The 57,671-nt window shown below is 62.2% G+C and carries 42 protein-coding genes (1 of these 42 running past the window's edge); 27 read left to right on the top strand and 15 right to left on the bottom strand.

The features are described from left to right. Positions 1 to 123: 123 nt before the first annotated feature. The 3 genes from VSR71_RS19200 to VSR71_RS19210 all read right to left on the bottom strand — a co-directional run bounded on the left by VSR71_RS19200 (position 124) and on the right by VSR71_RS19210 (position 6,745). Positions 124 to 1,251 carry a DUF3883 domain-containing protein gene (locus VSR71_RS19200; RefSeq protein WP_342915439.1) on the bottom strand — a complete coding sequence of 376 codons (1,128 nt, stop codon included), beginning with the start codon at positions 1,249 to 1,251 and terminating at the stop codon, positions 124 to 126. 190 nt (positions 1,252 to 1,441) lie between these two features. Next, positions 1,442 to 6,574 (bottom strand): RecQ family ATP-dependent DNA helicase, encoded by a 5,133-nt coding sequence (locus VSR71_RS19205; RefSeq protein WP_342915440.1) that lies wholly within the window; start codon positions 6,572 to 6,574, stop codon positions 1,442 to 1,444. 12 nt (positions 6,575 to 6,586) lie between these two features. After that, complete coding sequence (locus VSR71_RS19210) at positions 6,587 to 6,745, bottom strand: hypothetical protein (RefSeq protein WP_342915441.1); 159 nt, start codon at positions 6,743 to 6,745, stop codon at positions 6,587 to 6,589. A 771-nt stretch (positions 6,746 to 7,516) separates the two neighbouring features. Between VSR71_RS19210 and VSR71_RS19215 the strand changes: the two genes are divergently transcribed. Both VSR71_RS19215 and VSR71_RS19220 read left to right on the top strand, forming a co-directional pair. Then, entirely contained in the window at positions 7,517 to 8,686 is a 1,170-nt protein-coding gene (locus tag VSR71_RS19215) for a hypothetical protein (protein WP_342915442.1), read from the top strand. 91 nt (positions 8,687 to 8,777) lie between these two features. Beyond that, on the top strand, positions 8,778 to 9,773 hold the full coding sequence (locus tag VSR71_RS19220; RefSeq protein ID WP_342915443.1) for a WYL domain-containing protein: 996 nt from the start codon (positions 8,778 to 8,780) through the stop codon (positions 9,771 to 9,773). 25 nt (positions 9,774 to 9,798) lie between these two features. Here VSR71_RS19220 and VSR71_RS19225 read toward each other — a convergent pair whose 3' ends face one another. Beyond that, positions 9,799 to 10,569: a hypothetical protein gene (locus tag VSR71_RS19225; protein WP_342915444.1), complete on the bottom strand. Its 771-nt coding sequence runs from the start codon at positions 10,567 to 10,569 to the stop codon at positions 9,799 to 9,801. A 354-nt stretch (positions 10,570 to 10,923) separates the two neighbouring features. On the opposite strand from VSR71_RS19225, the gene VSR71_RS19230 reads away from it, so the two are divergent. From VSR71_RS19230 to tnpC, 15 genes are all read left to right on the top strand, one after another. Next, positions 10,924 to 12,399 (top strand): GIY-YIG nuclease family protein, encoded by a 1,476-nt coding sequence (locus tag VSR71_RS19230; protein ID WP_342915445.1) that lies wholly within the window; start codon positions 10,924 to 10,926, stop codon positions 12,397 to 12,399. Positions 12,400 to 12,408: 9 nt separating this feature from the next. Continuing rightward, positions 12,409 to 13,437 (top strand): hypothetical protein, encoded by a 1,029-nt coding sequence (locus VSR71_RS19235; protein WP_342915446.1) that lies wholly within the window; start codon positions 12,409 to 12,411, stop codon positions 13,435 to 13,437. Positions 13,438 to 13,749: 312 nt separating this feature from the next. Then, on the top strand, positions 13,750 to 15,312 hold the full coding sequence (locus tag VSR71_RS19240) for a sigma 54-interacting transcriptional regulator (protein ID WP_342915447.1): 1,563 nt from the start codon (positions 13,750 to 13,752) through the stop codon (positions 15,310 to 15,312). A 120-nt stretch (positions 15,313 to 15,432) separates the two neighbouring features. Beyond that, on the top strand, positions 15,433 to 15,759 hold the full coding sequence (locus VSR71_RS19245) for a DUF4258 domain-containing protein (RefSeq protein ID WP_342915448.1): 327 nt from the start codon (positions 15,433 to 15,435) through the stop codon (positions 15,757 to 15,759). Between the two features lie 69 nt (positions 15,760 to 15,828). Next, positions 15,829 to 16,650, top strand: coding sequence for a vWA domain-containing protein (locus VSR71_RS19250; protein ID WP_342915449.1), 822 nt, complete (start codon positions 15,829 to 15,831; stop codon positions 16,648 to 16,650). After that, positions 16,651 to 17,352, top strand: coding sequence for a PP2C family serine/threonine-protein phosphatase (locus VSR71_RS19255; protein ID WP_342915450.1), 702 nt, complete (start codon positions 16,651 to 16,653; stop codon positions 17,350 to 17,352). It begins immediately after the preceding gene. After that, positions 17,349 to 18,743: a protein kinase domain-containing protein gene (locus VSR71_RS19260; protein WP_342915451.1), complete on the top strand. Its 1,395-nt coding sequence runs from the start codon at positions 17,349 to 17,351 to the stop codon at positions 18,741 to 18,743. Before VSR71_RS19255 ends, VSR71_RS19260 begins: the two co-directional genes overlap by 4 nt. Before the next feature lie 6 nt (positions 18,744 to 18,749). Continuing rightward, positions 18,750 to 22,055: a DEAD/DEAH box helicase gene (locus VSR71_RS19265; protein WP_342915452.1), complete on the top strand. Its 3,306-nt coding sequence runs from the start codon at positions 18,750 to 18,752 to the stop codon at positions 22,053 to 22,055. Then, positions 22,045 to 23,517, top strand: coding sequence for a hypothetical protein (locus VSR71_RS19270; RefSeq protein ID WP_342915453.1), 1,473 nt, complete (start codon positions 22,045 to 22,047; stop codon positions 23,515 to 23,517). Before VSR71_RS19265 ends, VSR71_RS19270 begins: the two co-directional genes overlap by 11 nt. A gap of 1 nt (position 23,518) precedes the next feature. After that, on the top strand, positions 23,519 to 25,927 hold the full coding sequence (locus VSR71_RS19275) for a hypothetical protein (protein ID WP_342915454.1): 2,409 nt from the start codon (positions 23,519 to 23,521) through the stop codon (positions 25,925 to 25,927). Continuing rightward, complete coding sequence (locus VSR71_RS19280; protein WP_342915455.1) at positions 25,924 to 27,750, top strand: hypothetical protein; 1,827 nt, start codon at positions 25,924 to 25,926, stop codon at positions 27,748 to 27,750. The genes VSR71_RS19275 and VSR71_RS19280 overlap by 4 nt, the downstream gene beginning before the upstream one ends. A 226-nt stretch (positions 27,751 to 27,976) precedes the next feature. Further along, a complete protein-coding gene (locus VSR71_RS19285; RefSeq protein ID WP_342915456.1) occupies positions 27,977 to 31,705 on the top strand; it encodes an ATP-dependent RecD-like DNA helicase in 3,729 nt (1,242 codons plus the stop codon). Positions 31,706 to 31,936: 231 nt separating this feature from the next. Then, positions 31,937 to 32,332 (top strand): IS66-like element accessory protein TnpA, encoded by a 396-nt coding sequence (tnpA, locus tag VSR71_RS19290; protein ID WP_342915594.1) that lies wholly within the window; start codon positions 31,937 to 31,939, stop codon positions 32,330 to 32,332. Further along, positions 32,329 to 32,667 (top strand): IS66 family insertion sequence element accessory protein TnpB, encoded by a 339-nt coding sequence (gene tnpB, locus VSR71_RS19295; protein WP_342915457.1) that lies wholly within the window; start codon positions 32,329 to 32,331, stop codon positions 32,665 to 32,667. Before tnpA ends, tnpB begins: the two co-directional genes overlap by 4 nt. 70 nt (positions 32,668 to 32,737) lie before the next feature. Then, positions 32,738 to 34,336, top strand: coding sequence for an IS66 family transposase (gene tnpC, locus VSR71_RS19300; protein WP_342915458.1), 1,599 nt, complete (start codon positions 32,738 to 32,740; stop codon positions 34,334 to 34,336). Between the two features lie 203 nt (positions 34,337 to 34,539). Here the strand turns inward: tnpC and VSR71_RS19305 are convergent, their stop codons facing one another. The 3 genes from VSR71_RS19305 to VSR71_RS19315 are packed head-to-tail and all read right to left on the bottom strand — an operon-like array spanning position 34,540 to position 37,882. Then, positions 34,540 to 35,421: a plasmid partitioning protein RepB C-terminal domain-containing protein gene (locus tag VSR71_RS19305; protein WP_342915459.1), complete on the bottom strand. Its 882-nt coding sequence runs from the start codon at positions 35,419 to 35,421 to the stop codon at positions 34,540 to 34,542. Further along, positions 35,418 to 36,320, bottom strand: coding sequence for a ParB/RepB/Spo0J family partition protein (locus tag VSR71_RS19310; protein WP_342915460.1), 903 nt, complete (start codon positions 36,318 to 36,320; stop codon positions 35,418 to 35,420). Before VSR71_RS19310 ends, VSR71_RS19305 begins: the two co-directional genes overlap by 4 nt. Continuing rightward, positions 36,317 to 37,882 carry a recombinase family protein gene (locus VSR71_RS19315; RefSeq protein ID WP_342915461.1) on the bottom strand — a complete coding sequence of 522 codons (1,566 nt, stop codon included), beginning with the start codon at positions 37,880 to 37,882 and terminating at the stop codon, positions 36,317 to 36,319. The genes VSR71_RS19310 and VSR71_RS19315 overlap by 4 nt, the downstream gene beginning before the upstream one ends. A gap of 1,452 nt (positions 37,883 to 39,334) precedes the next feature. Between VSR71_RS19315 and VSR71_RS19320 the strand changes: the two genes are divergently transcribed. After that, the gene (locus tag VSR71_RS19320) at positions 39,335 to 40,126 is read left to right on the top strand and encodes a T6SS immunity protein Tli4 family protein (protein ID WP_342915462.1); all 792 of its coding nucleotides are present in this window, start codon (positions 39,335 to 39,337) and stop codon (positions 40,124 to 40,126) included. 71 nt (positions 40,127 to 40,197) lie between these two features. On the opposite strand, the gene VSR71_RS19325 is transcribed toward VSR71_RS19320, so the two are convergent. Continuing rightward, a complete protein-coding gene (locus VSR71_RS19325; RefSeq protein ID WP_342915463.1) occupies positions 40,198 to 40,857 on the bottom strand; it encodes an isoprenylcysteine carboxylmethyltransferase family protein in 660 nt (219 codons plus the stop codon). A gap of 164 nt (positions 40,858 to 41,021) precedes the next feature. Here VSR71_RS19325 and VSR71_RS19330 point away from each other — a divergent pair, with 164 nt between their 5' ends. Further along, the gene (locus VSR71_RS19330; protein WP_342915595.1) at positions 41,022 to 41,345 is read left to right on the top strand and encodes a nucleotide pyrophosphohydrolase; all 324 of its coding nucleotides are present in this window, start codon (positions 41,022 to 41,024) and stop codon (positions 41,343 to 41,345) included. Positions 41,346 to 41,412: 67 nt separating this feature from the next. Here the strand turns inward: VSR71_RS19330 and VSR71_RS19335 are convergent, their stop codons facing one another. After that, complete coding sequence (locus VSR71_RS19335) at positions 41,413 to 42,285, bottom strand: hypothetical protein (RefSeq protein WP_342915464.1); 873 nt, start codon at positions 42,283 to 42,285, stop codon at positions 41,413 to 41,415. 418 nt (positions 42,286 to 42,703) lie between these two features. Between VSR71_RS19335 and VSR71_RS19340 the strand changes: the two genes are divergently transcribed. Beyond that, positions 42,704 to 43,237: a lecithin retinol acyltransferase family protein gene (locus VSR71_RS19340; protein WP_342915465.1), complete on the top strand. Its 534-nt coding sequence runs from the start codon at positions 42,704 to 42,706 to the stop codon at positions 43,235 to 43,237. A 20-nt stretch (positions 43,238 to 43,257) separates the two neighbouring features. On the opposite strand, the gene VSR71_RS19345 is transcribed toward VSR71_RS19340, so the two are convergent. Together VSR71_RS19345 and VSR71_RS19350 are read right to left on the bottom strand one after the other, a co-directional pair. Continuing rightward, positions 43,258 to 44,400 (bottom strand): hypothetical protein, encoded by a 1,143-nt coding sequence (locus VSR71_RS19345; protein WP_342915466.1) that lies wholly within the window; start codon positions 44,398 to 44,400, stop codon positions 43,258 to 43,260. 148 nt (positions 44,401 to 44,548) lie between these two features. After that, positions 44,549 to 45,439, bottom strand: a complete 891-nt coding sequence (locus VSR71_RS19350; protein WP_342915467.1) for a class I SAM-dependent methyltransferase — start codon at positions 45,437 to 45,439, stop codon at positions 44,549 to 44,551. Positions 45,440 to 45,513: 74 nt separating this feature from the next. Here VSR71_RS19350 and VSR71_RS19355 point away from each other — a divergent pair, with 74 nt between their 5' ends. Then, complete coding sequence (locus tag VSR71_RS19355) at positions 45,514 to 45,942, top strand: helix-turn-helix domain-containing protein (protein WP_342915468.1); 429 nt, start codon at positions 45,514 to 45,516, stop codon at positions 45,940 to 45,942. Between the two features lie 32 nt (positions 45,943 to 45,974). Here VSR71_RS19355 and VSR71_RS19360 read toward each other — a convergent pair whose 3' ends face one another. Then, positions 45,975 to 47,774, bottom strand: a complete 1,800-nt coding sequence (locus VSR71_RS19360) for a methyl-accepting chemotaxis protein (RefSeq protein WP_342915469.1) — start codon at positions 47,772 to 47,774, stop codon at positions 45,975 to 45,977. A 278-nt stretch (positions 47,775 to 48,052) separates the two neighbouring features. Between VSR71_RS19360 and VSR71_RS19365 the strand changes: the two genes are divergently transcribed. The 6 genes from VSR71_RS19365 to VSR71_RS19390 all read left to right on the top strand — a co-directional run bounded on the left by VSR71_RS19365 (position 48,053) and on the right by VSR71_RS19390 (position 54,908). Continuing rightward, complete coding sequence (locus VSR71_RS19365) at positions 48,053 to 49,255, top strand: DUF4382 domain-containing protein (protein WP_342915470.1); 1,203 nt, start codon at positions 48,053 to 48,055, stop codon at positions 49,253 to 49,255. A gap of 162 nt (positions 49,256 to 49,417) precedes the next feature. After that, positions 49,418 to 50,341 carry a DUF72 domain-containing protein gene (locus tag VSR71_RS19370; RefSeq protein ID WP_342915471.1) on the top strand — a complete coding sequence of 308 codons (924 nt, stop codon included), beginning with the start codon at positions 49,418 to 49,420 and terminating at the stop codon, positions 50,339 to 50,341. Between the two features lie 22 nt (positions 50,342 to 50,363). Continuing rightward, a complete protein-coding gene (gene dbpA / locus VSR71_RS19375) occupies positions 50,364 to 51,785 on the top strand; it encodes an ATP-dependent RNA helicase DbpA (protein WP_342915472.1) in 1,422 nt (473 codons plus the stop codon). 157 nt (positions 51,786 to 51,942) lie between these two features. Beyond that, entirely contained in the window at positions 51,943 to 52,383 is a 441-nt protein-coding gene (locus VSR71_RS19380; protein WP_342915473.1) for a CBS domain-containing protein, read from the top strand. A gap of 271 nt (positions 52,384 to 52,654) precedes the next feature. After that, on the top strand, positions 52,655 to 54,208 hold the full coding sequence (locus tag VSR71_RS19385; protein WP_342915474.1) for an MDR family MFS transporter: 1,554 nt from the start codon (positions 52,655 to 52,657) through the stop codon (positions 54,206 to 54,208). 82 nt (positions 54,209 to 54,290) lie between these two features. Continuing rightward, positions 54,291 to 54,908, top strand: coding sequence for a glutathione peroxidase (locus tag VSR71_RS19390; RefSeq protein WP_342915475.1), 618 nt, complete (start codon positions 54,291 to 54,293; stop codon positions 54,906 to 54,908). Between the two features lie 22 nt (positions 54,909 to 54,930). Here VSR71_RS19390 and gstA read toward each other — a convergent pair whose 3' ends face one another. The 3 genes from gstA to VSR71_RS19405 form a co-directional block, all read right to left on the bottom strand. Continuing rightward, positions 54,931 to 55,557 carry a glutathione transferase GstA gene (gene gstA / locus VSR71_RS19395; RefSeq protein ID WP_342915476.1) on the bottom strand — a complete coding sequence of 209 codons (627 nt, stop codon included), beginning with the start codon at positions 55,555 to 55,557 and terminating at the stop codon, positions 54,931 to 54,933. A gap of 189 nt (positions 55,558 to 55,746) precedes the next feature. After that, positions 55,747 to 56,475 carry a maleate cis-trans isomerase family protein gene (locus VSR71_RS19400; protein WP_342915477.1) on the bottom strand — a complete coding sequence of 243 codons (729 nt, stop codon included), beginning with the start codon at positions 56,473 to 56,475 and terminating at the stop codon, positions 55,747 to 55,749. A gap of 98 nt (positions 56,476 to 56,573) precedes the next feature. Continuing rightward, positions 56,574 to 57,671: the 3' portion of an MFS transporter gene (locus tag VSR71_RS19405; protein WP_342915478.1), read on the bottom strand. 201 nt of this gene lie beyond the right edge of the window; only the last 1,098 of its 1,299 coding nucleotides appear in the window; its start codon lies off the right edge, out of view; it ends in the stop codon at positions 56,574 to 56,576.

Below are 57,671 nucleotides of genomic sequence, written 5' to 3' on the forward strand. Positions count from 1 at the left end.
GGCGATAACGCCCAAGCGCGCACCGAATCTCGCATCGAAGTCGAGGGGAATCGCTCATTGAACTCACTTGGCCACGCTCTCACGGTCAACTCGGCGCTGCGGACGTTGTTTTGAACACCATCCTTAAGAGCGAATAGCCTTGAGACGCGCTCTGTAGTCCATCGGCTCAAGCAGCAAGTTTGAGGATAGGCCGCCGCGTAGGATGAAAAGCTTTGGCGAAGATGCGAAGTGGAAGACGCGATAGAGACAGAAGGCATCTCCGGTTTCGTCGGAGAAGTCTTTCTCATTACGACTCACAACGAAGGGCGTGAGTGAACCTCCATTGGTTGTCTTGACCTCAATGAACCGAGCCAGCTCCGATGATTCGAAGGACAAGATGTCGTAGCCAGTGCCGTCTCCAAGCCGCTCGGATAGCCAGTCGATCTTCGTCGCGAGATCCGGCCGCTGTTCGTTCTCCAATCGGTTTTGTTCAAATCCAACCACCCACGCTTCACCGCTATGACCTAATTTCCTATTGCGCTCGTCACGTGCTGCATAGTCGTACTTCCTTGGCAGGCGCGCGTTTCTCGGTGTTGGTTGGAGGACTTCGACGACGGGAGGTGCCACCAGTACACCTGTGAAGAGTTGCTCGCCGGGATCCGTAGTCGACTCCAGGTTATCCAAAACCGTCGACATGGGACCGTCATTGGACGATATAAACTCGATGACTACCCGGCGCAACAACTCCTGAAGGTTGGTTCGCGGTTTATATCCTTGAATATAGGGAAGTCCGAGCTGATGCAGGACCGCGGAGATGTTCTGATGCTTGAGTTCGACAGCGCCCTTGCTTCGAATTTTGAGCAGTGACCGAAGACGAGCGTTATGCTCGCTTTTGCTATACGGCAAATGCTGGGATTCAAAAGAGAGCATCTGGAGGTAGTCCCGCACCGTGGCCTCCACCTCTGCTCTGCTCCATTCTTGGCCAACTCGTACCACCTCAAAGCCAAGGTCTGTGAGCACGCGTTCCACGGTCGCTTCGCCGCCGGAAAAGACGTCAGCGCTCAGTGGTCCTTCGTCAGGAAACGCATAGCCGTAGGCGGCTCCCACAATCGCCTTCGAATCGTAGAGATTGCCAGTAAGGGAATCTCTAAGCATGTACTCCCGTGCCCTGCCGAACCCATACTTTTCCAGGAATGCTGTCCGCCCGAGCTGCACAAACTCGTCCAGCGCCAGCTTGACTGCATCAGGATCTTTCAGCTTATGAATGCTCATGGCTCCAAGAGGCCAGTTTCCTCGGTGAGTTAGTTTCGACTGTTGAGTGCAGGCAGTTTATCGTCCATCCGGATTCGCAGGGAGGTTACTCGTAGGTAATCTGAATGCCTCGTACCCCCTACTGTAGGGTGGTGGCTGCCATCTCGATGCTCGAAGCTCGGGCCCATGCGTGAAGTTCGTTTGCCCCGAGCTACGACTCGAATATCAACTCCGGCAACACGACTTCCCATTGCGCAGAACGAACAGCCCGCCTGAATCCTTCATCTTCATCATCCAATCTACGGATGATGATGGCGTGCACGCGCGCATAGACACCGGCAATTCCCAGCGGCGGGCTGTAGCCACGCGACAAGCGCCCGACTACTAGGTTGGATGACGAATCCAATAATTCCCATCGGTCGGTGTCGCGCCGTACTTCGAGCGTGCTGCCGGGACGCAATGCTGAGATCGCTTGATGTACGGAATGGCTTGGCGCGAGGCGACCGCAGAAGCCCAGGTCCACGTCTGCTGGGGTGAGGTGCTGATATCGCCGGGAAAGCGCAGGCATCGGCTCTGGCAGAGCCGCCGGCGCGCGCTGCATTATCGCGCTCGTAGCTGGAAGCGCATCGATCAGTTTGTTGCCACTAGCTAGGCGGCAGAGTACCAGCAGGCTTCTTGCCCGCGTCACGGCGACGTAGTACAGCCGGCGGGGCGCGTCCGGATCCTCGTTCTTTCCAACTCTCTCCCATCCGCCGTCGAGTACCACAACATGTTCGAACTCGAGGCCTTTCGAGCTGTGTGCAGTCAACAGTAGCAGGCCGCTCTGGCGGCGTCTGGCTTCACGGCCCCATTCAGCCAACCACTCGATGAAGTGGCCGGCTGGCAACTCAACTCCTGTCGTCTCCAGTCCGTAGGCATGCGCCGCCTCGCGCAGCAATGCCCACCACGGGCCGTCAGCCTGTGTGTCCAGCCAGAGGCTGATGGCCTGACTGTCAATGAGCTTCCGCTCGCTGCTGCGCAGCCACGTCAAAAGGGCCTGCGTTTCACGCAGCTGCCAGAACTTGGTTGCCTCGTTGTCTGCCATCTGGACCGGGATGCCGAGGTGTTCGCAGTAAGCGCGAACCGGTTCCAAGTACCGCCATTCGCGCGCGATCACCGCGCAGTGGCTCCATTTCCAGTCAGCGTCGAGCGCGGCCAGACGCTGTAGCTCGGTGATCGCCGCCAGCGCCTGCTGAGCTGGGGACTCACCCGCAGGCAGCACCTGGACCCGGCCCCGCGCGACCGGATCGCGCACTTCCCAGGCGTCGCCCGCTGGCTGCCGGCGCCTGGCACGGTCGATGATAATCGGCTGTTCGGCCTTCATGCGTTCGGAGGCCAGTTGGATGATGACGTTTGCTACATCTATGATGTTGGCGCTCGATCGGTAGTTCTCGACCAAAAACTGCGGCTTGGCCTGGTAGTCGTCTGTGAAGCGGCGGATGAATTCCACCGACGCGCCATCGAAGCTGTAGATGTTCTGGTCGTCATCGCCTACCGCGAAGAGGGTGAGCTTGTTGTCTTCATCTTGCAATGTGCGCCCTGCAATCGCGGAGATCAACCGGTACTGCTCAGGGCCGATGTCCTGGTACTCGTCCACCAGAATCCAGCGGAAGCCCGCCAACAGTCGCTGGCGTTGCTCGTCCGCTTCCTCCGGCGCCAGGTCGGTACCGTCGAGCAGCTTGATAGCTTGCTCCAGCACCTCCTTGAACCGGTCGCCGTCGACCTTTTCGGCCTGCCCGGCGAAGCTCACGCCTGCCAGACGCATGGCCAGCGCGTGGCATGTCAGGACGGTGACGCCCTTAGCGTCGTCACCAATCAGGCTGGCCAGACGCCTGCGAATCTCCACGGCCGCATGGCGGTTGTAGGCGAGAGCCAGGATGCCGTTTGGATTCTCGCGCCGCACGCGGACTAGGTAGGCAATGCGGTGCACCAGGACGCGCGTCTTGCCGGATCCTGGGCCGGCAAGCACCAGCACATTGGTCTGCTCCCGGTCGTCGGTGACGATTTGCTTCTGGGCCGGGTTGTTGAGCGCGTCCACGATCCGCTGCCAAGAATGCGGCGTGGTCTGTCGCGCTAGCTCCTTTTCCTGGTTAGGCAGCCAACGCAGCAGAAAGGCGCCGCGTGTCAAGCGGAAGTAGTCGTTGGCTAACTCATAGGCCTCCGGCATGGCGCGCAGACCGCGCTGCGCGTACTCCCCCATCACATGGATCTGCGTGACCTGTTCGTCGTAGTGCAATTGCAGCGGCGCAAAGTCCGCCTTCAGGAAGCCGCGCCTGTCCGGTTCGAGCCGGATTGTCATCGCGGGCCGGAAGACCGCCAGGCCTTTGTTCAGGCGAATGACTTCCTGCTCGTGCAGCCACAGCAGAGCGCGGTCGAGCAGCTTGGCGGGTTCCTTGACCTGGCCACACAACGCCGGGTCAGCTTCCAATGCGAACAGCAGTTTGCCCAGCGTTGTCTCTGCCAGCAGGTCTGTACCCCGCGCGGTAGGTGGTAAGCAGGAGAGAAGATGCGCAAGTAAGTGTCTGGCTGCGGCCCGGCGCAGACTGGCGGTCGCGGCTAGCTTGTCCCAAGGACGCTGGAGCTGTATCTGGATGCTCTCCGCGTCCAGGCGCCGGATACGCAGGCTGCCGGCGCCGTTGTCTTCCGTGCGACCGTCATTGGAGATGCTGCGCACGAGGCGCCAGATCTTCTCCGGCAGGGCATTGGGGTGACCTTCGTCTTTCAAATGCTGAGCCGCGCGCCTCAAATGAAGCACGGAGGGCTCGCCCTTATGAAGGTCTGGCGCCGCTTCTTGCAGCATTTGGATCAGAGTCTGCTCCATGGACTCCGTCTCCTCCAAGCGCTTTGACGAGGAACGTTCCACAGCAGTGTGGACGAAGGCGGTCAAAGCAGTGTCGTTACTGGCAATGCCCAGACGCTCGAGGTCAAAGAGGGCGCCGCGGACCTTTTCGGCGCTAAGGCCAGAAATGCCCATCAGCTCGTCTGTGGAAATACCCGCGTCGGCGCTGGCATCCAGCAATGCCTCCACCAGCGCCATCAGCTTCTGGCGATAGGCATCGGCCAGCGGTGTTCCTGCTAGTTTGTTCTTGGCTTCCTCGAGCGAGCTTACACGCAAAGACGAGGGGAAGATTTGAACCTGGTTCTCCTCGCGGGTTAGGAGGATGGCCTCCTCCAGCCAAGAGATGGCGGTGCGCACGCGTGTGTCGTCAGTGGCAGAATCGCGCTCGAAGTTGCCTTCCTGGTCTTCCGCTAGGATCTCCCCTGGCGTGGCGACTACTTCTCCGTCGAGCCGCTTCTTGCGGTCCAGGCTGCGCAGCGAGCGTAGGACGGTTTGTATTTCTGCGCGTGTCAGGCGCGAACGAGCGGACATGCCAAACTGCCGCTCGACGTCGTCCACCGTGTACAGCAGCACGCAGCGAGCTGGATTGCGGTCGCGTCCCGCTCGGCCAGCTTCCTGCAAGTAGTTCTCCAGGGAGCCTGGGATGTCCGCGTGCACTACCAGTCGGACATCGGGCTTGTCGATGCCCATGCCAAAGGCATTGGTGGCCGCGATTACCCTTAGCTCGCCGCTGATGAAGCGCTCCTGAACACTCTTCCTTGCTTCCGGCGAAAGTCCGGCATGAAAGTGTTCGGCATGGATGCCTTTCTCCCGCAGGACCGAGGCCACCTCCTCCGTCTTCTTGCGCGTCGCACAGTAGACGATTGCGCCATCCTTCCTGTGTGGGGCGAGAGCAGCGGCAAGTACCTTCGAGATGTGCTCGAATTTTGCCTCCGGTGTGGTGGGCACCACAGAGAAATCGAGATTAGTGCGATTAGCCCCACCGTTGAATGGCTTGAGTTCGACGCCCACCTTGTCGCGGAAGTGCCCAATGATGTCGTCAACGACATCCGGCTTGGCGGTAGCAGTGAGGCAGAGGATCGCGGGAACGGCCTCCTGGTCGGCCCTTTCCTTAATGAAACGGCCGACATAGCGGTAATCCGGCCGGAAGTCATGTCCCCACTTGGAAAGGCAGTGCGCCTCGTCGAGAACCCATGCTCCAATTTCACGTTGCGCGAGTGTCTTGCGCAAGGCCCGGTTGCGCAATTGTTCGGGCGAGATGATCAAGATGCCGATGTCGCCAAGCCGGACGCGATCCAGAACGTCGGCCCGCTCGGGCATTGAGAGCAGGCCGTTGACCGCTGCGCAGCACGTGATTCCCTTCGCTTCAAGGCTGGACACTTGATCAGCCATCAGTGCCACCAAGGGCGAGATGACCACTGTCAGCGCTCCAGTCTTGTTGAAGCGCGACAGCGCTGGAATCTGGTAGCAGATTGACTTGCCTGTGCCAGTGGGAAGGATGCCGAGTACATGTTCGCCACGCATTGCGGCCTCGACGATGCTGCGTTGCAGTGGCTTGCCGTCTTCACCGACTGGCTCAGGTCGGAATCCGGGTAATGAGGGGAACCAGCGGACCAGTTCCTTGTCTGGATTGTGGCGTACCCGGCACCACGCGCACTGGAGGGCATCACAGGGCGTGTCCCTAAGCAGCTTGACTAGCCTCCCGGCCTCCGGGAATTGGCTACGCACCCAGGGCGGCATGACAGAGTTGCCTCCTGCTACGGAAAGCCAGGCAATGGCATAAGCGAGCCCCCAACCTTCACGCTTGGCATCTGCCACAATGCAGCGGCGATGCGTGCTGCAGCTTTCCTTCGCCAACAGACGATCGATGGCTGCAGTGGCTTCTTCGTCGGTCGGTCGGAGCGCGCGGCGTATCGAGGCAAAGAAAGCATTCAGCCCAGAACCCGGTTCGTCGGCGGTGGTGAGCCAATGCCACGCGAGAAGATAGTCAGGATTGGCACTGTTAAGCTGCTGCATAGCCTGATGCTGATCGTGGAACACCTCCAGGGTCAGACGGGCATCCAGTTCCGGGTCATTAAGACGGCCGCGCTTGAGCTGCCCATCCTGGTAATGCTTGACAAGATGGTGGTATGGGTTCCGAGGAAAAGCCAAGGGATTGAGCCGCAATGTGTCGACCGCGGGCATGCCAAGCAGGCGCAGGTTTGCATTCGCCGCCGCCAGGTGAGGCAGGTCGAACGCTATCAGGTTATGCCCGAGGAGAAACGCGCAGGCCTGCGAAAACGTATCGAGCTTTTCCAGCGCAGCCGAAAGATCTCCGCGCCGATGGACTAGGGCTTCGCCCGTGTCGCCGCGGACTGCTGCAAACTGGTGAATGCGCTTATCTTCGATCCCTACTTCGAGATCGATTGACGCGCACCGTGGTGAAAAGCTGTTTTCCACTTCCGTCCTGGCTTCCTCGTCCCTCATAGAATTCGACCTTCATTCCTTCTTGTTTTCGCGCCATGCGCTCTTTTCTCCTGCCGGTTCCCGATCCGGAAGCGAAGCCTGCCAGCAATTGCGCATTGGCAGATAGATTTCCTTGCAATATTGCACCAGAATATGGCGGATCGGGGGGCAGAGAGCCAAAAAGCGAGACATGATCTCCTTGTGGCGGACGCTGAGGCACACCACGACCAATGGCTGATGTGCCAATGACTAGCAGTCTGGTGGCGATATTGCCCATGCGGGTGTTACTGGCGTAAGCGGCCGAACGGCGGGGGACACAATCGACGCTGACCTGGAAGTTCCGTGCGGTCAATCACTGAATCGGCGTCCCCAGGAGAGGGTGTGCGGTATGATCCCCCGAAAGCTCCGGAATGACAGGCTTACTGGCAAATGGCGGGAATACCGGAACTCTTACGCCGGGCAGGGAAACTCAGCAAGGCGAGATAGAGCGTGCCAACAATACAGTAGATAACAAGATTGTTGATCAATACCCGTTTTCCGATGGCCAGAGCAGCCCTGGCCATTCGGATTGAGAGCCAGAGGTAGACGATAGCCAATAGCGCCGGAGCAAATCAATACAGGAGCTGACTGGCATCTACAGATGTGGTCGGATAACTCGGATCGCAGGATTCGGAGAGGTCGCCAGAGTCAGGGCCGGAACGACGCTCTATCGCCGATATAGCGGCTGGCTCCGTGAGTATTTCACGGCGGTCAGTGGATTGGTGTTGAACTCCTCCACCATACCAGGAAGCAAGCGGCGCGAAACTAGTTGGCCAGATTCTCGGCTCGTTGGGCTTGTTTTCGGGCGAGAGAGGGCTCTCGGGGAGCGGGGGGCGGCCGTGATCTTCCTTCTAATGAAGGGTATGGAATGCGGGCAATCTGCCGTTACATTGCACTTCCGCCACAGCATCATCCCTGCACCGTATGACCAATCGATTCAGCGCACAGATTAATGCCGAGATCTACAACATCGGGCCTGCGATGTTCAATGCCGTTCGCAATGCCGTGATCCAGCAAGGGACGACGGCGAGAACAGCGGCGGACCATGCGTCAAATAAGGCAAAGCTTTCTGCCACGGTAGCCAGCATTCTGGCAGAGGCTGCTCCTAGGGATCTCGATCACCGCGCCCTCTGGCAGGTCATCTGGCCTCGCATCACCTACGCCGGCACTCGCGCCTCAAAGGCAACTGCTGAGATCGCCAGCATGCGCGCGTGCGTCCCCTTGTTCGGGGACCTGAATCACTACGTGCCCGGCCAATATGTCTTCGATAAGCAGGAATGGCTCGCGTTCGTCCACTATTGGAAAGGCCGGCAGGCGACCAGCTATGGCAAGCAACGGTGGTTAGAGCGATCCAAGACGCAACCGGACTGGAATCCCGCCGCGCATTTTAAAAGGACAACGCCGCAGGTCTGGCAAATCCTGACTAAGGACGACAACGCCTATCCAGGACTGATGTTTTCGGCGCTACCGGCAAAAGCTGAAAAATATTTCACGGTCGCCGGATTTCTTCACGAGCACCGCGCCAAAGGTGCCCTGCAACCGCTGGAGTACTACACCGGTGGCCACGTATTCCATTCCGGGCACTTGACCGGCGAGCCATGGGTTCAGGAGCGAAGCATGCTTGAGACGGCGAAAGGCCGTTTTGAGCAACAACTCGGGCAATTGACGGCGTTGCATACAATGATGGACCTCGGCCTGAAGACGATCAAGCCAGATCGCGTCATGACCTATCTGTTCTCTAGACTGGGCTGGCTGCAGACGCTGCCTGCCACAATGAGTAAGCAGCAGGTTGTTGCGGCCTACCTCGATCCCTCGGTGATCCGTGAGATGACGGCACGCGCCGACGTCCTCGCTGCAAGCCTTGACAAGGCCGGATTCGAGCAGGCACACCGGCTGCTGGACATCTGGTTCGTGAAGTACGGGCAGGAGCCTGAGCGGAGCTTTGGCATCACCGTCAATCTACAGAACGTTGGCCCCGGCATCCGGGGCGTTCTGGAAGGACTTAAGGGCAAGGCTAGATTTGTGGACGGCGACATCGGCATAGAAGAGGCTGCGGCGATGTGGCCAATGGAGGAATTTGCCTCGCTTGCATGACTCCCGGTTCTACCGACGCAAGAAGATCTACTAAATCGAGATGGTGAATTCAGTCAGGTGGCCTCGCCTGGAGGCTGAGATCCTTACCTGCATGCCCGCACGGCCAGGGGAGGTGATCCGGTCTGGCGCCCTCATTGCCAGTGTCAGGGAGAGGTTTGCCGCCGATGCGCCGAGCCGCGACACGATCATACGGGCGCTTGAACGCATGGCGGACCAGGGCCTCGTCCAGAAGGATGGCGAAGCGCGCGCAAGGGTCTGGTGGCGCACGGACAAACGTGCGCCATCCGAGCTGGCCCGTCGCCCGCCTTTGGAGCTCGCCATCGCGCTGCTGACGTTGGAGCGCCATGCGCCAAACCATCTGCCAGCCCATGTCATCAGTGAGCTGCAGACATTCTTCGTCGGGGCCAGGAGGGTCCTCGGTGAGAGCCCCACCGACCCGACGCTGAGCGAGGCGCGCGCCTGGGCTGACAAGACTGTCCGGATCGACGTCGGCTATCCGCTGATGTCGCCGCCCATTGCTGACGACATCCTCAATGCCATCCGGCGCGCGCTCTACACTTCCCGGGTATTGGAGGTTGCCTACAAGAACTCGCGGCTGGAGACTGACGCACCGGCGTCGTACAAGGTGGTGCCGCTGGGGCTGGTGGAGCGCGGGCCGGTACTGTACCTGGTCGCCTGCCGGCAGAGCCGCAACGGCACGTTCAGGCACTATCAGTTGCGACTGGACCGGTTTGTCTCGGCAACCTGCACCGAGACGCCGGGAGAGGCCGACCCGGGATTCGATCTGAACGAGTATGTTCGCCAGAGCGAAGTCTTCTCGTTCTTCCCAGAAGGAAAGATCCGGCTCGAACTCCGCGTGCGCGAGGATGATGCGATCCGTCACCTGTTCCGTGAGCAGTGGCTTGCGCCGGATCAGGAGATCATCGACGAGCCAGGTGGCTTCCGGCTGAACGCCACAGTAATGCTGTCCGTCGAGCTGCGTAATCTGCTGCTGGAACGGTGCGCGCGGGTGGAGGTGCTGTCGCCGGCGAGCCTCCGGCAGGAGATTGCTGAGAACCTGCTCCAGGCCAGCCGCCACTACGAATGAGCAGTTGGCCCGGCGCAGGCGCGGGTCATGTGCTGGGCAGCTCCGGCAGGGCCATGAGCCATGGGTAGGCGATGAGGAGTTCGGCGGAGAGGTCAGCACCCGTCTGCCCGCGCCGGAACAGCCGCATGCGGTCACGCATGAGGGGATTCAGCGATTCTACGTAGTCCATCACCTGCGATTCCGCGGCCATCAGCAGGCAGGCCGGCGTGACATAGCCGTAGTTCCGCGCGGTGCTGACGGCCGCGGTGACACGGCGCGCCAGGGTATTAGGATCCTGGCACGTTTCCCTGGAGAGGATGCAAAGCGAGTGCATCGCCGCCAGGTCATGAGCGCTCCACGACCGCTCGCCCGGGGCAGCCAGCAGCGGCTCGATCACTGTGCGCGCAATGATCTCCAGCGATGCCGCCAGGCTGCGCTCACCAGACAGGATCCAGCAACCTTGGCGGCGTGCAGGCAGATGCTGCGTGGAACCGAGTACCAGTGCCAGCTCGCAGATGCCGCGGCGGAATGCCTTGTCCATCGCGTCGACCGGGCCCATGGCATTCCAGCGGGCACCGCCAGACACGCCGCTCAGGCGCATGGCGTCTACCAGGTGAATAACGACGTCGGGCTGCGGTGTGGCGCCGGCATCGAGCGTCCAGCTTAGCTGTCCGTTGAATTTTGGCAAGTCTGGCAGCAGGCTGGCGGCCTCTTGCCCGGAGAAGCCCCAGTGGCGCAACAAGACGCATTGGCGGCGCGTCTGCGTCATGACGCGTTGGCGACCAATGGCTGCAGCAAGAATTGGCGTGGCATGCACACGTGTCCTCCTGTAAATGTCTGACTGAGACTAGAGTGTTGCCGGCGATCTGCGCATTGCGTGCGCAGATGCTGCGATTCAATGCATCTGTTGGCACGGTTCCTTTAGAGAGGGCGATCGTGGCTCCGTCCCTCATCTGGGGAAGGCCATTCGGGTGGAGGGATTCGGTCTGTCGGCTTCCGGCATCTGTCCGCCAACGGTCGGACACAGCGCGGCCCCACTTTAGCGGGGTTGGGAAGTGACGAATCGGGCCGTTAGATATAGCCCGAGTCAGCGGCGCGCCAGGTACTTCATCGTTGTGCCGGCATTCCGCGAGCCTTCGCAACCGGTAAATCCCATAACGAGGCAAAATTCATGTCGCAGGCGATTGCTCCCGAACTTCATCAACTTCCACCGCTGGCGAATCTCATCGTCGATCGCGCCATCGATAACACCCAGCGCAAACTGATTGCCGGATTCCGCAACAAGGACAACTCGCGTCCGAATGCCAAGACCACCGATGTCGGGTCGTCTCTGGAAGACACGGCAAAGGCAACGAGCGCGAGCAGTGTCATGGCGGTCGCCAATCGGGGGATCGCCTGGCGCGAGATGATTCAGAAGAGCCTGTCACATGGCATCTCGTCCCTGAGCACGGCGCAGTTCGACGGCGAGTTCAAGATCAAGAATGGCAAGGCCGAAGGCCTCGACAACCTGCCAGAGCAGCCGGGTGTCTACGTTGTCTATGACGCCAGCGGCAAGGTGGCATATGTGGGCGACAGCGGCAACCTCAAACAGCGCTGGCGAGATGGCCATATGGACTCGCACAGGCTTGGTGAGAAGAACGGCAAGCCGTACAAGCTTGCGGACCAGTTCGAGGAGGGCTGCACCGTCCGCTTTATCAAGATGGACTCGGTCGAAACGGCAGCTGCGGTGGAAGCGCATTGGATCAAGGACGAGGCCGACCGGCCATCCGTCAACAAGCGTGCGGAACTCAAGGAGGAGCAAGGGAAGCGCAGCAATATCGAGGCAAAAAAGATGAAGGACGCTTCCGGCAGCACGAGTTCGCTGCTGAAAGGCGCGGGTGTCGAACTAGCCAAGAACATGGGCTGGCAGAACCTGGAGCAGCTGACGTCGGTGATGCTCAAGGCGCTGAAGGGAGAACTGGTCGATATCCTTGCGGGCGGCAAGTCCAGGATCAGCCAGCGCGTGGAGCGCTTCTTTCACCAGATCTGGGCGGCGATCCGGGCCATTTTCGATGCGCCGCTCAAATTGCTTGCCGGCATAGTGGAATTCATCGTCAACGCGTTCTCGAAGGCCATCAGTCAGATCTACGGCCTGGCTCGCAACCTCTTCGACCTAGCGAACGGTGCCTGGAATCTTTTCCGCGGCGCCAAGACTATGTCCACCGAAGAGCTGGTGCAGAAGGTCAGTGAGACCATCATCGTGAGCGGTTGCCTGGTCATCTGGGATGCGCTGGATCCGATCATCGAAGCGCAGCTTCTGCCCATGCTCGGGCCAGCTGCTCCCTATGTGTCCTGCGCCATCACGGCGATGGGATTCGGCCTCAGCAGCTTCTATCTGCAGAAAATCGTCCCGGCCATTGTGGACTTCCTGGTTGCCTTCAAGCAGGGTTGGACCGCCGCGCTTGACGCGAAGCGGGACGCTTGTCTGCAACTGATCGTCCTGGAGGAGAACGAGTGGAAGCTCGTCTCGGAGCTTGAAGGGCATGCCAGGTCGACTGGCGCGCTGATCAATGACATGCAGCAGCACGTGCAGACCTTGTCCGCACACCGCCCTGTCCAACGTATCGATATGCGGGCGCTTCGCGCCAGCCGACGCAATCTTTCCTAAGGCACTCCAATGTTTTCCTTCAAATTCGGACGAAATACACAAATCGTGCCCACGGCGGCACCGGCCCGGTTGGAGATACTCGTCGACAAGGAAGCGGCGCACACCTATTCGACGGCCCTCGTGGCGAACGGCGAGCAGCAGTCGGCCATGGAGTCATTCAGCCGGTGCCTCGAGGACCTGAAGCAAGCCATTGCGCGTAACCGTCACGCCAAAGAGTTGCTCGACAGTTTCAGGAACAAGGGGACGTTGAGCTCCGTGTTCCACTCCTTCACCGGACGCAATGACGAGGAACTGGCGAATATGGTGGAGGATCTGGGCTCCAGCCTGGGTACGACGCAATCGGTGGTGCAACTGCTCATCCAGATTCAGACCGCAAAGAACACCCATCTGCGCAGGTTCCACAGTGCGTTGGTTGACAAAATTTCCGCGATCAAACTCGATACCGGCACGCTTGAACAGAATCAGCGGGACGCCGCAGTGTTCCTTCTGGAGGAAATCGACAAGTACATCGGTGAGCAGATCGCAAACACCGACACGCTCGACCGCCATGGCAAGAAGATCGATGCCATTGCAGACGAACTGCTCAACCTGTCGACGCAGCTAGGGGCGCTGCAGGACCATGAACAGGTGTTCGACAAGGCGATCGGTGATCTCGGTGAGGCGCTGGAAAGCGAAATGGCGCAGCAGAAGAAGCGAGTGGACGAGCTGACCACGACGCTGCAAGCGCTCCAGCGCGCTACCCGAGAAAATGAACAGGCGTCCGGACGGGCTGTGGACAATCTAAGGGCAGCAAGCGATAGTCACAGCAGGACGTTACGGGGGCATGTGGAAGAGGCAGCCACGACCAGGGCTTCTCAGGCTGAGCAGATCACGCGACTCGAGACAGAGAATGCCGCCCTGACGCAACAAGTCGATCAATTGAGAGACGGCTTGACGGCGCTCGGCAAACGCCAGTCGTTACTCTTGAAGGTTCAGGCAGTGGTCTTGCTGCTGGCGGGCGGTGGCGCGGTATTTGCGGCGCAGTTGTTGTATCGGTGACTGTTGTCAGGAACCCGCCGCGGTGCCACAGCCCGTGCAAAGAGGACTGAGCTCGGGCAACCGCGCCGGTACGTCGAGCCATTGCACGGTGCCTCAACCATTTCAGAGCGGTGAGCACTGCCTGTGCCGGCAGGCGGGCGTGCAACGATGATGCATTCAATGCCTACGAAATGCGTCGCTTGACGTAACGCTAGATATTCGGAGATAGTAGGCGTTCTAATAATTGCGACGTAAATGGTGCGATCGTGAGCCGTTTTCGGATGCCATGCCCTGCATGAAGTCGAACATCGTTGCATCGCACCGGGCGCGCGTATGAAAGCCGAGTCCTGGCTCATTTCCTGGATCGGTCTCACCGATTATCAATGCGCGGAAGGCGCGAGCACCGAATTCGGGCCGATCGCCTCGGCGATTAACGCAGCCGGGAAGTTCGATCGTATTCTTCTGCTGACCAACTATCCGTTCGAGCGTAGCCGCGCGTATTGTGAGTGGCTGGAACAAAAGACCGGTTGCGTGGAACCGCAGCTTCACGAGGTCGAACTGGTCAGCCCGATAAACTACGCCGAGATCTATGAAAAGGTCAGCTTCGAACTGAAGCAGGCGCGGTTGCCCCAGAGCGGTGTGGAGCTGACGTTTCATCTCAGTCCGGGCACGCCCGCGATGGCGGCGATCTGGATCATGCTCGCCAAGACGCGATTCCCGGCGCGCCTGATTCAGACTTCCAAGCAGCGCGGGCTCGAGCATGTCGATTTCTCGTTCGACCTCGCGAGTGACTTTCTTCCCGAATATCTCAAGCGTAGCGATGCGCGCATCGAGCGGCTCGCCGACGCACGCGAGCCGGTGCCCGGTTTCGAGAAGATCATTCACGCAGACGGGGCGCTCGCTACGCAGATCGATCGCGCGCGGCGCATCGCGGCGTTCGACGTGCCGGTGCTGGTGCTCGGCGAAACGGGCACTGGCAAGGAACTGTTCGCGGAAGCCATTCACGCATCGAGCCGGCGCGCCAGGAAGCCGTTTCTCGCGGTGAATTGCGGCGCCATTTCGAGGGAACTCGCCAACTCGGAATTGTTCGGGCACAAGAGGGGCGCATTCACCGGAGCGAATTTCGATCGGAGCGGCCACTTCAGGGAAGCGGATGGCGGAACGCTCTTTCTGGATGAAGTCGGCGACTTGCCACTGGATGCGCAAGTGCGGCTGCTACGCGCGCTTCAGGAAAAGGAAATCACGCCGTTGGGCGAATCGCGTCCAGTCAAGGTGGATGTGCGCATCATCGCAGCGACGCATCGCGACTTGCAGGCCGACGTCACAGCAGGACGCTTTCGCGAGGACCTGTTTCATCGTCTCGCCGTCGGCGTGTTGCGTCTACCGTCCCTGCGCGAACGTGGCGATGACGTAGCCGTGCTTATCGACTATTTTCTGGCCGAAATCAACGCGGACGGCGGACTGAGCCCGGAAGCGTTACACAAGGAGCTCGCGCCGCACGCCCGCGACGTGTTGTTGAGCCACACGTGGCCTGGCAATGTCCGCGAGCTTTATCACACTATCGTGCGTGCCGCGCTCTGGTCACCGGGACGTGTCATCACCGCCGACGACGCACGCGCAGCCTTGCTGGTCACTCCAAAACGGGATGATCAAATCATGGGACGCGCTCTTGGAGGCGGCTTCGAGTTGCAGCACGTACTGGGCGAAGTTGCGCGCCACTATCTCGCCCGCTCGATGACGTTGAGCGGTAATCGCAAGAAGCGCGCGGCGGAGCTGCTCGGCTTCGCCAATTACCAGACCTTCACATACTGGCTGCGCAAGTACGGCATCGAAGACGATACGATCGAAGTAGACGAGGAGCAAGAAATTTTATCGAACACAAAAAAATTTATGTGAGTCTCGCTCCTGTCGGCGGCCGGAATTGCTCTAAGTCATTGATTTAGTGATGGAATGGGTGCGTGGTGCGGCTGGCATGCCTCTCGCATTAGAGAAGGCATTCCCGACAAGGACACGAACATGTACATCCGGATCGACCGCCCGAACGAAACTAGTTTCCATCAAGTCACCGCGCACGCGGAGCTGCGCATGCAGCAGCGCGGCATCTCCGCACAACTGCTGGAGCTCGTGCTCCGCTATGGCCGCACCCTGTATGAGCGCGGTCTGTCGTTCCGGGTGATCGGACATAAGGAAGTCGAGCATCATGCGCGGAACGGAGTGGATCTCAAGTGCGCGGAAGGGGTTCATGTGCTAGTTGAGTCGAACGGTACGGTGATCACGACCTACCGTAACCACAACTTGCGCAAGATTCGGCCGGGCAAGCGCAGGCACGCCGTGCGTCATTGAAGTCATCGACGTCAGCAAAGCGACACCGCACACCGTGCACGACGTCGAGGCATTGGAGCAGAGAAAGGCATGGGTTTCGCGAAATACCTCGAAGATAACCACAGCCGCTACTACGGAACGAGCATCGTCCGCAGACGGGAGCACGACCGATTCATTACCGGCAGCGCGCGGCCGCAATCCACGAACGAAGGCAATAACACGACAATGGACACCAGCAAGCTGAAGGAATTCACCGTAGCCGAGGCGCGTCCTCTTCCCGTCATCGTCCTGGCCGATGTCAGTGGCAGTATGTCCGAGGACGGTAAGATCGAGGCGCTCAATCAGGCGTTGCTGGAGATGATCAAGGCTTTCGCGGCGGAGTCCCGCATGAGGGCGGAAATTCAGGTGAGCCTGATCACTTTCGGCGGCGCAGGCGCAAATATGCATCTGCCGCTTGCGCCGGCGCATCAGATTTCGTCGGTGGCCACGCTGCACGCGAACGGACGCACGCCGATGGGCGCGGCATTCAACGAGGCGCGCCTGCTCATCGAGAACCGCGATCTCATTCCCTTGCGGGCGTATCGGCCGGTGCTCGTGCTGGTGTCCGACGGCAAGCCGACGGACGATTGGGGGCCGGCGTTCGATATGCTCTGCAGCGCCGAGCGCGCCCAGAGAGCGACGCGCTTCGCGCTGGCGATTGGCGCCGACGCCGATACGGAGATGCTCGAGCGCTTCGCCAACGATGTTGAATCGCCCCTCTTCAAAGCGCACGAGGCGCGCGACATTCCACGCTTCTTCCGCGCGGTGACGATGTCCGTCACCGCCCGCTCGCGCAGCGCCACGCCCAATGCGCCGGTACCGTTCGCCCTGACCGACATTACCGGCGACGACGACCTGGATCTGGATTTCTGAATGCTGCGCGCGACAGGCGCGACGGTGACAGGACCCGGGCACCGCTTCGAGAGCGCACTTAATCAGGATGCCTTGCGGGTTCGCGGCGAACGCGGCGGCTGGTTCGCAGCGGTCGCCGACGGATTGGGATCGCGCGCGCTGAGCCATGTCGGATCGCGGCTCGCGGTGCGGATCGCGCAGCGCACGTGGGACGCGGATGGCGCATCATCGGATGCGCGCGAATCCATCCGGCAGTTCTATCAGAGCTGGCTTCGTGCGCTGCCGGCCGCGGCGCCCGACGCCTTCGCGACCACTTTGCTCGCGGCCCGTTGCGGCTCTGACGGATCTTGCCGCGTGATCCAGCTCGGCGACGGACTGGTGCTGTATCGCGCGGCCGGCGTCTTCGACGTGCTGAGCGGCGCGCGAACGGGCTTCGGAAACGAGACTGACGCGCTTGGCGTCACCAGGTCCTTCTCCGCGTGGCGGACGGCTCGCATCTCCCTTTCCGAGCCCGGCGACGGCGTGATGCTGATGACCGACGGTGTCGCCGACGATCTGCGTCCTGAGTGCCTCGAAGCGTTCTTCGGCTGTCTGCTCGCGCAGGCGCGCGGACGCAGCCGCCGCGGGGGCCGGCGATGGCTGGAGCGCCAGCTGGAAGCATGGCCCACCGCATTGCACCGCGACGATAAGTCGATTGCCTTGATCTTTCGGGATAGCAGATGAAACCAACGTATGACAGTGGCGGGAGCAAAAAGTCGCAAGGCCAGAGAGAAGTGCAGGACGAGCACGGCACCTTGTATCGCTTGACCGACAAAGTCTCGGAGGGCGGCCAGGGTGTCGTCTGCTTCACGGAGTATCCGGGCGTACTGGTCAAGGTCAGCAAGTTTCCACGAGCACACGCCCATTCCGCGAGCTGGTTCGAACAGGTTCAGCGCGTCAAGCGCCTGCCTCTCGACGGGCTGAAGGTTGCGCGGCCGCAGGCGATGATTGTCAAGCCGCGTCACGGTTACGTAATGGAGCTGATGGACGGGCTCGAGCCATTGCATCATCTGCTGGAGGCGCCAGCGGAGCGCGGCACGCACGGCTTCCTCGAGACCGGCGGGCTGTCGCGGCGTTTGCGTCTGCTCGCGGCACTGGCGGGAACGCTCTCCGAACTGCATGGCCGTGGTCTCGCATACGGTGACCTCTCGCCGGGGAATGTCTTCGTGTCCCGCTCCACCGAGCATTCGGAAGTCTGGCTGATCGACTGCGACAACATCGGCGTTTTGTCGCAGACGAGCGCTCATCCGGTCTACACGCCCGACTATGGCGCGCCGGAGATCGTGCGTGGCGTGTCGGGCATAGATAGCCTCACCGACGCCTGGAGCTTTGCAGTCATCGCGTTCCAGTTGCTGACACTGCAGCATCCACTGAAGGGCGACCTCGTCAATGATGGCGACGAAGATGTGGAGCAGCGCGCGCTGCGCGGTGAGCTGCCCTGGATCGACGATGCCGATGACGGCAGCAATCGGGCTTCGTCGGGAATCCCGCGAAACTGGGTGGTCTCGAACAAGCTCGCCAGCCTATTTCAACAATGCTTCGGCCCTGGACGCAACGCGCCGCTCGAGCGCCCGACCATGTCCGAGTGGCGTGCGGCGCTGGAACTCGCGCTGAACATGCTGGTGAGCTGCGGCAATTGCGGGAGCATGTTCTATTTCAATGCGGATTGGCAATGCGGCTTCTGCGATCACGTCGAATCGGCGGGGCAGCACCTGCTGTTGCGGCACTTCCTGCACGCGCCCGAACTAAAGGACGAGCCTGGCGTCCAAGGCGATTGCCTGATCCGCACGGGCTATCACCAGGTCCTGAACGACGCGCCCATCGAACTGTGCGCATCGCCGCCTGGCACCGCCACCTACGCGCAGAGCGATGCCTACTGCACGTTGACGATCACGGACGACGGTCTGTGTATCGATCCCGTTCGCGGCATGAGCGTGCAACTGCAAACGCAAAGCGACGCGAATCTCAAGCTGTTGAAGAGGCGCGAAATCAGGGCGCCGAGACGCGTACGAGAAACCTACGCGCTTCATCTCGGCGACGCCGAACGCCGCCATGTCTGGTTTTTTCAGTGGTGAGCGCCGATGGAACTCGTTGATTTTCCCTTGCTCGAGCCCGAGGTCCATTTTGTTCGGGCGGCGACTGGCGTGCCCGCTATGCCGCTGCGTCGTAACATCGAAGTGTCCGTGTCGCGCGATGTGGACGGCTTCCTCTGGCTCGCTTACGAAGACGAGCGCATCGAACTGGACCGGAACAGTTGTTCAAAGAGCTTCTTGTCTTCGGCTGACCGGCGCGAGCTCGTCTGGTTGCTGCTCAAGCAGATGGACGACAGCTTCCAGCTCCAGACGATTCTGCCGTCCGGCTGGACGCCGCTCGACGAACCCGTGCAGATCGCGGTGGACGAACAGGTCATCGCGAGCCTTGCGCAACGCAACGCAATCGATATTTACGACGCGGACAAAGCGCTCGCCTGGCTGAAGGAGGAGTTCATCGTCGCGGGACGCAAGCAATGGATGGCGGTGCAGCGCGACGCGCAATCTCAACCCGGCGACTGGAAGCTTATCGGGCAGTCGTGGCGCCTGCATCTGCAAGCCGAAACGAGCGGGCGCGTCGTCGTGCGACGGCTGGAGCGCATGCGCGCGAAGGGTCTCGAATGGACGCGGCTGGACGGCGTATTCGAGTTCGTCGAGGCCACCGCCGCAAGCCAGTTGCTGAGTCCGACGGCGCGCGCCAGCTTTGACCAGTCGGTGCAGAACAACGGCAGCTATCTGGCGTTGTGGCGCAAGTACAGCGAACAGGAATGGCAACGCAGCCAGCGTCAGGCAGCAACGCTCGGCGTGCTGGAATACAGCCGTGCCGAGCAGGCGAGCGACGAGGGCGGTGTCTGGCGGTTCGACGTGGCGCCGGACGAACTGCGCCGTTTCATGGACGCATGGCGTGCGCTAGAAACGGGCGGCGGCCTGGAACTCGAGGCGACTGCGAATCATCCCGATTGGACGATAGATCTGGACAAGGTGGCGCAGTCGCGGCGCTTCCGGGGTGTCCCGGAAATCCGAAAGGACGGACGCGGCCCGTTGCTGATCCGTTCCTGGCGCAATCCGCCGCAGCAGGGCTATCTGTCCCTGTCGCTGGCCGGCGACCGCTCGGTGCAGGAGCGCCGCGCGAAGGCGCGTGCGGAGATCGATAGCGGACGGCGTCTGCCGCAACTGCGCTATCTGCTGCAGAACGTGCCAGTGCCGCCTTCGAGAAAGGAGACGCACCAGCCGCTGACGCCTGGCGCGCGAGCCTCCTTCAAGCACGGCAAGCCGACGTCGCGCCAGGAGAAGGCCATTAAGGTTGCGCTGGAGACACCGGATATCGCCTTGATCATCGGGCCGCCGGGCACGGGCAAGACCCAGGTGATTGCGGCGCTGGAGCGGCGGATTAGCGAACTGGGGGAGCAGCAGAACGTGCAACATCAGGTGCTGATTTCCAGTTTCCAGCACGATGCTGTGGAGAACGCCCTGCATCGGACCGAGGTCTTTGGCTTGCCTGGCATCAAGGTCGGCGGACGCAAGGCGGCCGACGGCAACGATCGCATCGAGCAATGGTGCAGGAACACGCGCGCTGCGGTCGAGACGAGCTTGGCGGGCTACGAGTCCGACGAGCCGCAACTCGCGACGCTCAAGCGTTTGCACGAATCCCTTGCCACGCTGCGTCTCGCAGCCCTCGCGCCCGAACAACGCCACGCGGAGCTAGAGAAACTGAGCGCCTGTCTCGATGCGCTCACGAAGTCGCGCACCGGTATCCGCATTTCGCCGAATCTGATGGAGGACTGGCGCGAGTACGTCGCCGAGACGCCCGCTGTCGTCCGGCGCGGCAGACGGGACGCCGCGCTATTGTTGCGAAAGGTGCGCGGCCTGCGCGTGACGGCAGCCGGGTTCGCAGACGACGGACGGGAGCGGCTGCTCGATCTCATTGCGGCGTGCGAGTGGGTCGGCGGCATGCCGGAGCAACTCGTGGAGCGGCTGCGCGCTATCGGGACGATCGATCCGATAGCGGATTCGCGGGTCTTGCAAGACCTGAAGGACGCGAAAGACGCATTGCTAGACGCCCTGACCGATTACCGCCCGCCGAGCATCAGGCATCGTCTCGACGCGCGTGGCCAGAGCCTGCTGCGGGCGATCGAAACGGCGATTGAAGATCGTCTGAAGGAGTCGCGCCTCGGAAAGGCCGGCGTGCTATCGCGCTATCGCGACGCGCTCGCGCTTGATCCGGTGCGGACCGCAGATACCGTGCGTGAGTACGCGATGATCGTCGGCGCTACGTGCCAGCAGGCCGCGAGTCAGCACATGGCCAACCTGAAAAGCCTAAGTGGCATTGGCGATTCCGGCATCACTTTCAACTCCGTGATTATCGACGAGGCCGCGCGCGCTAATCCGCTGGACCTATTCATTCCAATGTCGATGGCGCAACGGCGCATCGTGCTAGTCGGCGATCATCGTCAGCTGCCTCACTTGCTCGAACCGCAGGTGGAGGAAGAAGTCGCTCAAGCGCATGATCTGACCGATGACCAGCGCGACTTGTATAAAGAAAGCTTGTTTGAGAGGCTGTGGAAGCAGTTGAAGCAGCGAGAGCAACAGGACGAGGTCACGCGAGTCGTCATGCTGGACGTGCAGTTCCGCATGCACGAAGTACTGGGGAACTTCGTGAGTCGCGAATTCTACGAAAAGGAAGGGCTAGATCCGGTCACATCGGGCCGGCCGGCGTCCGCGTTCCTCTCGGACGTCAAGGGCCACGAAGGCCGAGTGTGTTGTTGGATCGACGTGCCGGCCGGCGACGGCGACAGTCGCGAGAGTCGGGAAGGCGTGCCGAGCTGGCGCAGGAAGTCCGAGGCCGTCAAGGTCGCACGCGAGGCCAAGCGCCTGCTCGATTCCTGCGGCGACGAGGTCAGCGTCGGCGTGATCACGTTCTACAGTGCCCAGCGTGATGAAATCTTCCGGGAAATGGCGCGCAGCGGGCTCGCGCGACGCGATGAGGAAACCGGCGAGTGGGTGATCGAGGAGAATTACCGTACCACGCGTGACGGCGAGGAGCGCTTGCGAGTTGGCACCGTGGATGCATTCCAGGGTAAGGAGTTCGATATCGTCCTGCTATCCGTGGTGCGTTCGAACAAGCACTGGCTTAATAAAGCGGAAGTGGGTGAGGCATCCTTCGAGAGCAGCGCCAACAAGAAGTACGGGCACTTGCGCCTTAGCAACCGCATGAATGTTGCGATGAGCCGGCAGCGCTCGCTTCTGATCGCCGTAGGCGACCGAGCGATGGCGGAGTGCGACGGTGCGGACAAGGCCGTGCCGGCGCTGAGCGCATTCCTGCAACTCTGCAAGGAGGAGCACGGCCATGTTCTCTGATCGCTACTGTCATATGCGCGCCGCGAACGCGCCGTCGTCCAGAAACCGCCAAGACCTGCTCTGGCCGGTGTATGCGTGGAAGGTTCTCTATCCGGATGAACGGCGGCGTTCGGGTCTCAACTTGTTTCAGGAGACCATGCTTGGGATGATTCGTGCCGGCGTGCGCGACGTCGACGAACTCGCTGCCTTGATGGCGCTGGATCCCGAGCTCGTGCGCTTCATCATCGCGGTTCAGCTTCAGCCGAGCGGCTGGCTCGACGTCGGCCTCAGAGTGACAAAAAGAGGCGAGCGCCTTCTTGACGACGCGGAAGAGGTGCGGAGTTCGTTGCAGGCGGGCTATGCGTTCCAGGATGCCGTCAGCGGCGAATGGATTCCGCGCTTCACGACACAGTTGTCCGAGATTCTTCCGACCGGTCATGACGCGAAGAACCGGCCTTTCTTCGTTCTCGACCGTGATTCCGGGCGCAAGCGTAATCCGTTCGTGTTGCGCGACATCGCGCCGCCTTCACTCGATCTTGACCGTCTGTTGCGCGCGCACCGGCAGTACCGGCGGGATGTCGGGGCGGCGGAGAGCGAGTGGCGAGAGGTCAATCCAGAAGTCAACTTCGATGCCATCGAATGCATCGCCGACGAGCCGATCCCGATGTACCTGTGGTGCGAGTTGTACCGCGACGAAACTGGCGTCGATCGCTGGCTGATAAGCGATCCGTTCGGCATCCGACGCGCGGTGACGTGGCTGAGAAAGCCGTTCATCGAACTGGCCATGGGCAACGCACGGCTGGCCGGATTGATGCAACGCCTCTTGCCGGAAGTGGCAGCCGATGGCCTGTCGGCCCAGGAGTGGGTTGAAAGGATCGAGGAGAGTGTCAACGTGGAAATCAGTGTAAGCCATCCGTATCTCATCGGCGAAACGCTGATCCGCGATCATCTGGCGCGTGTGCTGCGGCTGACCGAGCGCGTCGAAAGTCAGGAGCGGACGCAACCCGAGGAGCTGGGCGCGCTGATGACCGAATCGGCCAGCCTCATCGAGACGGTTCTGCAATGGCTGCTGCGCGAATGGACGGCGTCGCCGCCCGACTGGCCGAAGAACGCGAACTGGTCTCCCCACGAGGCGAAAGCGGAATTCGCGACGCTGCGGATCGGCGGTGCCGCCATCGACGCGGATCTGGTGAACGCGCTGGCCGGGCAGAGTAGAAGCGTTATCGCGCGCGCTATGAAGATGATGAATCAGCCGCTCAAGGGGCTGCTCGCTGCGACGCTGTTCGCCGCCCATGAGCGCGATGATCACCCATATCATGAAGTCGGCTCGGATGCCTTGCAACTCATCTGCTTGTCGCGCCTCACTGATTACCGCAACAAAGTGGGCGGACACGCATCGGGCCGGCAGGCCGATCGCGACGAAGCTCTCGAATATGCCAAATTCGCTGTCCACTGGATGGCACTTTTCAAACGGTTGTACTGACATGGCGAAAAAGAACAAGCTCAATCGCGGCGGCCCGCCCGCTCTGAATCAAGTCATCGGCGGCCAGGGCCATAACGGTCAGAGGGCGGCTGGCGGAAGGGCGCAGGGGTCGCCCTTGCTGAACAACCTCTACGAGTCGGCGAAGATCCCACAGGATTCTAAGGAACCGAAGGAAGCGCAGGCGATTCTCATCGAGGCGGCAGAGAGCCTGTTGCCCGCACAACTCGACGAGTCGGACGCGGACCGTCGCCAGCTGGAAGCGTTCGCCGTCACGCTGCGCGATCAACAAAAGCAGCTCGAAAATGAACGCCGCACCTGCGACGCGAAGTCTGCGGAGCTTCAGGCGCGCGATACGGCGCTGACGGCGAAGGAAGCGGAGTTCGGGCGGCGTGAAATGCAACAGGCCGAGCGACAGGAAAGCCTGAGCGCGAAGGACGCCACGCTCACGCAACGCGAGCGCGACATCGAACTCCGCGAACTCGATGCCCGCCGCGGCTTCACGCAACAGAACCAGCAGGCGCTGCGTGATCTGAAGGCGGACATAGCGCAGCTGGAGACGCGCCGGGGCGGCATCGCTGTGGAAATCGAACAAAGGCTGATCCAGAGCCAGGAGCAGTTCGCAAAGGAAAGCGATGCGACGCGCAGCCGCCTCGCCGAGCGCGCGGAACGGCTGGCGACGCAGGAAGCCGTGCTCGCGGCGCTGGAAGACGAGCTTGCGGCACGAAGGCTGCAAATGGATTCGCAAAAGCGCACGCGCGAAGAGATGGAAAGCATGCTGCGCAAGCGTCTGGAAAGCGAATTCGAGGCGGAGCGTGCGGAACGTGATCGCGCCATCGACAAGCTTCGCCAGAAGAACGAGACCCTGTCGCGGGAACTCGAAGGCGCGCGCAACGAGCTCGACGGCTATGCCGATCTGGTCGACATGCTGGGAAGCCGTGCGCCATCGGACCTGCTGCGCGACATGGAAGATCTCAAGCATGCGAACAGTACGCTCAAGCGCAAGGTGAGTGAGCTCGAAACGCATGCTACGCTCGACGAGATCGGAACAGTGCGCGACGAGCGAGATCGGGCGCTGGAGGAGCTGGATCGCTTGCGCATCGAAGTCGAAGGCTACCGACAGCGTGCGCACATCGTAAAAATGGCCGCGCTGGAGCGCGAGCGGGCGGCTGATGAACTACACGTCATGCAGCGGAAGAACCAGGCCATGAAGCTGCATCTGGACGAGCTCGAAACGCGTATCGGTAAGCTGACGGACTCTCGCCAGTCCGCCACGGCCTTTCCCGAACTGGCCAGAATGGATGCCGAGCCGGAGTTCCAGACCGAGCGGCCGGTCGATAAGGTACGAGATCTAAAAGCCTTCACCGACGAATTGAGAATCCGGCTAGCGTGTGTACAGCCAGACAATCCGTTGTTCTTCCGCACGCAAGACTTGCAGCTCTTTGTTGGTGGCCTAGCGATGAGTCAGTTGCATGTGTTCCAGGGCATCAGCGGCACGGGCAAAACGAGCTTGGCAAAGGCCTTCGCGAAGGTCGTCCGGGGCGAGTGTCAGGACATCGCGGTACAGGCGGGCTGGCGCGACCGCAGTGATCTGCTGGGGCACTACAACACGTTCGAGAGACGCTTCGCTGAGAAGGAGTGTCTGCAGGCGTTGTATCGCGCGTCGACACCCTCGGCGAGGGACCGTGTCAACATCGTCCTGCTCGACGAGATGAATCTATCGCGTCCGGAGCAATATTTCGCCGACTTCCTCTCGGCGCTCGAAAAGGAAGGTGACGATCGCCTGATCCGCCTCGTCGAAACGAGCCCACCCAATGCACCGCGCGAACTGCGTGGCGGGCGCGAAATTGCTCTGCCGGAAAATCTCTGGTTCATCGGCACGGCCAATCAGGACGAGACCACCAACGAACTCGCGGACAAGACGCACGATCGAGCCTTTGTGCTCGAACTGCCGCGTCACGAGGATCGTTTCGAGCTGACGCAACCGCTGCATCCGAAAACCATTTCGTTTGCTTCGCTCGACAAGGCGTTCAAAACGGCGCAGGCTTCGGCGCGCGGAGAAATCGACGAGCGCCTGGGCATCATCAGCAAGAGCCGTCTCACCAAGGTGCTTGCGGACCTGTTCGACATCGGCTGGGGCAATCGCTTCGAACGGCAGGCGCGCAAGTTTCTACCCGTCGTTGAGGCGGCCGGCGGCAGCGTCGCGCAGGGGCTGGATCATCTGTTGTCGACGCGCATTTTCCGCAGCGGCAAGGTTATTGGGCGCTACGGCATGAATGCCGAAACACTCGAAGTCGTGCAGCACGCCCTGATAGACATGTTCGGTGCGGTCACGGACGGCGCACTCCCCGAGAGATGTCTGATGGCTATCGAACGCGACTTCAAACGCCTGGAGCGGGAGCGCGGAGCGTGAAAGTATTCGATCGCTACCTCGGCGAGATCGTCACCTTACCTGAGGAAGTCGAGCCGGGGCGCTACAGGCTGCTGAAGCGAGCGACGCTAAACGGGCAATTCGTTCTAGAAAAGAACGAGTTGATCATGAGCGACGGACGGGAGCGCTGCCTGCTCGATGGCGAGTCGCACGGGTTCCGCGACGGCGCTCGCCGTAGCGACGATGATCCGGTTGCATCGCTCATCCTTCGTTCAGTCCAAACGTTGGCCATGCAGTACCGAGCGCAGCCGTCCGAGCCGCCGTCGCCGCTGATCCCGAGCGAGCTAGCTGATTCGGTGAAACTCGACGATCGAGACAAGGAACTCAAGCGTGTCATAGACAAGGGCCATCTTGACGAGATCGCCCGTAGGCCACGCTACGCCATGAAGTACCAGGCGGAAGTCGCGCAGATTCATCGCGTACGACGCATGGCACCGAAGGCCATCGAACACCTGGCCGCGCATTCGGAGGACTGGCTCAGTCAGACCGTGTTCGGCGTGTTGCCCAAGAGGCTGCTCGCGTTGCTGAGCGAGGACGAGTGGTCGATCTACGAGAACAAGGTCTATACACGTTTGCTGGACGAGCTTTACGACTATTTGTGCTGGCGCCTCACCGAGACCAAAGAGATCAACGACAAGTACGAGGAGAAGCGCAAGCTGGAGCAGGCCGAACATATCCATCACCGACTGCGCGATCGCCTCTTCAAGCTTTGGGGCGGCGCAATGGGCACTTCAGCGACGGAGCAAGGCCTAAAGGATTCGTGCGAGGCCATCAAGTTACTCCGGTCCGCGAAGATGCGTGTTGGCGCGCTTAGGCAGAGCGAGTTGTATCGGAATGTGCCGCGTTCGGCGCGCGTGCCCACGCAGTTGCGCAACACCAACATCCTCATGCACGACCAACATTACCGGCATCTGCGGACGCTGTGGGGTAAGTACCAGACGCGTTCCATGAAGAAGCAAACCAAGCCGGAGCAGGTGCTGGCGGATAACAGGCGGGCGCTTGCCGACTTCGCACAATATCTGCGCATGATGATTCATCGCGTGATGACGAATATGGCGCTGGCTGACGCGCAGCCGGAAGCGGACGCGATCGGCTTCACCTTCGGGCGGGCGCGAGGACGAGTGTCATTTGTTGACGATGAAATCAGGATTCGGCTAGAGGAGAGGGAACTGGTCATCGTGCCGACAATGACCGAGCCGGACAATTCCACCGCGTTGAGGCCGGATGCGAGCGGTCGCATCGTGATTGCGTGCCTGTTCGCGGGCTCCCATAAAGATGCACTGGAACCCTCGGCGCCGGACGCGGAAAGTCGCGTGATCAATCCGTTCGATTTTTACGGGGAAGAGCGACTTGCGTTGAGTGTTGAACGCTTTCTGTGGTTTCCGGCTTTTGCAGCTTACGGACATCCAATCGGTCCGCTTCCCCGCGAGGCGCTGGCATGGCTCGAAAGCAAGTCCCTCGGCGTGGTGGAAAACCGGCACTGGAGATCCGACGTGCCCTTGAGTGCCAGCGACGAAGAAGCGTTGCACGCGTGGTTGAGAGACGCGGCGCTCAATTCGGAGACGAAAAACAAGATCGCGCTGTCTGTCGATCGGACAAACTTGCTTGCTCTCTGTCGCCATTGCATTGAGCCGGCGAAATTCACGTCGCGCAACGGCGACTTCACCGCACGCTGCGAGGCTTGCGGAACGCAGTGGGGTATTTATCGCCGTGGTGCGCGACGCGTGGCGCAAATGCATCCGGACGACGGCGAGGACGCGAGCTTCGAACGAGTCGGATCGTGGTCGATGGAGTTCGACGTTTGATGCGTGGAACGTGGGCGCATGACAAACAAGGCACCGGTGGCAATTAGCACCAGGCATTGACGGCCCAAAGCGACATCATCTTTGATATTCAGTTGTGGGGGACAGTAAAGTGATTCAAGGTTCACGAATTTTGCCTGCTCGACACCTAACTGTTCGGGTGCCGTGGCATGACTCTGGCTGGAAGGGCACCTTCTGCCAAAGTTGCACCGCTAACACCAGTTGTACGGTGCTTCCGCGTATCGCGACCGGTCGTGACGACGCCTTTGAAATGCTGCGTGCTGGCGATAGCTTTGAGTCGCTTGATCGTTCGCAGCATCCGCCGTGCGTTGATGAACATGGAACCTTCATGGCGCAGTTTCCGCTGTCGATGCAAAAGAAGCATCCATACTCAGAGAGCGCCAAGACGACACACGGGCATTTCGCCGAAACGCCCTACACCATCCGTCCTTACTCGGCCGCAGCCATTCCGTTTCGCTGGATGTTGCGCGAGCAGATGGAAGGCAATAAGAAGCGGGGCGTGCCTAGTCTGACGGAGATCCTCCAACTGGGCTACCAGACAGAACGCGAGCCAGATCTCACCGTCAACAAGGGTTGGGAGAAAGACAAGAAGACCTGGGTTCAAGAAGGCGTCAACCAGCGCATCATCCTTGACACGTTTTTCAGCGTGGCCAAGCCGAATGAGTCGCTGGTGTTCTTCTATGCCAAGCGCACGCCGCTGGTTGAGGATGTACGCCGCGTGATCATCGGTGTGGGACGCGTGAAGTCGGTGAGTGCGCCAATCGAGTATCACTATTTGGCCGGGCAGAAGCCGAAGGACAGCATTAGCGGCTATCTCTGGGAACGTAACATCGAGCATTCGATCCGACCGAAGGACTCGGACGGCTTCTTGCTGCCCTATCAGCAGTTGCTGCAAGCTGCGGAGGCAGATGAATCCATTGACCTTGCTGACTGCACTGCGTTTGCGCCTGACGAGTACTTTGGTAGTTATTCCTACGGCACCGAACATCTCGCACACGACGGCGCCATTTCTTCACTGCTGGCCATTGAGAAGGCCATCAAGGCGATGCGCCAGCACTTGGCAGACGAGCCCTGGGACAAACATCTGGCGTGGATTGATGCGGAGCTGAACCGGCTCTGGGAAGTGCGTGGCGCCTTCCCTGGACTGGGCGCCGCCCTGAACGCGTTCGGCTTTCCACATGGAAACTTGTTGGCTTGGTATATAGGCAGTCAGGGCGACGAGAAGTTAGACCCTTGGCGAGCTTTGGCAGATGTACTAACGAAGCCGGAAGGTCTGCCTGCTTACCTGCGCGACGGTATCGGCGACACCCTTCGAAAGAAGTGGGAGAAGCTGCCGCCAGAGCGGCGCGCACTATTGATGCTGCTGGCTCGGTTCAATTTGGCCGATGCTCAAGCCCTGCGATGGTATCAGCCGACGGAGCGTACGAAAGCCGGGATTGATCTGAGCGACACAGAAATCCTGGCCAATCCCTATTTGGTCTATGAGAATGACCGATTGCAAGCCGATCCAGTGGCATTTGAGATGGTGGATCGCGGCATCTTCCCTCCCGAGTCGATTCGTACAGCATTTCCGCTGCCCGAACCGAGCCTAGTGCGCGAAGCCATCGATGAACGACGGGTACGTGCGGCAATGCTTCTAACGCTTGAAGAGGCAGCTCGAACTGAGGGGCATACTTACCTCATGGCCACATGGGTGGTCCAGCGGATTCGCGATCGCGCGTTGAAGCCAGGCTGTCCGCTGGACATGGATACGCTCTTGATCATGGAAGACGGTCTGGCGCCCAAAATCGAGAGCATTCAAGTCAAGGATAGCCTCCAGGCGTTTCAGTTGGACCGCTACGTCGAGACCTCGTCACTGATCAAGTCCAAGATTGGCAAGCGGAGATCCCGGAAAGCCAACGCCGGGGAACACAACTGGATTGCACTGGTCGATGCGGCAATTGATTCGTCGAGGGACAAGGGCACCCCGAAGTCAAAGCCGAGCAACCGCGACATCGCTGCGCGCAAGGAAAAGTCGGCAGCCTTGGAGGTGCTCTACAAATCCGGAGTTTCGGTGCTCATGGGGGCCGCTGGCACGGGGAAGAGCACCCTACTCAAGGCGTTGTGCGGCATCGAGAGCGTGAGGAACAAGGGAATCCTGCTCCTCGCGCCTACTGGAAAAGCTCGCGTGAGGCTAGAGCAGACGAGCGGCATGGCTGGGCAAGGGAAGACAGTCGCCCAGTTCTTGAATGGACTGGACCGATACGACGGCAAGACTGGCCGGTATTTCGTCAATATGGATGCCGACCGCTCGGCCGTGCACGCCACAGTCATTATTGATGAATGCTCCATGCTAACTGAGGAGCAACTCGCGGCACTTTTGGATGCGGTCGAGAACGTAGATCGGCTGGTTCTGGTTGGCGACCCTAAGCAGCTGCCGCCGATCGGCGCAGGCCGGCCCTACGTGGACATCGTCAATTTCTTGAAGCCGGCCAATATTGACAGCCTGAGAACTCGGGTTGCGCCGTGCTTCGCAGAACTGACCGTCACGATGCGTCAAGGTGCCGAGGAGGGCGCCGTTCGCGAAGACGTACTGCTTGCTCAGGCTTTTAGCGGCCGACCACTGGACGCGGGCGCTGACGAGATCTGGCAGACCGTGGCGTCTGGGAAGTCGAACTACGTGAAGCTGGTTCGGTGGAACAAGCCTGATCAGCTTCAACAGTTGCTGCTCAATGAGCTAAAGGCTGAGTTGAAGCTGAAGTCGATCACGGATGAAGCGACCTTCGAGGAGTCTTTGGGCGGCGTCTATTCGGAGTTCGACGGTGGTTCAACCGTCTTCTTCAATACTCAGTACAAGGATCGACCAGGAGCATCCAAGAAAGCCGAGGCGTGGCAAATCCTTTCGCCAATCAAGCAGTATCAAGCTGGCGTCACCGCTATCAACCGCGCGCTGCAGCAGCAGTTTAGGAAGTCCTTCCTCAAGATGGCTGCTCAAACAGGCTGGACGAAGAAGATCCCAAGCCCGGCGGGCCCAGAGGGAATCATCTACGGCGACAAGGTTATCAATGTCATAAACAAGAGCGGGCGCGAGACCTACCCGGAAACGGATGATGCCTACGTTGCCAACGGCGACATCGGCATCGTTACTGGGCACCGCAAGACCAAGGCGAAAAATTGGTCGCCCTACGAAGTCGAAGTTGAGTTGGCCTCGCAACCGGGCATTTCGTACAAGTACAAGCCGTGGGAGTTCGATTCGCAGGAGAGCACGCCACCACTTGAGTTGGCCTATGCTTTGACTGTGCACAAAACTCAGGGAAGTGAGTTCGGCAAGACCTTCGTTGTGATTCCGAACCCCTGTCGCAACCTGACGCGTGAGATGCTCTACACCGCGCTGACGCGCCAAAGGGACAAGATCATCATCCTCCATCAAGGGGACTTCAGGGACCTACAGCACCTTAGCCAAGAGGCAGCATCGGAGATCAACCGTCGGATGACGAACCTTTTCGTGCCGTCGTCACCGGTAGAAATCAAGGTACGAAACAAGTCACTCTTCCTGGATGAGAAGCTGATCTACCTGACGGAAAACGGCGAGTTGGTCCGGTCAAAGTCGGAATGGATCATCGCCGACAAGTTGAAGGCTGCTGGCATCAAGTACCAGTACGAGCAGCCACTCGTTCTGGACGGTGTTGAGCGTCTGCCTGACTTCACGATTCGCGACGACGATGCCGGTACGGTCTGGTATTGGGAGCATAACGGCATGCTCACCGATGACGAGTACTTGAAACGTTGGGAGCGCAAAAAGGCAGCGTACCGCAAGGCGAAAATCCTGCCTTTGCCGTTGCCTGAAAATGACGATGGAAGGGCCGGCACTCTGCTGGTAACTGAGGAACACGAAGGCAAGGGACTAGACCTGAACGCGATTCTCGCCAACATCAAACTCATACTTGGGCACGACTGATTGGCGTGCACATGGTTAGGTTTTGACGCCCCTGCGGTGCAGCTAGAGTATGTTCGAGCGGGTGCACCGCAATGGCTACAAATGAGAGAGTAATGAATGCGAAGAGCAGAGTGAGCTTGCGCCTTTGCCACCGACTTCCCTATGGACTTCCAGGGTAAGCGACCAGTTCCTCCACCTTGAATCGATTGAAGCGATGAAGCATCGTCCCCACGAAGGAGGATCGTGGAGACGATGGATAAAGTGTCGACAGTTGAGCGGCCGCGCCGGCGGGAGTACAGCGCCGAATTCAAGGCCATGGTCCTGGAACAGGTTCGCCAGGCAGGAGCTTCGGTGGCGGGGGTTGCGCTCAGCTACGGGCTGAACCCGAACATGGTGCACCGATGGATACGCGAGGAACGTCAGCGGCAGATGCTGACTGCGCTGAGCGAGCGCCATGCGTTTGTTCCGCTGCAGGTCGAAGCCCTACCCGCAGTCACAGGTGAGGTGCTTCCGTGTGACACGCCGGCGGCTGCAACGCCGGAGACCATCCGCATAGAGATCCAGCGCCCAGGCGGCACGCTGCTTGTGCACTGGCCTCTGTCAGCGGCACAGCAATGTGCCCAACTTCTTCGGGACTGGCTGCGATGATCCGCATTGACGCGCTGTGGTTGGCCGTCGAGCCCATCGACATGCGCGCCGGAAGCGAGCGGCTGCTGGCACGCGTGGTGCAGGTCTTCGGCGCAGCCCAGTCACATCACGCCTACTTGTTTGCGAATGCTCGCCACACGCGCATGAAGCTATTGGTGCATGACGGCTTTGGCGTATGGTGCGCCGCGCGGCGCCTCAACCAGGGACGCTTTGCCTGGCCTGCCGTACAGGTCGGCGCCATCGGCGCACAACTGACGCAGGCACAGTTCGACGCCCTGATCCTCGGCCTGCCTTGGCAGCGCCTCGAGGACCTGCGGGCCATTACGCGGATATGACGATGATCACGGCGCGTTGACAGCATAAATCCGTATGGCGTGAGTGCCCGGTGGCAGGCACGATGGTTCCATGCTGAACCTGCGCCAACTACAAGACCAAGGCCTTCAGGACCTCGCGCCGGAGGACGTCCTGGCACTGGCGCAGCAGATGCTCGCACACATCCAGCAGCAGGAACGCGAGATCAAGCTCAAGGACGTCAAGATCGAGAAGATCACCTTCGAGCTGGCGCGACTCAAGGCCTGGAAGTTCGGGGCCAAGACCGAGGCGATGAGCGCCGAGCAGCGCCGCCTGTTCGAGGAGACCCTGGCCGAGGACGAGGCCAGTCTACAAGCGCAGTTGCAGCAGGCCAAGGGCGAGCCCTCTGTTGAAGACAACACCAAGTCCAAGCGCAAGCCCCGTCGCCAGCCACTGCCAGCCCACCTGCGCCGAGTCGAGCATCACCACGAACCCGAGGATACTCACTGCCCAACACCGGGCTGTGGACGGACCATGGTACGCGTGGGTGAGGACGTTAGCGAGAAGCTGGATATCGTGCCGGCGGAGTTCTTCGTGCACCGCCACATCTACGGCAAGTGGGCCTGCCGAGGCTGCCAACGCCTGATGCAGGAGCCCGCTGACCCACAGATCATCGACGGTGGCCTGCCCGCAGCCGGACTGGTGGCGCACACGCTGATCAGCCGCTTCGTTGATCACCTGCCGTACTACCGGCAGGAGACGATCAACGCCCGCTCGGGCGTACACACGCCGCGCTCCACACTGGCTGCCTGGTCCGGGCGCGCTGGTGCAGCACTGGAGCCGCTCTATGAAGCGCACAAGCGCTTCGTACTTGCAGCAAGGGTTCTGCACGCCGACGAGACGCCGGTGGCGATGCTCGACCCGGGAGCCGGCAAGACCAAGCGAGCCTACGTCTGGGCCTATTCGCGTGGCACCTTCGACCCACAACGGGGCGTGATCTACGACTTCTGTATTGGTCGAGGCGCGCAGTACCCGATTGCCTTCCTGGGAGGTACCAGTGAAGACGGCAACGAGCGATGTTGGCAAGGTACGCTGGTGCGCGACGAATACGCTGCCTATGACAGCGTGTTGCAAGCGCACCCCGGTCGCATAGCCGCGGGATGCTTGGCCCATGCCCGGCGTCGGTACGACGAACTGCTACGAAACCAGGGCAGCAGCACGGTCGCGCCAGAGGCACTGCGTCGCATTGCGCAGATCTACCGTCTTGAGCGGGAGCTCGCCACCCTGAGCAGCGAGCAACGTCTGGCCAGAAGGCACAGCGACGCTAAGCTGCTGTGGGAGCAACTGCATGCCTGGCTGCAACTGGAGCGGTCACGTGTGCCCGATGGCGGCATCACAGCCAAGGCACTCGACTACAGTCTCAAAAACTGGCCGACGTTGACGCACCACCTCCTCGATGGGGATGTAAGCGTGGACAACAACAGTCTGGAGAACCTGATCCGACCCTGGGCCTTGGGAAGGCGCTCGTGGTTGTTCGCAGGCAGCGAACTGGCCGGTCAGCGCGCCGCGGTCGTGATGAGCCTGGTGCAATCAGCCAAGCTCAACGGGCACGATCCGTGGGCCTACCTCAATGACGTGTTGACCCGCCTGCCTACCCACCTGAACAGCCGCATCGACGAGCTGCTTCCCCACAACTGGCATCCCGCACGCTGAGCGCGTCTGCTCTCTCACAATCGCTCTTAACCGGCAAGGTGGGGCGGCGAGACGCTTACCTTCCAGGTACTTTCCAACTTGCTTGTTTGGATCGTCGCTGCCCCGTGTCACAGAAAGTAGTCTTGCTCGAGCGACACCAGGTCGGGATTGAATCGAGTTACGCTGCCGAAAAGCCTGACATGATGGCGCAAGTCCCGGCGGAGTTATTGGTCCAGTGAGACGGTTTGCGCAATCAGCTCGAACTCTGCGAGTAGATCTCGATGTCGCTGGCGAAGGAAGGCAGACACCGACTCATTCTCGAGTAGCTTCGCCAGATAGCCCTTCGCCAGGACAAGGTTCAAGATGTCTTGACCGTAGGTCTGCTCTACGAGTTTGTATTGCCCCTGCAAGTTCGTCATCTCCCGTTCCATCTTCCCCATTTGCTCCTGCGTGACGCCGGTGAGCTTTCGTGGTTTCTTTCCATCGACGAGTAGGCTGGCTGGTGTTGCGACAAGCAAAGCCTCGGCATATGAGATGGTGAGATTGTTCGCTGAAGCCATCAGCTCGACGCACTCCACTTGCCGGGTTGGTTTCATCTTTCTGATGGCGCGAACGAGTTCTGGGGAAAATTGCCGATCCTTAAGTAGCTCGGTCGCCTCTGGGCAAATTCCGTTCAAGAGGTTGGCCTTCTTCTGGATGTGAGTTACGTCGACGCTGAGCGCCTTGGCGAGGCGCTCCGGTGAGACACCGCGATCTATCGCTCGCCTCAGCATGAGGTGCTCTTGAATGGTCGAGAGGCGATTTATGCGATTGTTGTATGTAAAGCTCTCGTCGTCGGTCGCAACAAGGCAGGAAGCCTCGACGAAGCCTAGCTGCCGAAGGGCGATCAGTCGGATGTGCCCGTCCAATAGCACATGCTGACCAGACTGCTGGTCGGCTGCCGTAACTGAGAGTGGCTCTATCAGTCCGATTTCCTCTATCGATGACTTGATCTGATTGAACTTTCTGGACGTGGCAATGCCTTCTGGGGTGCGCCGAGATGGCAGAATGCAGACCACAGGAACGTTCAACGGCTCAGGAATGAAGCCTAGCGTTACGCCGCTCATCTCAACGCACCTCCCGACCACACGCGTTCTGATAAGTACTTCGGGAGCGTGGCGAGGTCCTCGGCACGCAGAAGATTGATGAAGTTCTCATCGGCGAAGAGCTGTCGTAGAGCTCCCACAACGAACATCAGCCGTTGTTGCGCGAACTCGGCCTTGCGGACCATGGACTTTTGGCGCTCAACCTCATTCTGGTATGTGCGGATAAGGCTAGACGAAGAGACGTCGCTAGCTTGCCGCGGCATCCTACGGGAGCTTGTCCTGCCGAGTGTCTGGCGACGCTCGATAACACGGCGCGCATCCATGAGTTGCTTGCCTCTCAACTTGCCTGATTCATAAGCCTCCTGTAGAGCCGCCTGAATCGCCTTGTCATCGTCGCCAGCACCGACAATCGCAAGTGCCGCGTTCAGCGGGATGCTGCCTTTCTCGACAGCGACAAGCAAGCGCTCTTCACCTTGCTGAAGCAGCGTCAGGATGCCCTGGATGTACTGTTGAGTTAGTCCCGTCTTTTCGGCGATGACTTTCGGTGTGTAGCCTTGCTCATGTAGCTGGCGAATGCCTGCTAGCAGTTCTAGTGAACGACACTGGCGGCGAGCGATGTTCTCAGCTAGGCTCATGAGGAAGGCATCCTCATCGCTAACGTGCACGACGAGAGCCGGAATCGTTGTTTCACCGAGAGACCGGAATGCTTTGAGGCGTCCCTCACCACAGACAAGCATGTACTTCTCTCCGCCATCTGCAGCCATGCGCGGGGTGACAGTAATTGGCTTCTTCAGGCCAATGGTTTTGATGTTCTCAACGATCTCGCCAAAAACCTTTCCGTTGCGCTCACGTGGATTCAGGACCTCGACACGATCGATTGGAATCATGCGAACTTCGCCTGGTTGTCGCCTTTCGCTCATGCTGCTCTCCTAAGCTTAGAGCGAGCCGCCATGCCGTAGAGGTAGTCGAGATTGTCAAATCGGTAGCTCTCCAGCTCGGCCGGATTACGTTCGGCCAGGTTGATACGTGGCCTACAGAAGTCGAGGCGTGGGAGCAGGTAATAGTCCAGTATCGATCCGTTCTCTTGGCCTAGGCGGACTGCGACAGTAATGTCGGGGGCGAGACTTGTGTCGAATCGTACCTTCCAGCGGTAATGGCCGGTCGCGGGAGATTGGCATCGGGCAAGCACGATCGACGCATTGAACTCACCATTGAGCATAAGCAAGTCCGTAGCTGGATCGCGAACTACGGTGCCACCAAGCGCGGCGATTCTGCGCTCCGTCTCGGTCACCATCTCTGGATGAAGGCGGCGTAGGAAACGATTGGTCTCTACGTACCGGTAATCACGGTCTGGCGTAAAGCCAACCGTCTGATAAGCACGGATGAGGCTCCCGAAGTGATAAACGTAGACAGAGGTCGATGGCATTCCCTCCGTTTCATCGATAACTAGGCCGGATAGATAGCCGCGGCTTTTATACAGTGCGCGTAGCCTGTCGATAAGCTCGCTATCCGAATAGCGGCGAGCCCTTGCGCGCATGATGCCTTGAGCGGTGTAGAAGATATCGCTTGGGACTATTGGTTCAAAGGCATGCTCCTTCCGAATCCACATATCGGGGGTGTTCGCGACCCGAGTCTTCTTCAGCTTGAATGAGACGCGGTTGTAGACGTTGTTGCCAATGTACTTCTCGTTCGTCAGGACCTCCCTCACTGTAGATCGACCCCAAGGCCGACCGAGTTCCGTCTCGATTCGCATTGCGTTCAGGCGTGCAGCGATTTCGTGCTCATTTAGCGACTCCTCGATGAACCACGAGTAGATGAGATTGACGGTACGTACCTCACTTTCCGGGCCAGGCATCAAGATCACGCGGTCAGTCTGAATGCTCTTTTGCTCGCCCCGTGCCAGCGGCGCTTTCATGACACCGTGCTGGTCCACAAGTACCCGCCGCAGCCCATATCCCGCAGGACCCCCTTGGCGAAAACCCATCTCAATAAGGCGGCATTGCCCAGCGAATACCTTTGATGAGAGTTCGCGGCTGTACTCGCCAGCCATTGCACGCTTTACACCCTTGACGATGGTGGACACAGGAGAACCATCGTTCTCGAACTGCTCGGCGCAATAGGCCACCTGTAAGCCAGCCCTCCGGCAGATGTACTCGTAGTACGCGCTTTCGTCGGCGTCCTGGAAGCGGCCCCACCGGCTCACGTCATAGACCAGGATGACCTGGAAATCCGCCGTGCCGGATTCGACGTCATGAATGAGGTTTTGGAGCGCCTGCCTGCCGTCGATGCGTAAGCCACTCTTTCCTTCGTCGGCATAGGTACGGACTATGCGAAGGCCACGCCGTTGAGCATATTCCCGGATCTTGTCGCGCTGATTCTCAGTCGAGTACTGCTGATGTTCAGTCGACATGCGGACGTACTCGGCCGCTTGTACTTCGGCGCTCGATGGCGTTTCGCCATTGCGTGGAGGGACTGTCAGCATGATTTCGACTCACTGTCCAAATCGAGTGCCGTGCCCATGCTCCGCCAGCCCCCAAGTTGGCGATCGTTGGGACGTGCACACCGTCATTTTTAGCAGGTCCAAACGCCTGGCGTGACACGTCCTCTCTTTGCAATCATGACGCGATCTGCACTCTCCCGCGCCAGGACTGTAATTCGGACGATCCACGGGTCCATCTTTGCAATCAGCGTTTGTGGCGCTGGAGACAGGGCGTAGATGCCTGAGCGGACGGCGGTAAGCCGTTTCCACACGTCCATCTTTGCAATGCGATTCGTGACATTCCGCCGCTTTTGCTGTTCTCGGTTGCGGGCGGCATACGCGGGGTGAAGCTCACGATACTCATGCCAATACCCTGGGTGCGCCGCGACCCAGTTGCATTGGGCCCGCGCTTGGTTCTCGCGGTAGTCAGCGTCTGTCGTTAAGCGCCGCCATTGCCATTCGCGGCGCCGGCGCCGCTGGCACTCGGGCGCTGGGCAAAAGCGCTGCCCGGGCGTTTGGGGGCGGACCTCGAACGGCAGTCCGCACGCCTGGCACTGCCTGACGATTTTCATACGTCACTCCCCGCCGGCGGCAAACGGGGGGACGGCAGGCATCGCGACGTTCACCGTGGCACAGCCCTATTAGTTAGCCAGATACTTAAGTCATCTGGCCCAGGCTATCTTGAGATTCTCCCAGACTATCGGGACGCGCTCTGCGCGACAGTCGAGGTAGTGGCAGATCGGAGATTTCGAGACGGGTGGGATGGATGCCTAGGAATTGTGCGTAAAAAGGCGCATTCGGAGCGGTCCAGCTAATTCGCGCTTCTTTTCACTGCAGTCCAGGTAATTCCGGTTCTAAGACGGCCGAGCGGCGACGGAATTAGCTGTTAAGTCATTGATTTCTCGAAAAATGCAGTCCAGCTAATTCCGGTTCCTCACAGTTGTCAGAGATCATGAAAAACGTGTCACTGAGATGAAAAAAATTTCTCAGTGATCGTGGAAAATTAGGCCATTGCTGTAGCCCGGTTGACTTCCCGAGTCCTCCGGGCTTTCTGTTTTTTTGGGAGGGCACCACAATTCTCGCCACTTCAAAACCAGCCAATTTTAATGCAATAAATGTGCACATCGCACTAGTGAAAAGTTGTGCAAGAGGCATTAAGATTTGCCGGGTTTTTCAAGGCGTTGCGAGTGTCATTCAATACGAGCGATTCGCAAAAAAATACGGCAATAATCATTGACCGCGCGCCAGCAACCAATAAAATAACGTCTTCGCTGGCAAAACGAATTAATTTTAAACACCCCCTTTGCCCCGCTTGTGGGACCTGGTGTTACCCGACTTAGACAGGCCAGTGAACATCGCTTGACAGTAGCCAGCGAGAAAACACTCATCAGTGAGCGAAAGTCTGGGGGCTACGGTAACGAGCGGAAGCACGTCTTCGTAGCAGCCGGATCAAACTTGTATGAATGGTTCACCGGCGGCGAAAAGCTCGCCCCTCTGCTGGCTGGCATCCGCGCACGCGACAACGCCGACATTCCTACCGCCCCCGGCGCCTGCATCGACCACGGCTTCGTCGCAGACGCCTCCGGCACATTCCAGGAAATCTTCGGCGCCGGTATTCATTTGCCGAGTTTCCCCGATGTCAGCTTTTCGGTTGACTCCAACAAGCGGGCAACCGTGGACGACACCAATGGCGTGGGACTGCTGGCCTCGATCGCCGAGCAAAAGAAAAACCTCGGCGCCCGCTATCCGAAGCTGACGACCTTGCGAGAAGGCAAGCGTACGGTAGGCGTCTGGCAGGGCGAGGAATCGCTGGTCCGCCGTGCGGACGGCACGCACGATTTTGAATGGGAGGCCGTTGGCAAGGAACGCTCCACGCTGCACCCCGCCTGGATCAACGCGAAGATGTTCTCGAAGGTGGCCGCCAATCGTATCGGCGCCGCGGACACGGCGTCCTTGAGCGACGACGAGGCCATTGCCCTCTGGAACAGGCTGCTGGATGGCGTGCGCTTTCGCGTCAACGCGCCGCCGACGCAGACCGGTGCCCCGGTCACGGTGCGTTCGGGCGAGGTCACTCCCTTGTCCGGCATGTGGCGCGCCTCGCTTCCGTCCGGGCATCCGCAGGCGGCGTGGGTGGCCAGCAAGTCGAGCATCGTCCGGAAGCAGGGGATGCCGATGGTCAGCTTCGGGCTATTGCCAGCCGACGAAGCGTTGGTGGTGTGGACATGGATGGGCGAGGCCAGTGAATGAGCCTCAGGCGCATGATGACGGCATAAGCTTTGGGGCGTGCCGTGGCACGCCTGTACGACGAGGCGGATTGTCTAGTACACCCCCGGCACCATCCGCCAGGTTCGCGCACAGTACGCCGCATACTCCTCGCCAAACTGGTCAAGCAGCAACGCCTCTTCCGCGCGGATCCGCGCCACCAGCACAGGCACCATCGCCAGCGTCAGCAGCACACCAACGCCTGAGCGGAATCCGAGCACCCACCCCAGCGAACTGACCACGAACCCGAGGTAGCTCGGATGCCGGATCACGCCGTAGATGCCGGTCGTCACCAGCGTATGCCCGGGCTGGATCGCCACCAGCCCGCTGAACCGATGCCCGAGCACGAACACCGGCCACAAGCGCAGCACGCCGCCGGCGGCAAACAAGACTACGCCGATCCAGCGCACGGTATCGCCGTCCAGCGTCCAGAAGCCGATGCGGTCGGTATAGGCCGGCAGGTACGCCGCGAGCAGCCCCAGCACGCCGAACGCGCCCAGCACCCAGCGGTTGCCGCGGTCTTCGCGCATGCCGCTGCTGACGTTGCCGCCGGAGAACAGCGCGGCCACGGCCAGTGCGAACAGCACGATGGTGAGGGCCACGCGCGCGGGATGCGCGAAGAAGGCGCCGATGCCGCCCCAGCCTGCGATCGCGATGGCCAGGTAGGCAACGGTGCCGGCAAGGGTGGCGAATGACAGGCCGGGAGTCGGGCGCATGGAGACCTCCGCTGCGACGATCGATGCACCTGTGTAGCGTAAGCCCGGCATGGCGGGCTGTCGAGCGGGCGTGGTCGTGCTTAAATTCTGGGTTTCGCCCTGCTGCCGATGCGCCGACGCACCACCGCAACCGGGGCACCATGAAGCGCCAACGCCATCCCGCCATGCCACTGATCGATATCCAGAACCTCCAGCAAGCCGCCTATGCCTTTGGCGAGGCCCGCAACTGGGGCAAGTACCACAGCCCCAAGAACCTCGCGATGGCGCTGAGCGTGGAGGTGGCCGAGCTGGTCGAGATCTTCCAGTGGCAGACCGAGGATGAGTCGCGCCAGGTCATGTCGACGCACAAGCGCGAGCACGTGGAGCAGGAGTTGGCTGACATCACCATCTACCTGACGCAACTGGTGACGGCGCTGGGTGTCGATCTTGACGCCGCGGTCCGCGCCAAGATGGAGATGAATGCCCGGAAGTATCCGTTGCCCGAGTGAAAGCGGGTTGGATGAACTGACGCCGGAAGCGCAGGCACGGGTGACATCGCCTGACGCCGGCTTGGCCTCATGAGGCGGCTGTTCCTTTCGCCAGGATGCACAAGAACAACACTGCATTCAGCATCGCCAGCCCGCAGACCGTCAGGGTCATGGTAGACGCATCGCGAAGGCGCTCGCGCAGGCGGTGCCCGCCCGGCAGCCATTCTCCCCGCGTCCTGCGGGACCAGCAGCAAATGCCCGCGCCGCACATGCCCAGCCACGCCAGCGTGCCAAGCGATTCCCATCCGGTTCGCCGCGGCGCCTGCGCGCGAGGCGGCGATGTACGCAGCGGTATGGAAGCCGGAGTCGGACGATCGATCGCGACACTGGGGAGGCGATCTTCAACAATTTCCGCCTCGGCAACGGGCTCAGGCGGCGGCTGCGGCGCGATGACCGGTGGAGCGGGTTGCGGTCGGCTCGGCTGCGTTGGCTGGGGCGCCATCCTAGGCGCCGCTTGCGGTTCTTTCTTCGCAATGCTGTGCACCGGCGCCTCGGGCCCGCTGGGTTGCGGCGCGATGGCGCGAGGCGCCGGCTTGCGGATGCTGTGCGGGCGCCAGCTGGCGAAGACGCTGTCCAGGCATGCCACCGACGTGCAGGCATCCCGGCGCCGTCGCCATGCGATGACGTCGTCTTGCTCGATTACGCCAGCGCGCAGCAGTCGCTGCTGCTGTGCATGAATGCGTTCGTGATTGCGATAGAGCATCGCGTAGTCGCAGATCAGGGTGGCGGCGCTTGGCTGCCGGTTTTCCCTGCATGGACTTCCTGAGGCAAACAGATCGTCGCAGCGGGCGGCCGGAAGACGCAGCGCCTTCTTGCAGGCGATATCCGACGCGTGCGCACCGGCGGTGAGCAGAAGGTTGAGCGAGATGCAGGCGGCCAGATGGGCCGGAAGCCGTTTCATCCTGTCGCCCCGGGGGGGCATGCCGAGGGAGGCGGCGCAAGCGGGGCGTCGAGGGCTCCTATTCTGGGGCTCGGTGGCGGATATTCGGTGCGGTCGCACACGGTACGGCAGCGATGTGTCCCGGGCACTGGCGCACCGCGGACTGCATCTGCCCACATCCAGGCCTTGCGATGGCATGCCGGCGAGGCTTGCTCATTTGATCAAAAGCCTTTTGGACGCTTGATCATTTCATGAAGCCGCCCCGTCCGCATGCGGCGGCGTACAACCCGCGCCGAGCCGGCTTTGTCTCCCCGCGTTCGCATCCGGAAGCTCCACGCGTTCCCCGCTGCACCTGGCTCGCCGCCGTGCCGCTACTGGCATGCCCCATGCAGTTACCGGGCATGGCCGCCGCTAGCGGCCGGCAACAGGGGAGACGGCAATGAGGCTCTGCAGCGCAACAGGGATGGCGACGGCACGGTCTGCTTGCTACCTGCCAGCCGAAGCCTCACCGTCCCCGTCATTGCCGTTCGCTGCTGACGCCGAACCGCCACTCGGCGCGCACCTTGTCACGCCGCGCCACGGTTACGCCCACCACGGCATCTACGTCGGCAATGGCAAGGTGGTCCACTACGCTGGCTATTGCCACCGTCAGCAGCGAGGCCCGGTGGAGGAACTGAGCCTGGCTGCGTTTGCCGCCGGGCGCGGCATTACGGTGCTGGCCACGCCGATGGCGCGCTACGGTGTCGCCGAATCCGTCAGGCGCGCGCGCTCGCGCCTCGGCGAAGACCGTTACCGGCTGCTGACCAACAACTGCGAGCACTTCTGCACGTGGTGCCTCTATGGCGAAAGCCGCAGCGAGCAGGTGCGGCAATGCATGATGCATCCGCTCAGTGGCCTGCGGCTGTTGGCAAGCCTGCTGGCCTGCTGGTGGAAGACGGCGGCCAGCCAGGCGTGGGAAGGTGCCCCGGCCTGAGCGCAAGGCAACGGCTGGCGTTACGCCAGGATCCAGAACAATACGATGCTGTTCACGGCGATCAGTCCCGCCGATACCAGCACGATCCGCGTCGCGGTCCGCGCCCGCTCGCGCTGGCGCGCGGCATCCGGCAGCCATTCAACCCGTCTCCTCTGGCACCACCGTGCCACGCAAACGCCGCACAGGCTCAACAGTGCCAGCGCGCCAAGTGGTTCCCATCTGCCGGGCAAGGAGCCCTCTATGGGGTAGACGGGGGTCCATCGGGTGGCGGGGCTGGGGCGCGGCGGGTTGATCGATGCCGGGGCGACGGGACGCTCTGGGGTTTGTTTTTCGGTTACGGCCCGGGGCGGAGGCTGCGGCGCGGGCTGGGGAGCGGAATCCGGGGACGGCCGCTCGATCATGGCCGGAGCGATGGGATGCTCCTTGATTTTCCTGTCGGCCACCAGCTCGGGCTGATGCTGCGCCGCAGGTAGCGGGGTCGTATCAGGGAGTGGCTGGCTTTTCGCGGCGGCGGAGACGGGTTGTCCCCGGCTTTCCACAGGCACCACGGCCTCAGGCGAAGGCTGCGTCGTGACTGGAGAAGCGGGCCGCGCCGCTGCCGGCGGCGTGTTGTCCCGCGGCTTATTTTCCTGCTGCTTTTCCTTCGGCCTCTCCTGCGGTACCGTCTTCACGACAGGCGGAGGATGCCGGACCTCAACCGTCTGCCGTGCGGCATCCGGCTTCCTCATTCTGGCATCGCGCGCGGTCTTGGCGGGCACCGACGGCGGCGACTCGGCAGCGGTGGGAATCGGCTTCTGGCTTTTGTACTCGCGCCAGTTGGCAATGACCCTGTCCAGGCACGGCACCGATGTGCAGGCATCGCGGACTCTTCGCCATGCGGCGATGTCGTCGGGGCCAATTTCCCCGGTGCGCAGAAGCTGCAACTGCTCGGCGTAGACGCGTTCATATGTGCCGCGGAGCATCGTGTAATCGCAAATCAGGGCGGCCCCACTCGGCGGCTTGTCCGCATGCCTGCACGTGTTCGCTGTGGCCGGCTGGCCGTCGCAGCGGGCCGCCTGCGGAGCGAGCGCGTGATGGCAGGCAATATCCGAAGCCTGCGCACCGGTGATGAGCAGAAGGCTGAATGCGATGCAGGCGGCCAGTTGGCCGGGAAGCCTTGCCATGCTATTGCCCCGCGGTAGCGGGATGCGGTGCGCGATGGCGCGCCGAAGGCTTCCTATTCTCGACCTGCGCACCGGATGCTCCGTGCGTTAGCGCACAGAACACAAGCGTTTCCTGCGGTGGACGTGCGGCAATCCGAAGGCCACGGCGTCAGCGATGACCGCCTGTCTCCCCTGCCTGCGGGCCAGCGGGCGAGCGCGCGGCAATCATCCAGCAGGCAGCGGTGAAGTGTACGGTCTCGCCTTGCACATAAGGCCTGAAGGCGTTGCCGACGACTTCGACAACCCGCGCACGCGTGCCTGCGTCTGCGTCCCGCAGTGCCAGGCCGACGGGGCCCAGGCTCGTGAAATAGTCTTCCAGCGCGCGCGCCGGCAGCGCGCATGCCACGTCGATCGGCTTGATGTCGATGGCGGTCCAGCCGCTGTCCGCGAGGATGGACAGCACTAACTGGCGATCGCCGAACGCGAACTGGCCGGGGCCACCGGGTTGCCGTGGCGGCAGGTTCGGCAATAGTGGCGCTGCGGCGCGCTCGGCGGTGGTCATGAACGGGTTTTCCGCCGCGCCGCGCCATGCGATGCAATGCAACTCGGCGCCGGCCCTCGCAGCACGCCTCAGGTTGGCAAAGGCCGCGACCGGGTCGGTGAAGAACATCACGCCAAGGCGCGACACGATGGCGTCGAAGCTGCCCGGCGCGAAGGCATGGGTTTGCGCATCCGCATGGACAAAGGCCGCCGTAACGCCTTCCCGTTGCGCGCGCGATCGCGCAACGTCCACCAGCGGCCCGGAGATGTCGATTCCCGTGCAATGCCCGCGCGCACCGATCATCCGCGCGAGTGCCAGCGTCGTCGCGCCCGCGCCGCATCCTACGTCGAGCACATGCCGCGCCGTGCCGGCATCGACAGCACCGGCCAGCAGCGCTTCCAGCGGCTGGAGCATCCGGTCGAGCAGCGCCTGCTGCGCGACCCAGGCCTGGCCGGACGGGCCGTTCCACAGCGCGGCCTGTTCGCCGCCATCGCTGCGTTCTGCTTGCTTGTCACCCATGGTTGCCTCTCCTTGCTCGCCTTCATGGCATCGAAGCTACACTGTGCCAGTTCAAGTCAACTTGAGGTCAAGCGGTGAAAAGCCTGGATATCGCCGAAGTGGCGCAGCAGGCGGGCGTGCCTGCGTCGACGCTGCGCTTCTATGAGGAAAAAGGCCTGATCGCCCCGATCGGCCGGCGCGGCATGCGGCGTGTGTATGACGCCGGCGTGCTCGAACGCCTGGCGCTGATCGCGCTGGGGCGGGCGGCGGGGTTCTCGCTGGATGACATCGCCCGGATGTTCTCGCCGGAAGGCGGGCCGAAGATCGACCGGAAGCTGCTTGCCGCCAAGGCCGATGAACTGGACCGGACCATCCGCAAGCTGACGGCGATGCGGGATGGATTGCGGCATGCGGCGGCGTGCCCGGCGCCAAGCCACATGGAATGCCCGACGTTCCGGCGGATCCTGGGGGCGGCGTCGTCCGGGGCGATTGGCGGGCGCCGCAAACGTACGGCCGCCGCCTGAGCTGGCGCGAAGGTGGCGCGTGGCCAGCACCCTCACCCCAGCCTGAACTGCCCTACCGCCCCCGCCAGGCTGCCCGCCTGGTTCTGCAATGCCGCCGCGGCAGCGGTCGACTGCTCCACCAGCGCCGCGTTCTGTTGCACCATCTCGTCGAGCTGGCTGACCGCCTTATTCACTTCTTGAATGCCGCGTGTCTGCTCCATCGCGGCGTGAGTGATCTCGTTAATAATCCCGGTCACCTTGGACACGTTGCCGACGATCTCGTCCATCGTCTCGCCGGCGCGCCGGACCTGGCCCGAGCCGGAGGTGACGCTGCCCACCGTGGATTCGATCAGCGTCTTGATTTCCTTGGCCGCCTGCGCACTGCGCTGGGCCAGCGCGCGCACTTCGCCGGCCACCACGGCAAAGCCCCGCCCCTGGTCGCCGGCGCGCGCCGCTTCCACCGCGGCGTTCAGCGCGAGGATGTTGGTCTGGAAGGCGATGCCTTCGATCACGCCGATGATGTCGGAGACCTTGACCGAGGCGTTCTCGATCTGCCCCATGGTGGCAATGACTTCGCCGATCACCACGCCGCCGTCGGCGGCCACGCGCGAGGCGGCGCTGACCGACTCGTTGGCATGCTGCGCCGAGTTGGCCGACTGGCTGACCGTGGCGGTGATTTCTTCCATCGACGCCGCGGTCTGCTCCAGGCTGGCGGCGGCGGATTCGGTGCGGCGCGACAGGTCGATATTGCCGGCGGCGATCTCGTCGGAGGCGGCGCGCACGGATTCGCTAACGTCGCGGATCTGGCGCATGGTGGTGCAGAGCTTGTCGGCAAAGGTGTTGAAGGCGCGCGCGATCTGGGCGACTTCGTCGGTGCCGTGCGCGGGCAGGCGCTGGGTCAGGTCGCCGTCGCCGGAGCCGATGGCGTCCATGGCGTCGCGCACGGTGCCGAGGCCGCGCAGCGACATGGTCGCCACGCCCCACACCACGATGGCGGCAACGCCCGCGATCAGCACCAGCGCGATCACCGAGGCGATCAGTACCGAGCGCATGCCGGCAGTGGCCTCGGCCTGGTCGAGCGCGACGATGACCATCCAGTCGGTGCCGGGGATGGCGCGCGCGCCGAGCAGCTTGGCGCTGCCGCCGACATCGACCCGCAGCGGGGTTTGCGCGCCGGCGAGCGTGCCGAGCTTGTCCGCGGTCAGCGCGGGGATGAGATCGGTGACGGGCTTGAGCGTGAGCTTGTCGTCGGTATGCGCGACGATCTCGCCCGTTTTGGCGACCAGCATGCCGAAGCTCGCCGGCGTGGGATGGATCGCCTTGACGTTGGCGACCACGGTGTCCACGGCGACGTCGCCCGAGACCACGGCCTTGACGCCGCCGTCGCGGACCACCGGCACGGCGAAGGCGACCACTAGCTTGCCGGTGCCGGCATCGACATAAGGCGGCGTGACCACCGGCTTGCCGGCGGCGGCGGCCTGCTTGTACCACGGGCGGCCGGTGGGATCATAGTCGGGCGGGATGCCTTCGGGCTTTGAGAATTTCGCGGTCTTGTCGGCATAGCCGACATAGACGTTGGCAAAGCGGCCGGCGTCGGCGATCTGCCTGAGCGCTGCGTCGGGTTCGGGCTGCAGCACGGCGTCCTGCAGCGAATTGATCATCTGGCTGTGCGACGCCACCCACTCCGCGATGGCGCTGGTGTGGCCGCTCTGCACGGCGGCCAGGCTGCTGTCGATGGCGTCTTCGTTATAGCGGTTGGCGACGAACTGGTTCAGCGCCGTATTGATGGCGAGCGCGGCCACGACAATGGCCACGCACAGGGCCATGATCCGGGCGCGGAGGGTAGTGAACATCTGTGGAGTTCCTTCGTAGGGAATCGTTGGGGGCGCGTTGGTCTGTGGGATTTCCACTCCGCTGTATACGGTGCGCCGCTTGCCGACTTGAGGGAAGAATGCGAGATGTTCGGGAATTCGCCGAAGTTGACGACGCAACGTGTCAACTTGCGGTGTGATCGAAGCGTCTCAGGGTATTAAGGGCGAAGCTTCCTTACAACGCTTTACAAAGGCTTACACCGGGTATGTGTTTCGCAACATATTCTGCGATCACCCCACGACAACAAGCGGAGAAAACCGTGTTGAACCTTTCTCACACATCCACGCCGCTGCGCATCCTGGCGCTGAGCGGCGCCCTCGCGCTGGCCGCCTGCGGCGGCGGCGGCGGCGATGATGATGGCGGCCAGGGGACGCTGAAGGTCTCGATGACCGATGCGCCCGCCTGCGGCTACGACAATGTTTTTGTGACCGTCAACAAGGTGCGCGTGCACAGCAACGCCAACGCCGATCCCGGCGGCGGCGGCTGGGTCGATATCGACGTGGTGCCCGCGCGCAAGATCGACCTGCTGTCTCTGACCAATGGCGTGCTGACCACACTGGGCCAGACCGTGCTGCCGGCCGGCAACTATCAGCAGGTACGGCTGGTGCTCGACGCGAACCGCGGGGGCGGTTCCAGCGCGCTGGCCAACTCGGTGGTGCCTACGGGCGGCACCGAGCAGTCGCTGGACACGCCGAGCGCGGTGCAGTCAGGCATCAAGATCAACCGTCCGTTCACGGTCGCGCGCGGCACGCTGACCGACCTGGTGCTGGACTTCGATGCGTGCAAGTCGGTGGTGACGCGCGGCAATGGCACCTACGGCCTGAAGCCGGTTGTGACGGCGATCCCGACGGTGGTCAGCGGCGCGGTCACCGGCGTGGTGTCCTCGGCCCCGGGTGCGCGCGTCTATGCCGAGCGCAACGGCGTGGTGGTGAAGGCCACGGTGGCCGATGCCAATGGCAACTTCACGCTGTCGCCGATCGAGCAGAGCAGCACCGCCGGCACGGTCGACGTGGTGGTGGTGCCGGGCGCCGCCAACGGGCGCGGCACGGGCATCGTGCGCAGCGTGCCGGTGGTGGCGGGCGGCAGCACGGCGATCTCGAATGCGGCGTCGCCGATGTCGCTGCCGACTTCCGCGTACCGCCGCGTGTCGGGCACGGTGACGCCGGCTTCCGCCGAAGCGACGCTGCGCGCGCTGCAACTGGTCAACGGCGGCACCTTCGAGATCGCGGCGACCGCCGCGGCCACCAATACCGGTGCCTACAGCCTGTTCGCGACCGAGCCGGCGCTGCCGGTGGCCGCGCCCATGATCGGCACTTACCAGGCCGTGCTGCCGATCCCGCTGCAGCCGGATGGCGCCGCGGGCGGCAAGTACAGCGTGCAGGCCACCAGCAACAGCGGTGCGGTGGTGACGCAGCAGGTCGATGTGAATACCGCAGACGTGATCCAGAACCTGTCGTTCTGAGCGGACCGGGTTAGCGGTCGTTTAGCGGGGGACCAGCCGGAAGCGGGCGCAAGCCTGCTTCCGGCTTCTTCGTTTCTGGCGCCCTGCGCGGTTCGGCATGGCGCCACCGCTGGCCACGGTTTCCCGCTAGACTTGCACTCTCGCGTCCCGGGAGTTCGCGCCATGGCAGCACGCACCGCGGCCAAGTCCGCACCTGAGCCGTCACCCAAGCCAGCAGCCGAGCCAGCGCCTGCGCCCCCGGCGGCGCCAGCAGCGCGGCGCAAGTCCGGCGGCCTGTTCCGGGTTGGCATCGGCGGCTGGAATTTCGCTCCCTGGCGCGACAACTTCTATCCGGCCAGGCTGCCGCAATCGCGCGAACTGGCCTACGCCAGCCGGCACCTCAGCGCGATCGAAATCAACAGCACTTATCACGGCACGCAGAAGCGTTCGTCGTTTATCAAGTGGCGTGATGAAACGCCGGACGATTTCGTGTTTGCGGTGAAGGCGTCGCGCTTTGCCACCAACCGGCGCGTGCTGGCGGAATCGGCCGAATCGATCGAACGCTTTATCGACAGCGGCATCGCCGAACTGGGCTCCAAATTGGGGCCGCTGGTATGGCAATTCGCGCCGACCAAGCAGTTCGATGCGGAGGACTTTGAGGGTTTTTTGCAATTGCTGCCGGATTCCGTCGAAGGGGTGAAACTGCGACACGTGCTGGAGGTGCGGCATGATAGTTTCATGTCGCCGGACTACCTGAGGCTCGCGCGCAAGTACAAGGCCGCCACGGTGTTCACCGATTCGCCGAAATTCCCGTCGATGGCGGACCTGACCGCGGATTTTGTCTACGCGCGCCTGATGGAAAGCAGCGAGAAGCTGAAGACCGGCTATGGTCCCAAGGCGCTTGACGAATGGGCCGAACGCGCGCAGTCGTGGGCGCAGGGCGCGCAGCCGGCTGACCTGCCGGTGCTCGAAGACCGCAAGCCCGCCGCACGCAAGCGCGAGGTCTTTGTCTTCTTCATCAACGGCGCCAAGGAACGCGCGCCGGCCGCCGCGCAGGCGCTGCTGGAGCGGCTGGGCTGGACGCCACCCGCCGACGCGGATGCCTGACGCCGGATCGCTATAATCCCGCATGAACTCGACCCCTGTCTCAGCACAACCGCAGCCGCAAGCCGGCCCCGCTTTTTCCACCCTCCCGCTGTCGCCCGCCATGCTCGCCACGCTGGCGCAGCTCGGCTACGACGAGATGACGCCGATCCAGGCGGCCAGCCTGCCGATCACATTGGCTGGCCAGGACCTGGTCGCGCAGGCCAAGACCGGCAGCGGCAAGACCGCGGCGTTCGCGCTGGCGCTGCTGAACCGGCTCGATCCGCGCCGCTTCGACGTGCAGGCCATGGTGCTGTGCCCCACGCGCGAACTGGCCGACCAGGTCACGCAGGAAATCCGCCGCCTCGCGCGCGCCGAAGAAAACATCAAGGTGCTGGCGCTGTGCGGCGGCTCGCCGATGCGCCCGCAGGTGGACAGCCTTATTCACGGCGCGCATATCGTGGTGGGAACGCCGGGCCGCATCCTCGATCACATCGATCGCGGCAGCCTGGACCTGGCAGCGATCAACACGCTGGTGCTCGACGAAGCCGACCGCATGCTCGACATGGGCTTCTTCGACGATATCGCGTACGTCGCCAGCCGTTGCCCGAAGGAACGCCAGACGCTGCTGTTTTCGGCGACATATCCCGAAGGCATCGACAAGCTTGCCCACAAATTCCTGCGCAAGCCGCAGTCGCTGAAGCTGGAAGCGACGCACGACAACACCACCATCCGCCAGCGCTTCTATGAAGTGGAAGAAGGCGAGCGCCTGGGCGCGGTCGGGCGGCTGCTCGACCATTTCCGCCCGGCCAGCACGCTGGCGTTCTGCAATACCAAGGCGCGCTGCCGCGAGCTGGTGGAATTGCTGCGCGCGCAGGGCTACCAGGCACTGGCCCTGCATGGCGACCTGGAGCAGCGCGATCGCGACCAGGTGCTGGTGCAGTTTGCCAATCGCAGCTGCTCGGTGCTGGTTGCCACCGATGTGGCCGCGCGCGGGCTGGATATCGCGCAATTGGAAGCAGTGATCAATGTCGAGATCACGCCCGATCCCGAGGTGCACGTGCACCGCATCGGCCGCACCGGCCGCGCCGACCAGGAGGGCTGGGCGTTCAGCCTGGTCAGCATGGACGAGATGGGACGCGTGGGTAACCTCGAACAGCACCACGGCGGTGAATTCGAATGGCATGCGCTGGCCGAGCTGACGCCCGCGAGCAACGAGCGGCTGTTGCCGCCGATGGTGACGCTGCAGATGCTGGGCGGCCGCAAGGAGAAGATCCGCCCGGGCGACATCCTGGGCGCGCTGACTGGCGAGGCCGGCTTTGCCAAGGAGCAGATCGGCAAGATCAATGTGCTGGAGATGTCGACCTATATCGCGGTGGAACGCAGCATCGGGCGCGAGGCGGTGAAGCGGCTCAACGCGGGCAAGGTGAAGGGCAAGAAGGTGAAGGTGCGCCTGATGACGGAGTAACCGGAGCGTCCGCAGTAGTGGTTGCGCCACAACGTTGCTTACAAAGATTAGCGTAAGTCACCCTGTAAGCCGGCGCATTCCTTTGCTACTCTGTTTCCATTGGTCGCAAGGCAGGTAGCGCCAGCCGCATGATTTCTAGACGGAAGAGGAGTTGGTGATGAAAACCGCACGCCAGGTTCTGGAATCCAAGCCGACTCAGGCCATCTACAGCATCCCGCCGACGGCGACGGTCTATGCCGCGCTGCAGCTGATGGCCGAGAAAGGGATCGGCGCCCTGCTGGTGATCGAGCACGGGGACATCAAGGGCATCCTGAGCGAGCGCGACTATGCGCGCAAGGTGATCCTGATGCAGCGCACTTCGCGCGAAACCCTGGTGCGCGAAATCATGACCACCTCGGTGATCTACGTCAGCGCCAGCCAGAGCACCGACGAATGCATGGCGCTGATGACCAAGCACCGGCTGCGCCACCTGCCAGTGATGGAGAACGATGAACTGATCGGAATGCTGTCGATCGGTGACCTGGTAAAGGACATCATCTCCGAGCAGCAGTTCATCATCGAGCAGCTGGAGCATTACATCCATGGTGGCGGACATTAGGCATTGATCGGGCTGGTGGCGAATTGATGCGCCGGCCCTCTCCCCGGCCCCTCTCCCGCGGGCGGGAGAGGGGAGAAAGCAGTAGGGTCGGACGACAGCCCCCCCGGAACCTCCCCTCAGCGCGATATGCGCTAACCGCATATAATTATGCGGTTACTGAATTACGGTCACTCTGCTGCGGCATCCCAGCCGTCCCTGGCGGACCTTCCGGCCGGCAATTCCCCTTCCTCATGTTTGCCTCGCGGCACTTTGCCGCGTACCCGTGTCTGCAATGTCGTCGTCCGCATCCGCCGCCCAAGCCATTCCAACGCCCGTCCACGACCATCGCGCCATCATGCGCGTCATCGGCGGCATCGTGCTGTGCATCCTGCTGGCCGCGCTGGACCAGACCGTGGTGATTCCCGCGGTGCCGGCCATCGCCAACGACCTGAACGGGTTTGGCCACCTGTCGTGGATCGTGACCGCGTACCTGATCGTGTCGACGGTGACCACGCCGCTGTACGGCAAGCTTTCCGACAGCTTCGGGCGGCGGCGCCTGCTGATGGTGGCGATCACGCTGTTCATCGGCGCCTCGGTGGCGTGCGCGCTGGCGCAGACGCTGGGGCAGCTGATCCTGTTCCGCGCGCTGCAGGGTGTGGGCGGGGGCGGTCTGATGTCGCTGGCGCAGGCGGCCATCGCCGACGTGGTCGCGCCGCGCCAGCGCGGGCGTTACCAGGGCTACCTGGCCACGGTGTGGGCAGTGGCGTCGATCGCGGGGCCGCTGGTGGGCGGCTGGGTGTCGGACCACATGTCGTGGCGCTGGCTGTTCTGGGTCAACGTGCCGCTGGGCCTGCTGGCGATGGTGATGTGCTATCGCGGCCTGGCGATGCTGCCGCCGCGAGGCGGCAGCGCGCGCGTGGACTGGCTGGGCGCGCTGCTGCTGGCGGTGGCCATCGTCGCCTTCCTGCTGGCGATGAGCTGGGGTGGCGATGTCTACGACTGGCTCTCGCCGGAACTGGCCGCGCTGCTGCTCGCCGCGGCCGTGGCAGTGGCGCTGCTGGCATGGCAGGAGCGCCGCGCCGCCGACCCGATGCTGCCGCCGCGGCTGTTCGGCAACCGCGCCTATGTGATGGGCGTGGCTGCATCGGCGCTGTCGGCGCTCAATATCTTCCTTTGCATCTTTGCGCTGCCGCTGCACTTCCAGCTGGTGCGTGGTGCCGATGCCTCGACCTCCGGCCTGCTGGTGATGCCGTTCCTGCTGGCGACGGTAGCGGGCAACTTTATCGTGGCCTGGGTCGCGCCGCGCGTGGGCCGCATGCGCGGCATCCTGACGGCGGGATATGTCGCCGGTGCGCTCGGTTTGATCGTGCTGGCGCTGGTGACGCCGGCGGTGCCGCTGGCCGTGGTGCTGATGGCGATGACGCTGGCCGGCGTGGGCCTGGGCATTACCATGGTGGCCACGCTGATGAGCGTGCAGAACGTGCTGGAGCGCCGCGATACCGGCGCCGGCACGGGCGCGCTGCTGGTGCTGCGCTCGCTCGGCAGCGCGCTCGGTGGGGCGCTGGCGGGCACGCTGCTGACGCTGGAATTCCGCCATGCGCTGGCGGCTTCGGGCGTGAAGCAGGCGCTCGACCTGGGCGCGCTGCGCCATGGCAGCGAAGCGCTGGCGCAGCTGTCGCCGGCGGTGCGGCACGTGCTGGCCGGCGGCGTGGAGTCGGGCTTCCACCTGATCTTTGCGGCCGGTGCGGCCGCGTCGGTGCTGGCGCTGCTGGTCGTGCGCAGCATGCCGGACCTGGAGCTGCGCGGCAGCGTCACCGAGCACGCGGCCACGCTGGCGATGGACTGAAGCGGCGGGCGGCAGGGGGCCCGGCAACGGCGTAGACTACGCGTACCCGATACAGCGAGCCGACCCCTGGAGCCCCGTCGCCATGTTCCGTCGTTCCGTGATTACCCATTCCCTCGCCTTCGCCGCCGTGGCGCTCGCCGCGTCGGTACTGCTGCCCTCGCCTGTTCGCGCCGCCGACAAGCCCGCGGCGCCCGCTGTTGCGACGCAGGCTGGCGCTTGCCCCGCATCACTCAACTTCACCTTCCCGCGCCTGCAGGACGAGGCGCCGCAGAACCTGTGCCAGTACGCCGGCAAGGTGGTGCTGGTGGTCAACACGGCCAGCTATTGCGGCTTCACGCCGCAATATGAAGGCCTCGAAGCGCTGCACGCCAGATACAACGCGCGCGGCCTGGTGGTGCTTGGATTCCCGTCCAACGACTTCTCGCAGGAGCCGGGCTCGGAGAAGCAGATCGCGGACTTCTGCTACAACACCTACGGCGTCAAGTTCCCGATGCTGGGCAAGTCGCACGTGCGCGGCAGCGACGCCAATCCGATGTACGCGCTGCTGGCCAAACAGACCGGCACCGCGCCCAAGTGGAACTTCTACAAATACCTGATCGGGCGCGACGGCAAGGTGGTGGCCAGCTATGACAGCCGCACCAGGCCGGACGACAAGGAACTGGTGGCGAAGATCGAATCGCTGCTCGGCGCGCAGCGCTGAGCAGCACCCTGATCCCGTCGGCTCAGTCGCGCACCAGCTCTTCCGCGCGCATCGCTTCCTGCACCGCGGGCCGTGCCGCCACGCGCGACAGGTATTGCTGCAGCGACGGGTACGCGCTCAGCGGCATCATCAGCATGCGCGCCCAGCCGAGGATGGTGAAGCAGTACGCATCGGCCACGGTGTAGCGGTCGCCCATCAGGTATTGGCGGGTTTGCAGATGGCGGTCGAGCTCGCCGAAGCGCGCCTGCAGCTTGGCCTTGCATGCTGCCTGCGTGTCTGGCGCGGTTTCCTTGTGCCACAGCCACGGGCTGAACACCTTGTGCAGTTCTGTGGAGACCAGCGTCAGCCAGCCGTTGGCTTCCAGCCGTTCGCGCGTGCCGGCGGCGGGCAGCAGGTTGCGTTCGGGCACGAGATCGGCGATGTACTGCAGCAACGACGCCACTTCGGTATGGCGCGAGCCGTCATCCAGCTGCAGCAGCGGCACGTAGCCGCGCGGGTTGATGGCGTAGTAGTCATCGCTGCCGTGCTCCGGCTGCGCCAGCTTGTGATGCTGGAGGTCGACACGGGCCAGCGTGACGGGCAGGCCGGCTTCGCGCAGCGCGATGTGGACGGACATCGAGCATGCGCCGGGGGAGTAGTAGAGCTTCATCGCGATCCTGTTTGGGGTTGGCTGGCCGCCACGCCGTTGTGGGGCCGTGGGAGCAGTCTAGGATCGCGGGTTCGGTGCGGCAATGCGCGGGCTTGCGGAGGGCGATTGCAGATTTGCACAGCGTCTCGCCGTGCGATGGTTTGCGCCCCTCTCCCGCGTTCGGGAGAGGGGCGCAAACCTGCAGAAAACTTACTCCACTTCGCGGAACAACCGCCCCCACCCCTTCAGCTCGCGCGTATCCACGCCGCACAGGCGCAGCGATTTCCATACCACCGTCGAAATGGTGTCGTACAGCGGAATCCCCGTCTCGGCTTCAAGCTCCTCGGCCAGGTGCGCGGCGCGCAGGTTGGTGCAGAACGTGGTGATCGCCTGCGGGCCGTGCTGCGCGAGGCCGCGCACCATGTCGCGGATGGTGTCCGCTTCGACTTCGGCAAAGCTGTAGTTCACGTGCAGGTCGAGGTGGCTTTCCGCCACGCAGTGAAAGCCGCTGCGTTCGTAGTTGGCGATGATGCGCTGCTGCACGTCGTCCAGGTATGGCGTGGCCAGGCCGAAGTTGCGCGCGCCGGTCTTTTCCAGGATCTCGTTGAGCGCCAGCACCGAGGTGGTGGCCGGGATGCCGGTCGCTTCGGTGATCTGCTTGCACAGCGCTTCATCCTTGTCGAAGCCGAGCCAGCCGGACGAGGTGCCGTTCCAGGCGATGACGTCGACGCGCGCATCGGCCAGCAGGCTGGCGGCGCCCAGGATCTTGTCGAGGTTGAACTGCCCCAGCGCCTGGTCGCGCAGCGAGATCTCGGTCACGGTGAAGCGCGAGAAATGCGCGCTGACGTTGGGCAGGCCGGCAACCATCGCGCTGGTGATGGGCTCGAGCGCGGTGTTGGACGACGGCGTGAGCATGCCGAGTCGGATTTGCTTGGTCATGTTGTTTTCTCAGGAGTAAACGCGGGGGCCGGGACGTTGCCGGCCCCCTGCTCGTCTTGGAATTCTCGGAATTCGATGATCGCGGCGATCCGCGAGGATCAGACCGGAATCTTGGTCTCGTAGTCGATGGCGGTCGAGGCCAGCAGCAGCCCCACGCCCGCGGCGGCGAAGAACATCAGCGCCAGGAAGTACGAGCCGGTGAACTGCACGATCATGCCGACGATGATGGGCACGGTGATCCCGCCGATATTGCCGCCCAGGTTCATCACGCCGCCCAGGAAGCCGATCTTGTTGCGGGTGCCGAGCATCGACGGGACGCACCAGAACAGGCCGCACCAGCGCAGGAAGAACAGCGTGGACGACAGCAGCACCACGACGATGATCGGGTCGCTGACATAGGCCACCGAGAAGATCGACGCCGTGGCCACCACCGCGGCAATGCCGAACAGCGTGCGCATCACCACGTTGGGACGGCCGCCCGCCTCTTTCCATTTGTCGGCGATCCAGCCGCCGATCAGTTCGCCGATAAAGCCGCTGAAGAAAATGATGAAGCTGGCGCCGCCCATCTGCTTGATGTCGAAGCCGTGCACCTTGTTCAGGTAGTTGGGCATCCACGTCAGCAGGCCGTAGAACACGGTGTTGAAGCACATCCAGCCGATCGCCATGCACCACACCGAGCGGTACTTGAAGAAATCGAGCGAACGGCCCGACAGGTTGGCCGGCTCGGCGCGGTGCTCGTTGGCCTGCGCTTCCTCGATGTAGCGCGCTTCCATCTCGTTCACGCCGCGGTGCTCGCGCGGGGAATTGCGCACGTAGTACCAGGCCATGAAGCCGGCCAGCACGGTGCCCACGCCGGCCACGATAAAGGCCAGCCGCCACGAGCCCAGCGAGGCGATTAGCCACGTGATGATGATCGCGCCCAGGGCCGCGCCCAGCGGCGCGCCGCCGTCAAGCAGCGTGGCACCGCGGCCGCGTTCGTTCTGCGTCATCCAGATCGCGTTGAGCTTGCCGCCGGCCGGGTAGATCGGCGCTTCGGCGGCGCCCAGGCCGAGCCGGGTCAGCATCAGCGACGTGGCATTGGTGGTGAACGCCGCGATGGTCTGGGCGAGCCCCCAGAACACGGTGGCGCAGGCGATCACGATGCGGGGCTTGTACTTGTCGGCCAGCATGCCGCCCGGCACCTGCATCAGGGCATA

Origin of the sequence: Cupriavidus oxalaticus (assembly GCF_038900635.1) — a bacterium.
Classification (GTDB): Bacteria; Pseudomonadota; Gammaproteobacteria; order Burkholderiales; family Burkholderiaceae; genus Cupriavidus; species Cupriavidus oxalaticus_B.

What these genes read in the sequence shown, in the direction of transcription:
- VSR71_RS19205 (WP_342915440.1), bottom strand. Translation starts at nt 6,574, where the DNA reads ATGAGGGACGAGGAAGCCAGGACGGAAGTGGAAAACAGCTTTTCACCA.
- tnpB (WP_342915457.1), top strand. Translation starts at nt 32,329, where the DNA reads ATGATCCGCATTGACGCGCTGTGGTTGGCCGTCGAGCCCATCGACATG.
- VSR71_RS19315 (WP_342915461.1), bottom strand. Translation starts at nt 37,882, where the DNA reads ATGCTGACAGTCCCTCCACGCAATGGCGAAACGCCATCGAGCGCCGAA.
- VSR71_RS19400 (WP_342915477.1), bottom strand. Translation starts at nt 56,475, where the DNA reads ATGACCAAGCAAATCCGACTCGGCATGCTCACGCCGTCGTCCAACACC.
- VSR71_RS19210 (WP_342915441.1), bottom strand. Translation starts at nt 6,745, where the DNA reads ATGTCTCGCTTTTTGGCTCTCTGCCCCCCGATCCGCCATATTCTGGTG.
- VSR71_RS19305 (WP_342915459.1), bottom strand. Translation starts at nt 35,421, where the DNA reads ATGAGCGGCGTAACGCTAGGCTTCATTCCTGAGCCGTTGAACGTTCCT.
- gstA (WP_342915476.1), bottom strand. Translation starts at nt 55,557, where the DNA reads ATGAAGCTCTACTACTCCCCCGGCGCATGCTCGATGTCCGTCCACATC.
- VSR71_RS19345 (WP_342915466.1), bottom strand. Translation starts at nt 44,400, where the DNA reads ATGGCAAGGCTTCCCGGCCAACTGGCCGCCTGCATCGCATTCAGCCTT.
- VSR71_RS19310 (WP_342915460.1), bottom strand. Translation starts at nt 36,320, where the DNA reads ATGAGCGAAAGGCGACAACCAGGCGAAGTTCGCATGATTCCAATCGAT.
- VSR71_RS19250 (WP_342915449.1), top strand. Translation starts at nt 15,829, where the DNA reads ATGGGTTTCGCGAAATACCTCGAAGATAACCACAGCCGCTACTACGGA.
- VSR71_RS19335 (WP_342915464.1), bottom strand. Translation starts at nt 42,285, where the DNA reads ATGAAACGGCTTCCGGCCCATCTGGCCGCCTGCATCTCGCTCAACCTT.
- VSR71_RS19360 (WP_342915469.1), bottom strand. Translation starts at nt 47,774, where the DNA reads ATGTTCACTACCCTCCGCGCCCGGATCATGGCCCTGTGCGTGGCCATT.
- VSR71_RS19275 (WP_342915454.1), top strand. Translation starts at nt 23,519, where the DNA reads ATGGCGAAAAAGAACAAGCTCAATCGCGGCGGCCCGCCCGCTCTGAAT.
- VSR71_RS19215 (WP_342915442.1), top strand. Translation starts at nt 7,517, where the DNA reads ATGACCAATCGATTCAGCGCACAGATTAATGCCGAGATCTACAACATC.
- VSR71_RS19220 (WP_342915443.1), top strand. Translation starts at nt 8,778, where the DNA reads ATGCCCGCACGGCCAGGGGAGGTGATCCGGTCTGGCGCCCTCATTGCC.
- VSR71_RS19340 (WP_342915465.1), top strand. Translation starts at nt 42,704, where the DNA reads ATGAGGCTCTGCAGCGCAACAGGGATGGCGACGGCACGGTCTGCTTGC.
- VSR71_RS19240 (WP_342915447.1), top strand. Translation starts at nt 13,750, where the DNA reads ATGAAAGCCGAGTCCTGGCTCATTTCCTGGATCGGTCTCACCGATTAT.
- VSR71_RS19270 (WP_342915453.1), top strand. Translation starts at nt 22,045, where the DNA reads ATGTTCTCTGATCGCTACTGTCATATGCGCGCCGCGAACGCGCCGTCG.
- VSR71_RS19390 (WP_342915475.1), top strand. Translation starts at nt 54,291, where the DNA reads ATGTTCCGTCGTTCCGTGATTACCCATTCCCTCGCCTTCGCCGCCGTG.
- tnpA (WP_342915594.1), top strand. Translation starts at nt 31,937, where the DNA reads ATGGATAAAGTGTCGACAGTTGAGCGGCCGCGCCGGCGGGAGTACAGC.
- VSR71_RS19350 (WP_342915467.1), bottom strand. Translation starts at nt 45,439, where the DNA reads ATGGGTGACAAGCAAGCAGAACGCAGCGATGGCGGCGAACAGGCCGCG.
- VSR71_RS19200 (WP_342915439.1), bottom strand. Translation starts at nt 1,251, where the DNA reads ATGAGCATTCATAAGCTGAAAGATCCTGATGCAGTCAAGCTGGCGCTG.
- VSR71_RS19325 (WP_342915463.1), bottom strand. Translation starts at nt 40,857, where the DNA reads ATGCGCCCGACTCCCGGCCTGTCATTCGCCACCCTTGCCGGCACCGTT.
- VSR71_RS19385 (WP_342915474.1), top strand. Translation starts at nt 52,655, where the DNA reads ATGTCGTCGTCCGCATCCGCCGCCCAAGCCATTCCAACGCCCGTCCAC.
- VSR71_RS19230 (WP_342915445.1), top strand. Translation starts at nt 10,924, where the DNA reads ATGTCGCAGGCGATTGCTCCCGAACTTCATCAACTTCCACCGCTGGCG.
- tnpC (WP_342915458.1), top strand. Translation starts at nt 32,738, where the DNA reads ATGCTGAACCTGCGCCAACTACAAGACCAAGGCCTTCAGGACCTCGCG.
- VSR71_RS19235 (WP_342915446.1), top strand. Translation starts at nt 12,409, where the DNA reads ATGTTTTCCTTCAAATTCGGACGAAATACACAAATCGTGCCCACGGCG.
- VSR71_RS19260 (WP_342915451.1), top strand. Translation starts at nt 17,349, where the DNA reads ATGAAACCAACGTATGACAGTGGCGGGAGCAAAAAGTCGCAAGGCCAG.
- VSR71_RS19370 (WP_342915471.1), top strand. Translation starts at nt 49,418, where the DNA reads ATGGCAGCACGCACCGCGGCCAAGTCCGCACCTGAGCCGTCACCCAAG.
- VSR71_RS19245 (WP_342915448.1), top strand. Translation starts at nt 15,433, where the DNA reads ATGTACATCCGGATCGACCGCCCGAACGAAACTAGTTTCCATCAAGTC.
- dbpA (WP_342915472.1), top strand. Translation starts at nt 50,364, where the DNA reads ATGAACTCGACCCCTGTCTCAGCACAACCGCAGCCGCAAGCCGGCCCC.
- VSR71_RS19330 (WP_342915595.1), top strand. Translation starts at nt 41,022, where the DNA reads ATGCCACTGATCGATATCCAGAACCTCCAGCAAGCCGCCTATGCCTTT.
- VSR71_RS19380 (WP_342915473.1), top strand. Translation starts at nt 51,943, where the DNA reads ATGAAAACCGCACGCCAGGTTCTGGAATCCAAGCCGACTCAGGCCATC.
- VSR71_RS19265 (WP_342915452.1), top strand. Translation starts at nt 18,750, where the DNA reads ATGGAACTCGTTGATTTTCCCTTGCTCGAGCCCGAGGTCCATTTTGTT.
- VSR71_RS19255 (WP_342915450.1), top strand. Translation starts at nt 16,651, where the DNA reads ATGCTGCGCGCGACAGGCGCGACGGTGACAGGACCCGGGCACCGCTTC.